The organism is Leisingera sp. CC-HEC096, from assembly GCF_059429235.1.
Genome location: NZ_JCAIJS010000001.1, coordinates 1,835,001 through 1,891,105, shown reverse-complemented (window position 1 = coordinate 1,891,105; position 56,105 = coordinate 1,835,001). Strand labels below are relative to the sequence as shown.

The window sequence follows — 56,105 nt, the reverse complement described above, 5'->3', positions numbered from 1 at the left end:
CTCCTGCTGCAGGGTGGAGGTCATGAAGGGCGCGGAGGGGTTGCGGGCCGCAGGCTTGGCCTCGACCGACAGTACCTTGAGGCTGCGCGAGGCTACGGCCTGAACCGCCAGCTCGGCTGCGGTAGAATTCTTGAGGCTGTATTTGTCGAGCTTTTCGCCGCCCAGCACGGTCAAGCGCGCCTCGAACTCCTGGCCGCGCGGGGTCGCCAGCTGAGCGCGCACGGACCAGTATTCCTGCGGGTTGAAGGCCTCGATCTCCATCTCGCGCTCGACGATCAGGCGCAGGCAGACCGATTGCACCCGGCCCGCCGAACGCGCGCCAGGCAGTTTGCGCCACAGCACCGGCGACAGGTTGAAGCCCACCAGATAATCCAGCGCCCGGCGTGCCAGATACGCCTCGACCAGCGGCATGTCGACCTGGCGTGGGTTGCGCATCGCCTCGGTCACCGCTTCCTTGGTGATCGCGTTGAAGGTCACCCGGCTCACGGCGGTGTCCTTCTTGATCGAACGCCGCTTGGTGAGCGCTTCCTGCAAATGCCAGCTGATCGCCTCGCCCTCGCGGTCGGGGTCGGTCGCGAGAATCAGCGCATTATCGTCTTTCAGCGCATCGGCGATCGCTTTCACGTGCTTGCGGGAATCGTTGGCGACTTCCCAGGTCATACCGAAATCCGCGTCCGGATCGACCGAGCCATCTTTTGCCGGCAGGTCGCGCACGTGTCCGTAAGACGCCAGAACCGTATAGTCGGAGCCAAGATATTTATTGATTGTTTTTGCTTTGGCCGGGGATTCGACAACAACTACTGGCATAAATTCTGATACCTCTTCGGACCACTTCTGCGGGTTCTATGGCGGGGCAACATGTGGGGCGCAAGAGGCGATTGTCAATCCGGGTGCATTGGACGCGGGGGCAAACCTGCCGTTTGCGCGGCCCTAGCGGTCAATCGCCATCATCCGGGAAAGCCTTGGACAGCAGCCCGCCCGGCTGGCGGCGGATCGCTCCGTCAAGCTCCAGATCCGTCAGCGCCGGCGCCAGCTCATGCGGCGGCAGGGACAGGTCGCGCAGCAGCTCGGTCTCGGAGGTGGGGGAGGGGCCCAGCCGTCCCAGGATCTGCTGATGCAGGGCGTTGGTCTGCGCCAGGCTGCGCCGCTGGGGCGGTGGCGGGGGCAGACACGCCAAGGCTTCTTGCAGGCTGTCCGCCGCAGCAGGCGCCGGCAGCGGATCCTGCTGCGGCAGCGCCTCCAGAACGTCGGCGGCGTCGCGCACAAGCATGGCGCCGTCCCGGATCAGCCGGTTGCAGCCGGAGCTGCGGGCATCGAATGGATGGCCGGGCACCGCCAGCACCTCGCGCCCGTAATCCAGCGCATCCTGGGCGGTGATCAGGCTGCCGGACTTCGCCGCTGCCTCCACCACCACGACGGCGCGGGACATGCCGGCGATGATGCGGTTGCGTTTCGGAAAATCGCGCGCCTGCGGTGTCAGGCCCATGGGCTGTTCCGACAGCCGGAGGCCGGTTTCGCAGATATCTTCGGCCAGCTTGGCGTTTTCTGCCGGGTAAATGACGTCAACGCCACCTGCCAGCACTGCGATGGTGCCGGATTTCAGCGATGCCTGATGCGCCGCGGTATCGACACCGCGGGCCATGCCGGAAACCACGGTGCAGCCTGCCTCCCCCAGGTTCTGCGCCAGCGACCGGGCCATCCGCAGCCCCAGAGAAGACGCGTTGCGCGCCCCGACCATGGCAACCATCGGGCGCCTCAGCACAGACAGGTCGCCGATGGCCCACAGCAGGGGCGGGGCATTCTTCAGCCCGGCAAGGAGTTTGGGATAGTCAGGGTCCGAAAAGCACAAAAGCCGCGCTTTGGCGGCTTTTGCGGCCTTAATTTCGGCGTCCACCGCTTTGGCAGGGCACGTTTCATACCCTTTTATGCCTGCGGAGCGTGCCACTTCGGGCAGCGCATCCAGCGCGTTCTGCGCTGAACCGTATTCAGCGAGCAGCCGGTGAAACGTCACCGGGCCGACCCGCTTGGAGCGCAACAGGCGAAGCCATGAAAACTGAGTGTCTTCCGTGGTGGGTGGGAGTGGGGGGTGAGTGGAAGAATGTGCTTCTTCAGTCATCCGCAGCTCCGCCTGTTTGCAGGATTAGAATTAACCCTTTGCCGGTTAACAGTTGGTGAACGGCAAAGAGTTTTCGGCCAATACCCTGAAAATTTTCCTAAGTGTCGAAAACAAATGGAGAATTGCAATCCGGCCTGAGTTCGAAGACTTCTTCTTCCGGTAGAAAAGGCCGGAAACACTGGTTTCCGGCCCGGAAATTTGCGGCAGAATCATGATTTTGCCGAGTTTTTGCGGACTGATTCAGGCGGCCGATCCGCCCACGGTCAGCCCGCCCATCAGCACCGAGGGCTGGCCGACACCCACTGGAACCCATTGCCCGGCCTTGCCGCAATTGCCCATGCCGGGGTCCAGCGCCATGTCATTGCCAAGGCCGCGAATCTGCTTGAGCGCAGTGGCACCGTCGCCGATCAGCGTGGCTCCCTTAACCGGTGCGCCGACTTTGCCGTCCTTCACCCGGTAGGCCTCGGTGCAGGAGAACACGAACTTGCCATTGGTGATATCCACCTGGCCGCCGCCAAAGCCCACCGCCCAGATGCCGTCCTTGATGCCGGCCACCAGATCGCCGGGGTCGGCGCTGCCGCCCAGCATGTAGGTGTTGGTCATCCGCGGCATCGGCGCATGGGCATAGCTTTGGCGCCGCCCGTTGCCGGTGGGGGAGACGCCCATCAGCCGCGCGTTCTGGCGGTCCTGCATGAAGCCGACCAGAATGCCGTCCTCGATCAGGGTGGTTTTCTGGCTCGGCGTGCCCTCGTCATCGACGGTGATCGAGCCGCGCCGGTCCGGTATGGTGCCGTCATCCAGCACGGTCACGCCCTTGGCCGCGATCTGCTGGCCCATCAGCCCGGCAAAGGCCGACGAGCCCTTGCGGTTGAAGTCACCCTCCAGGCCGTGGCCGATCGCCTCGTGCAGCAGGATGCCGGGCCAGCCCGGTCCAAGCACCACGTCCATTTCGCCCGCCGGGGCGGGGACCGCGTCCAGGTTCACCAGCGCAATCCGCAGCGCCTCCTGCACCTGGGCCTGCCAGTGTTTGGGGTCGACCAGCCCGTCGAGGCCCAGCCGTCCGCCGCCGCCAGCGGTGCCGCTTTCGCGGCGGCCGTCCTTTTCCACGATCACCGACACATTGAGCCGCGCCATCGGGCGGGTGTCGCGCACCCGCACCCCGTCAGCGCGCAGGATCTCCACCTCCTGCAGCGAGGCGGCCAGTGACGCGGAAACCTGCACCACGCGTTGATCCAGATCACGCGCATAGGCATCAATTTCGCGCAGCGTCTCCACCTTGACCGGGAACGGCATGGCGCTGATCGGATCGGCATCGGTATAGAGCTTCTTGTTGGTCGCCTGCGGCGCGTCCGAATAGGAGCCGCCGCCCTCTCCAACGGCCAGCTTGGCTGTCTCAGCCGCCCGCTTCAGCGACGCGATCGAGACATCGGTGGAGTGCGCATACCCGGCGACATCGCCGTTAACCGCCCGCAAACCAAAGCCCTCAGACGCATCATAGCTGGCGCTGCGCAGCCGCCCGTCGTCAAAGGACAGGGCTTCCGACTTGCGGCGTTCGGCAAAGATCTCCCCGTCCTCCGCACCATTCAGCGCATCGCGCAGGGTGGCCAGCGCCTCATCCTCCGGAAGCGCGGTTTCAAAGGGTCGGAAGGCTGGGTTTTCCATGGCACGGTCCTCAGATTTTTTTGATCTAAATCAAGAAAGCGACGGTTTGACGCTTGGCTGCCTCTTTATCTGTACGCCCGAATATGATTTTAAGCGGCGTCAAAGACAACGGGGCTGGTGCGTTTTGTGGAATCATTGATTCCCCCCATTCGTGCTGCCGCAGAAAAATGCGATCAACCGATCAGGACAGAACATGAAAAACGCTTTGATGCTTTCGGGCCTTTTTGCCGGCCTTTCGAGCCTTCCAGCAATGGCGCAAGAAGGTCTGGAAACCATTGGTAAGCCGGTTGACGGCGGACTGAACTTCCAGCCGGCGGCGACCTCGCTGGCGGAAGGCCTGCAGCGCCTGGACTACATGATCCTGGTGATCATCACCGTGATCTGCGTGTTCGTTGCGGGCCTGCTGCTGTGGGCGATCCTGCGGTTCAACCGCCGCGCCAACCCGACCCCGGCCAAGTTCACCCACCACACCCCGATCGAGATTGCCTGGACCGTGATCCCGATCCTGATCCTGGTCTTCATCGGCTCCTTCTCGCTGCCGCAGCTGTTTGCCCAGCAGGAGATTCCCGAAGGCGACATCAACATCAAGGTGACCGGCTATCAGTGGTACTGGGGCTATGAGTACACCGACCACGAGTTCGGCTTTGAAAGCTTCCTGCTGCCGAAGGAAGACCTGGCTGCAAACGGTTACGCCGAGGACGAGTACCTGCTGGCCACCGACACTGCCGTTGTCGTGCCGTCGGGCAAAACCATCGTGATGAACGTGACCGCGGCGGACGTGATCCACTCCTGGACCATCCCGGCCTTCGGCGTGAAGCAGGACGGCGTTCCGGGCCGTCTGGCTCAGCTGTGGTTCAAGGTCGATGAAGGCAAAGAAGGCATCTACTTCGGTCAGTGCTCCGAGCTGTGCGGCAAGGACCACGCCTACATGCCGATCACCGTCAAGGTCGTGACCCAGGAAGAGTATGACGCCTGGCTGGAAGGCGCCAAGGAAGAGTACGCGGGCATCCCGCAGGCCTACCAGGTTGCTTCCAACTGATAGCTGGCAGGCGGGGCGCATGCCGCTCCGTCTGCCGCAGTGACAAGACCAGGGTGCGCAGCGATGCGCACCTGTTGCCGCCAAAGGACCCAAGATGAGCGACGCAAGCATCAACGCAAGCCGGGCATATGAGGACGAGGCCAGCTTTGGCGATTACTTCGCCCTGCTGAAACCCCGTGTCATGTCGCTGGTGGTGTTCACCGCTTTGGTCGGGCTGCTGGCCGCACCCGTCTCCGTGCATCCCGTCGTCGGTTTCTGCGCCATCCTTTTCATCGCCATCGGCGGCGGCGCCTCCGGTGCGCTGAACATGTGGTGGGACGCCGATATCGACAAGGTGATGAAGCGGACCAAGGGCCGCCCGATCCCCGCAGGCAAGGTCGAGCCAGGCGAAGCGCTGGCGCTCGGCCTGGCGCTGTCGGGCCTGTCGGTGATCATGCTGGCGCTGGCCGCCAACGTCTTTGCCGGCGCGTTCCTGGCCTTCACCATCTTCTTCTACGTGGTGGTCTACACCATGTGGCTCAAGCGGGCGACGCCGCAGAATATCGTCATCGGCGGTGCCGCGGGGGCCTTCCCGCCGGTCATCGGCTGGATTGCCGCCACCGGCACCATGTCGGTTGAGCCCTGGCTGATGTTCCTGCTGACCTTTATGTGGACGCCGCCGCATTTCTGGGCGCTGGCGCTGTTCATGCGCTCTGACTACGACGACGCGGGCGTGCCGATGCTGACCGTGACCCATGGCCGCCGCGCCACCCGTGTCCATATCCTGGTCTACACCGTGCTGCTGGCGCTGCTGGCCGTCGGCACCGCGTTTTCCGGCATTGGCGGCCCGCTTTACCTGGCCGCGGCGCTGGTGATGAACGCGCTGTTCCTGCATGGCGCATGGAAGATCACCCGCCGCGACGAGGACGATTCCGAGGCCGACAACTTCAAGGTCGAGCGCAGCTTCTTCAAACTGTCGCTGCTCTATCTGTTCCTGCACTTCGGCGCGATCCTGGCCGAAGCGCTGCTGAAGCCCTATGGGCTGGGAGGCTGGTAACATGGCACTGCGCAAGGAACATGAAATCCACAAGCGCCGGTCGGGCCGCAACATCGGTGTCGGCGTCCTGCTGGCCGCCTTCGTGGTGCTGATCCTGGCCCTGACCATGGTCAAGGTCACCTCCAACGGCTTCTCTTTCCCCGACACTCAGGCGGAGCAGAACTGATGGCGCTGAAAGGTCCCCAGAAAACCGTTCTCCAGCTGGTCGGCGTTGTCGTCCTGATGGGCGGCCTGTCCTGGGCCTCGGTGCCGTTTTACGACTGGTTCTGCCGGGTCACCGGTTTTGGCGGGGTCACCGGCGTGGCCAGCACCGGCTCCGACACCATTCTGGACGAAACCATCACGGTGCGCTTCGACGGCTCCAAGCAGCGCGGCATGCCGTGGGAGTTCAAACCGGTCCAGCGCGAGATGGAAGTCCGGCTGGGCGAAACCGGCCTGGCCTTTTACGAGGCCTACAACCCGACCGACCGCCCGGTGGCGGGGCAGGCGTCGTATAACGTGGCGCCTTATCAGGCCGGCGGGTTCTTTTCGAAAATCGACTGCTTCTGCTTTACCGAGCAGGTGCTTCAGCCGGGGGAGCGGGTTCAGATGCCCGTGACCTTCTATGTGGATCCCGAAATCATTGACGACCGGGACGCAAAATACGTGCATACGATCACGCTGTCGTACACGTTCCATGAAATCGATCTGCCCGAGGGCTATGCCGCCCTCGACACCGGGGAAGGCACCGGGGCAGGCACAACAACGAACTAGGCCGCTAGGTGAGGGACACTTAAATGGCGCACGCTAAAAATCACGATTATCACATTCTGCCGCCGTCGATCTGGCCGCTGGCCGCCTCGGTGGGCACTTTCGTCATGCTGGTTGGCGCAGTGTTCTGGATGAAGGGCATCACCGCCTGGCCGTTCTGGATCGGCTTTGTTGCGGTTCTGTACTCCGCCTTTGCTTGGTGGTCCGAAGTGGTGGCCGAAAGCCGCCAGGGCGATCACACGCCGGTGGTGCGCATCGGCCTTCGCTACGGCTTCATCCTGTTTGTGATGTCCGAGGTGATGTTCTTCTTCGCCTGGTTCTGGTCGTTCTTCAAACACGCCATGTACCCGATGGAGACCTACGTCGGCACCGAATACGTGGCGCCAGAGATCTACGCGGTCGACCCCTTCCACCTGCCGCTGATCAACACCCTGATCCTGCTGCTGTCCGGCTGTGCCGTGACCTGGGCGCACCACGCGCTGGTTCACAACAACGACCGTAAGGCGCTGATCCAGGGCCTGGCCATCGGTATCGCGTTCGGCATCGCCTTCACCTTCCTTCAGGGCTATGAATACGCGCACCTGCTGCACGAGGGCTGGAAGTTCGGCGAAGACGAGTTCTACTCGAACTTCTTCATGGCCACCGGTTTCCACGGCTTCCACGTGGTCATCGGCACCATCTTCCTGACCGTCTGCCTGATCCGCGCAATGAAGGGCGACTTCACCCCGGAACAGCACGTCGGCTTCGAGGCCGCCGCCTGGTACTGGCACTTCGTGGACGTCGTCTGGCTGTTCCTGTTCGTGGCCGTCTACATCTGGGGCACTTCCGGCCTGTAATGGGCGGTTTGTAACGGTTACATGTTTGCGGTTGATTATCCGCAAGCTTGAAGTCACACACGGGGCGCGCAAGGAGTTACCTTGCGCGCCCTAAGTTTTGAAGCGGAGCAGCGTCGATGCGGCGTGTCATCTTCCTGTTGATCATCAGCGGCGCGGGCCTGGCCATTCTGATCGGCCTCGGCACCTGGCAGCTGCAGCGCAAGGCCTGGAAAGAAGACCTGCTTCAGTCGATTGAGGCCAACATCGCGGCTGCACCGGCGGCTTTGCCGCAGGTCCCGACGAAGGAACGAGACCGTTACCGGGCCGTCACTGTTGAAGGTGAGATTGAAGGCAATGCGCTGCATGTGTTCTGGGTCACCAAAGACGCCGAGACGGGGTACAGAATCATTGCCCCTTTCGTGACCACCGATGGCCGGCGTGTACTGTTGGATCGGGGCTTCATCCCTGCCGCTGAAAAGACCACATCTCTCACCATCGGGCAGGCTACCGTCACCGGCAATCTTCTCTGGCCGGATGAGGGCGACTGGACCACCCCGGCGCCGGAAGTGGACACTAATATCCTCTATGCCCGGGACGTTGCCTATATGGCAGAGCGCCTGAACACCGAACCCGTATTGATTGTCGCCCGCAGCGCAACGCCTGAGGCCGCGGTCACTCCGCAAGCCGTGACAACTGCGGGCATCCCGAACAACCACTTGCAATATGCGATCACCTGGTTTTCGCTGGCCTTTATCTGGGCGGCGATGACCATCTATTTCCTGCGGCGCAGCCGCCCCTGAACCAAAGAGCTAAGGCGATGAAATATATCTCGACCCGGGGCCAAGCGCCCGAGCTGACCTTTGAAGACGCGATGCTGACGGGCCTCGCCCGCGATGGCGGCCTGTATGTGCCGTCTGAGATCCCGCAGATGTCTCACGACGAGATCGCCGCGCTGGCTGGCCTGTCCTACGAGGAAACCGCCTTCCGCGTCATGCGCCCCTTCCTCGGCGACTGCTTCACTGATGACGAGTTCCGCGGCATCATCGCCCGCGCCTATGAGGGCTTCGGCCATGCCGCCCGCGCGCCGCTGAAGCAGCTGGCGCCCAACCACTTCCTGCTGGAGCTGTTCCACGGCCCGACGCTGGCGTTCAAGGACTTCGCGATGCAGCTGATCGGCCAGCTGTTCCAGAGCGCCCTCGAGCGCCGTGGCGACCGGGTGACCATCGCCGGTGCCACCTCCGGTGATACTGGCTCTGCCGCCATGGAAGCCTTCCGGGGCCTGAGCAACGTGGATGTCTTCATCCTCTACCCGCATGGCCGTGTGTCGGAAGTGCAGCGCCGCCAGATGACCACGCCGCAGGACAAGAACGTCCACGCGCTGGCCGTCGATGGCGACTTCGACGACTGCCAGGCCCGTGTGAAGGACATGTTCAACGATTTCGACTTCCGCGATGGGGTGAAACTGGCGGGCGTCAATTCGATCAACATCGCGCGCGTACTAGCGCAGGTGGTCTATTACTTCTCCTCCGCCGTTTCACTGGGGGCACCGCACCGCAAGGTGAGCTTCACCGTGCCCACCGGCAACTTTGGCGACATCTTCGCAGGCTTCATCGCCAAGCAGATGGGCCTGCCGATCGACCAGCTGGTGGTCGCCACCAACCAGAACGACATCCTGCACCGCTGCCTGTCGGGGCAGGGGTATTACAAGGGCGACACCCAGCCTTCGATTTCGCCGTCGATGGACATTCAGGTGTCATCGAACTTTGAGCGTGCTCTGTTTTACGCCTACGGCCAGGACAGCAAGGCAGTGGCACTGCTGATGGACGAGCTGAAGAACGGCGGCTTTGACGTCTCGCAGGGCGCGATGCAGGCGCTGGCCGAGAATTACGAATCCGGCCGCACCTCCGAGGAGGAAACCCTCGCTACCATCAAGTCCGAGCTGGCATCCTCGGGTGAGCTGATCTGCCCGCATGGCGCCGTTGCCGTGAAAGTGGCGAATGAGCACCGCAAGGCCGACGTTCCGATGATCACGCTGGCCACCGCGCACCCGGCGAAATTCCCGGCAGCGGTCGAAGACGCCAGCGGCATTCATCCGCCTCTTCCCCCGCGCATGGCGGACCTGTATGACAGGCCGGAACGGGTCACCCGGATCGCCAATGATCTGGCTGCCGTTGAGGATCACATCAGAAAGAACATCGCGAATTGACAGTTCAGCAGCACACACTCGCCAACGGGTTCCGCATCGTCTCCGAGCATATGCCGGGGCTGGAATCCGCGGCGGTCGGGATCTGGGTCACTGCCGGCGGCCGCCACGAGCGGCTTGAACAGAACGGCATCGCCCATTTCCTGGAGCACATGGCCTTCAAGGGCACCAAGTCCCGCTCGGCCCTGCAGATCGCCGAGGAGATCGAGGATGTGGGCGGCTACATCAACGCATACACCTCGCGCGAGGTGACAGCCTATTACGCCCGTGTGCTCAAAGACGACGTGCCGCTGGCCGTGGATGTGATCGGGGACATTCTGCTGAATCCGGTGTTCGACCAGCGTGAGATCGAGGTTGAGCGCGGGGTGATCCTGCAGGAGATCGGCCAGTCGCTGGACACGCCCGACGACGTGATCTTTGACTGGCTGCAGGAGGAAAGCTACCGCGGGCAGCCGCTGGGCCGGACCATCCTCGGTCCGGCGGAGCGGGTCCGCAGCTTCTCCCGCGAAGACCTGCAGGGGTTCGTTTCGGAGCATTACGGCCCTGGGCAGATGATACTAGCCGCTGCTGGCGGTGTGGACCATGACTCGCTGGTCAAGCTGGCGGAGCAGATGTTCGGCCATATGGAGGCCAAGCCGGATTTCACCGCAGAAGGCGCGCAATTCACCGGCGGCGAAGCCCGGCAGGTTAAAGATCTGGAACAGGCGCATTTCGCACTGGCCTTAGAAGGTCCCGGCTACCGCGACCAGTCGATGTATACCGCGCAGATTTATGCCAGCGCCCTTGGCGGCGGCATGTCCTCGCGGCTATTCCAGGAGGTGCGCGAAAAGCGCGGCCTCTGCTACACCATCTTCTCGCAGGCGGGCTCTTACGCCGATACCGGGTCGATGACGGTCTATGCGGGCACCTCCGGCGAGCAGCTGGCGGAGCTGGCGGGTATCACCATTGACGAGATGAAGCGCGCCGCGGATGACATGAGCAACGCTGAGGTTGAACGCGCCCGCGCCCAGATGAAGGCGGGGATGCTGATGGGGCTGGAAAGCCCCTCGAACCGGGCCGAGCGGCTGGCGCGGCTGGTGCAGATCTGGGGCAAGGTGCCGTCGCTGGAACGCACGGTGGAGCGGATTGACGCGGTAACGACCAAGGACGTGCGCGAACTGGCCGAAACCATGGCGGTGACGGCCCCGGCGGCGCTGGCGCTTTATGGTCCGGTGGCCGATGCGCCTGCGCTGGAGAGGCTGCAGGAGAGGCGTGCCGCCTGATGCTGCTCACCCGCCGCAAGGTCCGCATCGAAACCGAGCGCCTGACCCTCAGGCCGCCGGTGCATGCGGATTTTCACGGCTGGGCGGCGCTCAGGCTGCAAAGCCAGGCCTATCTCACCCCGTGGGAGCCGAGCTGGGCGGCGGATCACCTCAGCCGCAAGAGCTTTACTAACCGGGTCTATTGGGCGCGCCGCTCGGTATCCTCGGGCTCAGCCATGCCGCTGTTCCTGATCCGCCGGTCGGACCAGGTTCTGGTGGGGGCGATCACGCTCGACAACATCCGCCGCGGCCCGGCCCAGGCCGGCACGCTGGGTTATTGGACGGGCCAGCCGTTTGCCCGCCAGGGCTACATGCGAGAGGCGATCGGCGCAGTCGTGCATCACGCGTTCACCAAGCTGGACCTGTCCCGGATCGAGGCCGCTTGCCTGCCGGAGAACCAGGCCTCCCGCGGTCTGCTGGAGAAATCCGGTTTCAAGTATGAGGGTGTGGCCCAGTCCTATTTGCAGATCAACGGCCGCTGGCGCACCCATGTGCTTTACGCCGCGCTCCGCCACGACCGCCGCGGCAAAACCCTGGCTGGCCAGGCTTAGGCACCGGAGACTCCGCAAGAGGCAAAGGCTCCCGCCCGTCGCTGGTGCATTGAAAATGCACCGCTCCCGTTGGGCGTGGCGCCGCACCTGCGGCGCGCCGCCGCCCTGCCTCGCGGCCGGGCGTCATGGTTTGCTGCCGGCTGCGCCCGCGCCGGGCCGCAGGCCCGGCGCCACGCCCAACCGCAAGGCGGAATTTCCAATTCAGCCGGAGCGGGCGGGAGTGCCCTGGCAGGTTTTTCGAGCTTGGGGGCTGACAGCGGTGGTTTGCGACCTAGAACCTGCTCCATGCGCGCGTTTTGCTGTCTCCTTTGGCTGATCCTCTGTGCCAGTGCCCTCCACGCTCAGGAGCGGCGGCCCAGCCACTGCATCGCGCTGGCACAGGAAACGCCCGGCCTGAGTTACCTGCACAGGGCCAGCTGGCAGGACCCAGTGGCCAAGGACAGCGTGCTGATCCGCTATATCGCCCATGCCTCCTTTCTGCTGCGCACCGAAGGCGGGCTGAACGTGGTCACCGATTTCACCGGTTTCACCGGGTCTGCACCGCTGATCCCCGATGTGGTCACCATGAACCACGCCCATGAAACCCACTGGACCGCGCACCCCGACCCGGCGATCCCGCATGTGCTGGAGGGCTGGGGGCCGTTCGGCGCGGGCATCGACCATCACCTCGACCTGGGCGAGATGCTGATCCGCAATGTCCCGACCGATATCCGCAACATGTTCGGCGGGGTGGAGGAGCGGGGCAACTCGATCTTTGTGTTCGAGGCCGCGGGCCTTTGCATCGGCCACTTGGGCCACCTGCACCATGTGCCGACGCCGGAACAATACGCCGCGCTGGGGCGGCTGGATGTGGTGATGGCGGCGGTGGACGGCGGCATCACCCTGCCGCTGGATCAGATGCTGGAGGTGCTCGGGCGGCTGCGGTCCTCTGTCATCATCCCGATGCATTGGTTCAGCGACTACTCGCTGGACCGCTTTCTGTCTCAGGTAGGCCCGGAATTCGACGTAGTGGACGACGGCAGCAGCACGCTCACCGTCTCGCTGCGCAGCCTGCCCAGCCGCCCGACCATTCATGTGCTGCGTCCCAGGTACCTGCAGGACGGGGAATGAGCCTGCTTGCCAGCCGCCGGGCCTTGCGGCATGGATAAGGCATGAGCCTGACCCCCGCCGACCCCGCCTTTGCCGCCCGCCTCTCTGCCCTGCTGCCCGAAGGCGTTTTGCGCCAGCCGGAGCCGCGCCACCTGGAGGAGCCGCGCGGGCGCTATCAGGGGCAGGCCGGCATGCTGGCGCTGCCGCAGAACGTGGAACAGGTCTCAGTTTTGGTTCGCGAGGCCAATGCCGCCCGGGTGCCGGTGGTCCCCTACGGCGGCGGCACCGGGCTGGTCGGCGGCCAGGTGATGCCGGAGGGCCCCGCGCCGCTGCTGCTGTCGCTGGAGCGGATGACCGCGATCCGCGCAGTCCACCCGCAGGAAAACGTGATCATCGCCGAGGCCGGCGCCATACTGGCGGACGTTCAGGCCGCGGCGCGGGATGCCGGACGGCTGTTCCCCTTGTCGCTGGCGGCGGAAGGCTCGGCCCGGATCGGCGGCAACCTCTCGACCAATGCGGGCGGCGTCAACGTGCTGCGCTACGGCAATGCCCGGGACCTCTGCCTGGGGCTGGAAGCGGTGCTGCCGACGGGTGAGATCTGGCACGGGCTGTCGCGGCTGAGGAAGGACAACACCGGCTACGACCTCAAGAACCTGCTGATCGGCGCGGAAGGCACCTTGGGGGTGATCACCGCTGCGGCCCTGAAACTGTCGCCGGTCCCGGCGGGGCAGGGCACGGCGATTTTCACCGTGACAGACCCGGAAGCGGCCATCGCGCTGCTGGCACTGGCCCGGGATCAGGCAGGGGAGGCCGTCAGTGCCTTTGAACTGATCCACCGGCAAGGGCTGGAGTTTCTTGCCGAAACCCAGCCTCAGGTGCGCCAGCCGTTTGCCCGGGCGCCGGAGTGGTCGGTGCTGATCGAACTCGGCCTGCCGCGAGGGCTGGACCCGGAAACTGCCCTGGCAGAGCTGTTCGCGGCGGCGGAACAGGCCGGTCTTGCTGAGGATGGCGTCATCGCCCAGTCCGAGGCGCAGCAGCAGGCGCTGTGGTCGCTGCGCGAGCATATCCCGATTGCCAACAAGGCGATCGGTGCGATTTCCAGCCATGACATCTCGGTGCCGATCTCGGACATCCCGGCGTTCATCGAGCGCGGCCGTGAAGCTGTGGCGGCCTTGGGCGCATTCCGCATCAACTGTTTCGGACATTTGGGCGACGGCAACTTGCACTACAACGTGTTCCCGCCCAAAGGCCGCAAGCGGGACGACTACGACCACTTGCGCGGCGCCGTGAAGGAGGCTGTGCATGATCTGGTCCACAGCTTTGGCGGCTCGTTCAGCGCTGAGCACGGCGTAGGGCGGATGAAGACCGGCGACCTGGAGCGCTACGGCGATCCGGTCAAGCTGGCAGCCATGCGGGCCATCAAACAGGCGCTGGACCCGAACGGGATCATGAACCCGGGCGCGGTGCTGCGGGCCGTCTGATTTCTCTGTAGCAGGAAAGGTTCCCGCTCCCTCGGCTGCCCGGCTGCGCCGGACCGCCTGGCGGATTTGGGCCCGGCGCCGCGCAGATGCGCGGCGCGCCTTTCAGATGCCCTTCCGGGGCTCCTGAAAGGCCATGCCCAACCGGCAAAGTCATTATTTACAAAAATGATTTACAAAAATGGCGCATGGCGGGCAGGAGAGCCGCGCCGTCAGCGCTTAACGCACGGGGCCGTTCGAAAGGACCGGCTCAGAGGCCTTCGAACTCGCAGAGGACGTGCACGTCCATACCCATGCTCTCCAGCAGTTTGCGGCCGCCCAACTCCGGCAGGTCGACGATGAAGGAGCAGGACACGATCTCGCCACCTAGACGCTCGATCAGCTTGATGCCTGCGCCTGCGGTGCCGCCGGTGGCCAGCAGGTCATCCACCACCAGGATCTTCTCGCCCGGCTTGATCGCATCATCGTGGATCTCGACAATCGCCTCGCCGTATTCCAGCTTGTACTCTTGGCTGATGGTGGTACCGGGCAGCTTGCCCTTCTTGCGGATCGGCACGAAACCGACGCTCAACTGATGCGCAATTGCGCCGCCCAGGATAAAGCCGCGCGCCTCAAGCCCCACAACCTTGTCGATCTGCTCGCCCGCATAGGGGTGCAGCATCTGGTCGATCGCCATGCGGAACCCACGCGGGTCGGCAAAAAGGGTGGTCACATCGCGGAACATGATCCCTTCATGCGGGAAGTCGACGATGGTGCGGATGTAATCCTTGACGGCGGTCTTCTTGGGCATCGGCTTGGCTCCCCTTGGCGCAACGGTTCCGGCGGCCCGGCAGCGCTGCCGGGCACAGGGGGTTTGGCCGAAGCCGCGCCGTCATGCAAGGGGGAACCGGTAGCTGTTCCGGCGGCGTTACTTGGCGTGCCGGATTTTCCGCCGCGAGAGATAGCTGCGGTAGAGGCTTTCCGGAAGCCAGGCCAGATGCGCGCGGCGCCAGTCGCGGCGGCGCAGAACAAGAAGACTTTGGGCGGCATTAATGTTCATGGTTGATCTGCCTCGACTGTTTAACGTTACACTGGTTTTGCGCAGCTTCAGGCGGCTGCGCCGGTATATTAAATGTATATACATAAGCGCCGAAAATCAACGTCGCGGCACGAGGGGGAGCAGGCGGGTGGCCAGGAAGGACAAGAAAGGCGGCAAGAAAGACAGCCAGCTGATCCTGCGCCTGAACAAGGAGGACCGGGACGCCTTTGTCGAGCTGTGCAAGGACCTGGACACCTCGGCTGCCCGTGAAATCCGCCACTTCATCCGCAAGTTCCTGAAGGAAAACGGAAAGCGCTAGCGGCGCAGCGGCAGGCGCGCCCAATGACCTCAGCGGGGAAAGCTGGTGCTCCAGCGCATCAGTGCCTCCAGCGGCCCGCGTCTGGCAAAGAGGTTCCAGACCCAGGCCGCCACCATGCACAGGGCGCAGAAGCCCAGCGAGTAGCCAAAGATCTGCTCAGCCGTCAGCGAGCCGTCAAGCTGCCCCATCGCCTCCAAGGTCCCCATGCCGAGCAGGATGTGCGCCGCATAGAGGCTGAGTGCCTGCTGGCCCGGAGCGGCCAGCCATTCGGCAAGGCCCGCCTTTTCCAGCGCCGGGGTGATGGCGAGCGTCAGCCCGATGACCGCCAGCGCGCTGCCGGAGGCCGCAAGGATGTAGAACGGTCCGGGAGGAATGGCGGTGGTGCCCAGAAGCTCGGCCAGCTCCGGATCCTGCACCAGAAGCCCGGGCAGGGCCGCCAGCAAAGCGGCCGCTGCGCCCAACAGCACCAGGCGCGCCTGCACGGCCCGGCTGGCCAGGTTCAGGCGGCCGGCCCACATGCCCAGGAACAGGAAGGCTGCCCAGGGAAACACGGGGTGCCAGCCGTTGAAGAAGGAATGGCGCAGGAAGCCTTCCAGCGTCCAGAACTCTCCATATGCCAGCGTCTCCCAGTCCCAATGCGCCTCGTAATCCAGTGCCAAAAGGCTGATCAGGCCGATCAGCACCGTGCCGCCGGCGGCCCATAGCAGGGCCCGGCCGGAAGCCGTCAGGAACGGCAGCGCCACCAGGAAGTAAAGCGCGTAGAAATGCAGGATATCGGCGTCGAAGATGGTCAGGTTCAACAGGCCGATCAGGAACAGGAATACCGCGCGGCGGAACAGGGTTGCGCGGTCCGGTTTGCCGAGTGACAGGCCAACCCCCGCGAGGACGACGAACAGCGCCGCAGCCCTTCCCTCCAGACTGTTGGTGAACAGCGAGGGGGCATCCGTGCCCGGGGTTACCTGCGCCGCGATCCGGAAGTTAACTAATACCATGCCGCAGAAGGCGAGGAAACGGGCGATGTCCAATCCGTGGAGGCGCATGAAATGGTCCTGAAATCCTGAGGCAAATCCTACCGACCGATAAAGGTACCCGGTTGGCAAAAGAAAAGGGGCGGCACCTTGCGGCCCGCCCCGGAACTTTCAACCTGTTGCCGCTGGGGATCAGCCCAGCACCCGGCCCGCGACCGCGTCGAGTTTGGCCAGCAGCGCCGGATCCCGCCGCTCCGGGGCGGTCATGATGGCATACTCCAGCGCCTTGTCGCAGCCGTGCGGGCAGTCCGCGCGCTGCTGGCCCAGAAGGTCCGGTAGACGGCGCACCAGTTCGCGGGCGTTGGCGGAGTTGCCCTGCAAAGTCGCAATGATATCAGTTATTTCCACCGCGCCATGCTCCGGGTGCCAGCTGTCGTAATCGGTGACCATGGCGATGGAGGCGTAACACAGCTCCGCCTCGCGGGCGAGCTTGGCCTCGGGCATGTTGGTCATGCCGATCACGTCGCAGCCCCATTGCTCTCGGTACATCTTGCTTTCCGCCACCGAGGAGAACTGCGGCCCTTCCATGCACAGGTAGGTGCCGCCGCGGTGGACCTTGATGCCCGCATCCCGGCCTGCCGCTTCTGCCGCGTCCGAGAGCCGCTCGCAGGTTGGATGCGCGACGCTCACGTGGGCGACGCAGCCGGTGCCGAAAAAGCTCTTTTCGCGCGCAAACGTCCGGTCAATGAATTGATCCACAACGACAAAATCGCCCGGCGCCATCTCCTCGCGGAACGATCCGCAGGCGGAAACGGAGAACACGTCAGTCACACCCAGCCGCTTCAGCGCGTCGATATTGGCGCGGTAGGGGACCTCGGTCGGGGAATGCACATGGCCGCGGCCGTGGCGGGGCAGGAAGGCCATCTTCACGCCGCCCAGAGAGCCGGTCAGAATGTGATCCGACGGCGCTCCCCAGGGGGTGTCGACCGAGACCCACTCGGCGTCTTCCAGCCCGTCGATCTCATAAATGCCCGAGCCGCCGATCACGGCAATCATGGTTTCACGGGTGTCTGTAGCGGTCACGTGCTGCCCTCCTGATGCTGCTGTTCGGGTTATGCGCAAGCGGGGCGGGATTTGGCAAGCCCGGGGAGAAAAACAGGGGGTGACATGCGTGCACCCCCTGTGCACCCCCTGTGCACCGGGCGGCGGGACGGGAGTATTTGGGGAAAGATGAAGCCGGCCACCCCACAAAAGGCTCGTGTGTGCCGGGATGGCGGGCTTGCTGTAAGGCTAGCACGGAATTTGCAGGGCAGAATTGCCGACCTTCCCCCAAGGGCTATTTCACAAGACTGCGCGCTTGGGCGGCGGCCCGGAAGTTAGCGAAGGCTGAATTAAACCCTTCGAGCGGCCAGGTGAGATCCTGCGCCTGACCGTGCCGGTCGCGGAAGGTAAAGCGGAAGGCGCCACCCTCCTGCATCTGCGCAATCAGCTCATCTGCGCCCGCGCCGGTAAAACTGCAGCTGAGGCCGGTGAGGCAGCCGGGGTGCAGGCTGCGCCAGGTGACCTCTCCCTCCTGTTCGATACGGAAGCCCGCGGGGCTGTACAGGGTTCCGGGCTCGATGCCGAATTCTACTTTCCAGCCGTCCGGGTCAGGGGTGAGGAACAGGAACTGGCCGGCGAACTTGGGGCGTGGCGAGAACACATCCACCCAGCGGATGTAACAGCGCTGCATCAGCGCTCCAGCTTCCTCGCGTTCATCGCAGACCGAGGTCCAGATGCCAAAGCTCTCATAGTGTTTGACCCGCCAGTCGCTGGCGGTGTCATTTCCGGCCCGGTCCTGCGCAAAGGCAGGGGCGGCGGCGAGGGCAAAGCAGGCAAGCAGGAAGCGCATCATCATTCCCCAGAGGAGTTTACTGCGTTTGAACCTGTGTATAGCGGGCTGTTGGTGCAATTCACGTTCGCGCGACGGGCCGCATACACCCCGCACCCTTGCCCCGTTGGCGTATTTCCGCTAGGGGCGGGCAGCGAACACTCCTCCTCCCGAGCACAGGTACACCCAATGAGACGCGCAGCGATGGCTTTGCTGGCCAAGCAGATATCCCCGCCCAACCTTTCCATTATGCAGGACGAGGGCTTTACCGTGGCCCGCGTGCGCACCGAATTGCTGTCCGGCCTTACCGTGGCGCTGGCGCTGGTGCCGGAGGCGGTGGCCTTTGCCTTTGTTGCGGGGGTGCATCCGCTGGTGGGTCTGTATGCGGCCTTTATGGTGGGGCTGATTACCGCGGTGTTCGGCGGCCGGCCCGGGATGATCTCTGGTGCGACCGGTGCGCTGGCGGTGGTGATGGTGGCGCTGGTGGCGGATCATGGGGTGGAATACCTGTTTGCCACTGTGGTGCTGATGGGGATCCTGCAGATCATCGCGGGTGTCATGCATTGGGGCAAGTTCATCCGCCTGGTGCCGCATCCGGTGATGCTGGGGTTCGTGAACGGCCTTGCCATCGTGATCTTCCTGGCGCAGCTGACCCAGTTCAAGGATCCGGCAACCGGCGGTGCGGAGTGGCTGCAGGGCGGTTCGCTGCTGCTGATGCTGGGACTGGTGGCGCTGACCATGGTGATCATCTGGGGGATGCCCAAGATCACATCGGTGATCCCGGCGCCGCTGGCGGGGATCGGCATCGTGGCGGTGCTGGTGATAGCCATGGGTCTGGATGTGCCGCGGGTTGGTGACATGGCCTCGATCGAGGGCGGCCTGCCGGCCTTCCACATCCCGATGGTGCCGCTGAACTGGGAGACCTTTGAGATCATCCTGCCCTATGCGGTGATCCTGGCCGCCATTGGCCTGATCGAGAGCCTGCTGACCCTGAACCTGGTGGGCGAGATCACCGGCAAACGCGGCGGTGCCTCGCAGGAGTGCATCGCGCAGGGGGCCTCGAACGTGGTGACCGGCTTCTTTGGCGGCATGGGCGGCTGTGCGATGATCGGCCAGTCGATGATCAACGTGAAATCGGGCGGGCGCACGCGGATCGCGGGCATTGCCGCGGCGCTGTTCCTGCTGGCCTTTATCGTGGTGGCCTCGCCGCTGATCGAGCAGATCCCGCTGGCCGCGCTGGTGGGCGTGATGTTCATGGTGGTGATCGGCACCTTTGCCTGGAACAGCCTCAAGATCATGACCAAGGTGCCGCCGATGGACGCCTTTGTGATCGTGCTGGTGACCGTGGTGACGGTGATGACCGACCTGGCGATTGCGGTTGTTGTGGGGGTGATCGTCTCGGCGCTGGCCTATGCCTGGAACAACGCGCGCCGCATCCACGCCTATACCCGCGAGTCCGCAAGCGACAAGGGCGCCAAGGTCTATGAAATCGAGGGACCGCTGTTCTTTGGCTCCACCGACGGGTTCATCGAGCTGTTTGATGTGGCGGGCGATCCGGAGCGGGTGATCGTGGACTTTGCCCGCAGCCGGGTGGTGGACCAGTCGGCGCTGCAGGCGATTGAGGCGGTGGCCGGGAAGTATGAAGCCGAAGGCAAGAAGCTGGTGCTGAGGCATCTGAGCCGCGATTGCCACCAGCTGCTGACCAAGGCGGGGCACCTGATGGTCGATAGCGACGATGACCCGGAATACGAGGTCGCGGTGGATTACTCGGTCAGGACCGGGATCCTGGGCGGCCACTGACGCCGGACAGATTGAAAGAGAAACCCGCGGTTCCGGTGAGCCGCGGGTTTTCGTTTGGATAGGGGGCTTCTGGCTCGCCAAACCAGCAGGGGCTTAGTCGGGGGCGAGGGTTTCCAGCATGTCGAGGTCGCCCGACAAGAGCGCGGGTTCGGCGCGGGTGATCAGCTCAGCCGGCCAGTCCCACCATTTGAGCGCGAGCAGCCGGGCAATCTGCGGCTTGGAGAAGCGGAAGCTTTGCACCGTGCCGGGGTTGCCGGTGACGATGGCGTAGGACGGCACCGTGCCGCGCACCAGGGCGCCTGCGCCGATGATGGCGCCGTCACTGACGCGGGCGCCGGGCAGGATCAGCGCGCCGTAGCCGATCCAGACATCGTTGCCAATGACCGTGTCGCGGGTGTCGGGCTGGAAGCCGGCCATCTGGCTGGGGTCGAACACCGGGAACGGGTAGCAGCTGAGCCCTTCCTGCGCGTGGTTGGCTGAGGCGGTGATGAAGCGCGCCCCGTGGGCGATCTGGCAGAAGCGGCCGATCACCAGACGCTCCCGCGCGCCGGGGAACAGGTAGGGGGCAAGGTGCTGCGCCCAGTTGTCCGGCGGGTCAAGATCGGAGGCGTAGCTGTAGTCGCCCGCCTGGATGTTCGGATGGTCAAGAACTTGGCTCAGCATAACGGTGCCCGCGTGCGGCGTGCCGTCGGGCAGGATGATCGGGTTGCGTTTGCGGGGGTCAGGCAGCGGCATCGGGGGCCTCAGTCGTCGGGGCGGGTGAGCGGGAACAGGTCGCGCACCACCGAATAGTCGCGGTAGCCGAGACGCGCGAGCGGCTGGAAGGTGGTGACGTCGAAGGCGCCGTCCTTGAGGCACTCGTCGCGCATGTGCACGCCGGTCACCTCGCCGAACACCACCTTGTTGGCCTCGCCCGGCAGGGTCACGATTTGGGTGAGCTTGCACTCCAGCGCCGCCGGGGCTTCGGCGACGCGGGCGCAGGCGATGGTTTCGCACTCCACGGCGGTCAGGCCCGCATGGGTGAACTCGTCCTCGTCCTTGGGCAGCGCGCCGGAGCTGGCGTTCATCGCGTCGCGCAGCGCGTAGGAGACCACGTTGACGCAAAAGACGCCGGTGGCTTCGATATTTGCGACGCTGTCCTTGGTACCGTCCTGGTCAGGTTTGGCGCTGGTGGAGGCAAACATCACCTGCGGCGGCGTATAGGCGACTGCATTGAAAAAGGAATAGGGCGCCAGGTTGTTGATCCCGTCCGCGGAGCGGGTGGAGATCCAGCCGATCGGGCGGGGCGTGACAATGGCGTTGAACGGGTTGTGGGGCAGGCCGTGGCCATCCTCGGGGCGGTAGAACATTCTGGCTTCCTGTTCTGTGGCTTAGGTGTTTGCCCAAGCCTTACGCCCGTGTTAGGCCAAATGCCAGCCCGCAGGGGATATTGGCGGAGGCAGGGCAGCGTGATCGAATTGCAAGCGGAACAGGCGGACGACCGGTGGGAGGTCGAGGCGCTGTATGACCTGTGCTTTGCGCCGGGCCGCGAGGCGCTGTCCTCGTACCGGCTGCGCGACGGGGTGCCGCCGGTGGCGGGGCTGAGCCAAGTGGCGCGCGACAGCGATGGGATCCTGGCCGCGGCGATCCGGTTCTGGCCGGTGCTGATCGGGGAGGCGCCAGCGCTGCTGCTGGGGCCGGTGGCGGTGCACCCGACACGGCAGGGCGAAGGGCTGGGCGGGTCGCTGATTCGCGACAGCCTGGCCAAGGCGGAGGAAACCGGCTGGGCGCGGGTGATGCTGGTGGGCGATGCGCCCTATTACCTGCGCTTTGGGTTCACCCGCTTGGAGGGGGTGGAAATGCCGCCCCCAACCAACCCGGACCGGGTTCTGGGGCTTGCCTTGCAGGATGGCGCCTGGGACGGCATCCGGGGCCAGGTCACCCGCTGGCAGGGTTGAAATCGCCGCCGGTTCTGCCGATCTCTTAGGCAGTTACAGGAGGCGGATGTGGCGGATATTTTGAGCAAAGCGCGGGAGCTTAGCCCGCAGGAGATCGAGTCGGAGCTGGATGCGCTGGCCGAACGCTATCACGCGGCGGGCGGGTTCGGCGTGGAGCTGATGACCCGGCTGGGCGGCAGCGGCGAGAGCCTGCTGGAGCGCCTGCCCGCGCCGGTACGGGCCGGGCTGACCGGCGCCACGGAAACCGCGTTGCGGCTGGCGATGAAAAGCGCCACCACCTCGCGCCGCCTGGTGCCTGACCAGAAGCCTGGCGTCGACCGGGTGGTGAGCGCCGCCATGGGCGCGGCGGGCGGCGCGGCGGGTCTGCCCGGGGCGCTGGTGGAGCTGCCTGCAACCACTGCCTTTCTGCTGCGCACCATTCAAAGCGCTGCCGCCGCCGAGGGCTTTGACCCGGAGGCCGAGAGCGTGACCTTCGACTGCATCCAGGTGTTTGCGGCGGCGGGCCCGCTGGCAGAGGATGACGGCGCGGACCTGGGCTTTGTCTCATTGCGGCTGGGGCTTCCCGGCGGGGTGCACAAGCTGATTGCCCAGGTGGCGCCCAAACTGGGGGCCGTGCTGGGGCAGAAGCTGGCGGCGCAGGCGGTGCCGGTTGCCGGGGCGGTTGCAGGGGCTGCGGTGAACTATGTCTTCTCTGGCTATTACCGGGAGATGGCGCATGTGCATTTCGGCCTTCGGCGGCTGGCGGTGGAGGCCGGAACACCGCAGGAGGAGCTGGCGGCGCGGCTGCGGCAGCGGCTGCAGCGCCCCGGTGCGGCGGTTTAGGCGCACTGCGCTCTTGCACTTGCTGGAAAGGGAGATTTAATCGCCCCTTCCTGCTATGAGGGAAAACATGATTCAATACAGCCTCAAATGCGCAGAGGGCCACAGCTTTGACAGCTGGTTCCAGTCTGCGGCGGCGTTTGACAAGCTGGCGGCGGCCGGCATGGTGTCCTGTGCGGTTTGCGGCGGCACCGGGGTGACAAAGGCGATCATGGCGCCGCGGGTGCGCCCTGGGCGCAAGGCAGTGTCCGGTGTTGGTGAGCCTGAACCGAAGTCTGCCGAACCCGCAGTTCCGCCTGCGTCTGCCGCACCGGTGCCGGCAGCGGCGTCCGAAGCAGCGCAGGCCGGGCCGGGGCTGTTGAGCCGCCCGTCGGGCGAGGTTGAAAAGGCAATCGCCGAACTGCGCCGCAAGGTTGAGGAAAATTCCGACTACGTCGGCAGCAGTTTCGTCCGGGAGGCGCGGGCGATGCATTTGGGCGAAGCGCCGGAACGGGCCATTCATGGCGAGGCCAAACTGGAAGACGCGCGGGCGCTGATCGAGGAAGGCGTGCCGGTGATGCCGCTGCCGTTCCGCCCCGGGCGAAAATCGAATTGAGGGACAGGGCAATATGCATGCAGTTGTGACGGGAACCAGCCGCGGCATCGGCAAGGAGCTGGTGAAGCAGCTGCGGGAAGCGGGCCACGAGGTGACCGGCACCTCGCGGGATCATTCCTCGGGAGTGAAGCTGGATGTCTCCGATCCCGGCCAGCAGGCGCGTTTTGCGGCCCAGATCCGGAACCGGCCGGTGGATCTGCTGATCTGCAATGCAGGTGTTTATATCGACAAGGCGATGGGGCTGGAGGATTACTCCGCCGAGGTCTGGGCCAAGACGCTGGCGGCCAATGTGACCGGAGTGTTCCTGACGGTGCAGGCGATGCTGCCCAATCTGCGGCTGGCGGAAGAGCCGAAGATCGCCATTATGTCGTCGCAGATGGCAAGCCAGGCGCGGGCGCCGGGCGGCAGCTATGCCTACCGCTCGTCCAAGGCGGCGGCGCTCAACATCGGCCGCAACCTGGCCACCGACCTGCAGCCCGAGGGCATTGCCGTCGGCATCTATCACCCGGGCTGGGTGCGCACCGACATGGGCGGCGATGAGGGCGACATCACGGTGGCGGAATCGGTCGCCGGGCTGATCAACGAGTTCGAGGTGCTGTCGCTGGAAACCACCGGCTGCTTCCACACCTGGGACGGCCGTATCCACCCGTACTAACCGAAGGACGCGTCCGGCAGGCAGCGGCGGGCTCCCGCGCCCGCGGGTGCCATCAGCCGTGCTGATGCCCCCTTGGCGGCCTTGGGCCCGGCACCGCACGCAGGTGCGGTGCCATGCCCAAGTGGCTGAAGGCCTGAAAAGGCCCGAAGCCGGGCGGGAGCTGTCCCTTGCGCCAAGAGCGCAAAGTCCTCAATCAGGTGCGGCACCCGCCGCAAAAAAAGCCGGCGCGGTGTGCGCGCCGGCTGATGTTTTCTGAACCTCAGCGCCCGTATCCGGGCCGGGTGCTTACTCCCAGCAGCTGACCAGGACGGTCATGCCGGAGGCGAGCCGGGCGATTGCCGCGCTGGGCAGGCTGCCTGCGGCGGGGGACTTGCTGGCCGCGGTCACCCCGGCCGCGCTCAGCACGCCGCGGAGGGCTTCGGCGTTGACCGCAAAGCTCACACCCTCGGGCAGCTGCTTGCCGTCGGGTTGCCGCGGCAGCAGCATGCCGTGCACCGCGCCGGTGCTGTCGAGCACCGGGCCGCCGGCGTCGCCGGGCTGGGCGGCCAGGTCGAGGCGCGCCACGGCGGTGTTGCCATCGAGGCTTTTGACGTCGGCAATCTTGCCCCAGGTGAGGCTCGGTGCGCCCAAAACGCCCTCGTAGGAGAAGCCGGAGACCGCGACTTCGGACTGCAGCCGTGGCGAGGAGGTGCTGAGCTCGGCCACTGCGGCCGGGGCCAGCGGTTCTGCCGGGCGCAGGATTGCGATGCCGCCGGCGGCGTCATTGGCCGCAACCTCAGCCTGATAGCCGTGGTCCAGGGTGATCCGGGAGCAGCCCGCCACCACGTCCGAGGTGGTCAGGACGCTGCCGTTGCCGTCCACGAAGAAGCCCGAGCGAGACAGTTTCGGTTTGCGGATCTCCAGGCCGGCGACCAGGTCGATGTCCTGTACCGCGTCGCCGCCTGCGGCCGGGTCCAGCACGCCGCCGAGGCGGGTAAAGCTGGCCTGCATCGCGGCCAGAACCCGGGCGCGGCGGTCTTCGTCGCCGGCGGGCCAGATCAGGGTGAACCCCTTCACTTCGCCGTTCTTCAGGCTGGCCTGGGTGAAGGAGACGATCCGGTCGTTGCGGCCTTCGATCGTGAAGCTGTCGCTGCCGCGCTGGCGCGGGCCCTCCAGCGGCACGATTTCCAGCGTTTGCAGGATGTCGTAGAGGCCGAACAGGGTGCGCTTGTCGCCGGGCTGGCTGATCAGCAGCACCTGCGCGCCGAGATCCCCGCTGCTGGTGTAATGAGCGAAGGGCGATTCATAGCGGTCGAAAGCTACCTCATCCGCGGGCATCTGCAGAGCGATGCCGGCCTTGGCGTCCTCAACTCGGGCCATGCCGACGGAGAGCAGCGGCGCGTTGTATTCGTCCATCAGCACCTGGCGCTGCGCAGTGGTCAGCACGCCGGTCGGCTCAAAGCCGCGGGCGGCCTGCCAGTTGCTCATCGAAGCGCGGGTGCCGCGGCCGAAGGCGCCGTCGATGCCGGCGTCGTAAAAGCCTGCGGCCTTCAGCGCCACCTGCAGCTCCATCCGCTGCTCGCGGCTCAGCGCGCGCTCGCTGCGCCGGGCCTCGGTGGGAGTCTCATCGGGCAAAGTGGTCTGGATGCCCGCCTGCTGCTGCGGTTCCGGCTCTGCCGTTGCCGTTGCCGGGGCTTCCGGGGCAGGGGCCGGTTCTGCGGGCTGGGTGGCATCCGCGGCCACCGGGTAGAACTGGCTGCCCAGGTTGCGGCGGAAGGCGATGAAGCTGTCGCGCGGGATCTGGCCCTCGGCGCGGTAGACCTGCAGCACCCGTTCGGCGTCATCGCGCGCATAGGGGCCCAGAACCACGCCGTACCAGCCGCCGCCAAGCGCATAGCCAGAGACATCCGGCAGGCGCGCGGCATAGCGGCGGGCCTCGGTTTCGGCCTCGCGCAGAGAGGAGCGGGCGGCGATCTGGATCCAGACCGCATCCCGGCTGCTTTGCGCCGAAACCGGCGCAGAGAACGCAATGGCCAGCGCGATCAGCGGCAGGGCCAGAGCGGCAAACAGTTTTTTCATGTGTGTGCCTCGTATCCCGGAAGAACTCTTATTCTTTGCCGCGGAGGTAAAGCATTTTGAGCGGCCGAAGGGAACTCCTCTTGGCAGGGGGAATTCCCGGCCCGTTGCCGCATTCCCGCACTTTTGTTGCCGATCCGCTGCGTGCGGCGCGCCGCAGCGGCGGTGCCAGCGCCCGCAGGGCGTTGACCCTGACCATAGGCTTGCATAGGAAGATCCCCGCAATTGCTGCCCCGGCCGGCCCTGAAGGCCCGCTGCCCCAAAAGGGATGAGAGATGACCCAGACCAACGGCGCGCCGCGCTCCTTCCAAGAGATTATCCTGAGGCTTCAGAGCTACTGGGCCGCCAAAGGCTGCGCGGTGATGCAGCCCTATGACATGGAAGTCGGCGCCGGGACCTTCCACCCGGCGACCACGCTGCGTTCGCTGGGGTCCAAGGCCTGGGCCGCGGCCTATGTGCAACCCTCGCGCCGCCCGACCGACGGGCGCTATGGCGAGAACCCGAACCGTCTGCAGCACTATTACCAGTACCAGGTGCTGATCAAACCGAGCCCGCCGGATCTTCAGGCGCTGTACCTAGGCTCGCTGGAGGCGATCGGCATCGACATGTCGCTGCACGACATCCGCTTTGTCGAGGATGACTGGGAAAGCCCCACGCTGGGTGCCTGGGGCCTGGGCTGGGAAGTCTGGTGCGACGGCATGGAAGTCAGCCAGTTCACCTATTTCCAGCAGGTCGGCGGCCATGACTGCCATCCGGTCTCGGGCGAGCTGACCTATGGTCTGGAGCGTCTGGCGATGTATGTTCTGGGCGTCGATCACGTGATGGACATGCCCTTCAACGATCCGGACGCGCCGATCCCGCTGACCTATGGCGATGTGTTCAAGCAGACCGAAGAAGAATACGCCCGCTGGAATTTTGACGTGGCCAACACCGAGGTGCTGCTGCGCCAGTTCGAGGAGGCCGAGGCCGAATGCGCCACGATCCTGGCGCAGGAGCATCAGGACCCCAAGACCGGCAAGCGGATCGTGATGGCGCATCCGGCTTATGACCAGTGCATCAAGGCCTCGCATATCTTCAACCTGCTGGATGCCCGCGGGGTGATTTCGGTCACCGAGCGCCAGGCCTATATCGGCCGCGTCCGTGCGCTGGCCAAGCAATGCGCCGACGCCTTTGTGCAGACCGAGGCCGGCGGCCATCAGGCTGAGACCGCGGCCTAAGCAGGGGACAGCACGTTATGGGGAAATTCCTTGCCCTGATCCTGATCGTTTCCGGCCTCGCGGCCGGGGGGGCGATGTACTACCTGCAGGTCTATGGCTTCTATGACGAGGTTGCGCTGCAACCCGGCCGCGATGTGATGCTAGTGCCGCTGGACGGCGGCGAGGGGCAGCCGATTGCATATTCGGACTTTGAGGCAATTGATGCTGACAGCTCTCCGATCCGCTACCGGGCCTGTTTCACCACCAAGGTTTCTCCGGACGAGCTAGCGCAGGTCTTTACCCTGTCGGACAAGACTGAGCCGCGAAATGCGCCGGAGTGGTTTGAGTGCTTCGAAGCTGCGGCCATCGGCGCCAAGCTGGCCGATGGCTCGGCCAAGTCGTTCCTGTCGGTCAAGAACATCTCCTATGGCGTTGACCGCATCGTCGCCGTCACCAAAGAGGGCCGCGGCTATGTCTGGCATGAGCTGAATGACTGCGGCCAGAAAGCCTATGACGGCACCGTGGTGGGCGAGGAATGCCCGCCCCGGCCCAGGAACTGACAGGCCGTTCTGTGGGTGAAGCCTACCAGATACCCGGTTTTCTCACGCTGACGCTTGGATTTGCCATCTATCTTCTGGGGGCGGAGATCAACGCGCGCGTGGACGCTCTGCGGCGTTTCAATATTCCTGAGCCGGTGACGGGCGGGCTGCTGGGGTCGCTGGCAGTGCTGGGCATGTACGCGCTGCTTGATTTAGAGCTGTCCTTTGACCTGGCGCCGCGGGACTTTCTGCTGGTTCTGTTTTTCGCCTGTATCGGCCTCAACGCACGGCTTTCGGATCTGATTGCAGGCGGGCGGCCGCTGCTGCTGCTGCTTGTGCTGACTTTGCTGGCCATCGTTTTGCAGAATGTGGTTGGTGTTGCCGGGGCAATGCTGTTCGGCTACCCGTTGCAGACCGGTGTGCTGTTCGGCTCAGCGGCGCTGATCGGCGGGCATGGCACCGCCATCGCCTGGGCCCCGGAAGTCGCGCAAGCTGCCGGAATTGAAGGGGCTGCCGAGCTGGGCGTGGCCGTGGCCACCCTGGGGCTGGTGCTGGCTGCCTTGGTTGGCGGGCCCATCGCGCGGCTGCTGGTCGAAGGCCGCAGCCTGGCCCCGGACCGCCCGTATGAGCAGCACACGGTCGGGCTGCCGGATGAGGCCCGCCCGGCGGTGTCCAGGATCGACCACCTGACTGTGATGCGGGTGCTGCTGTATCTGAACCTGGCAATCATCTCGGGCTTTATTCTGCATGGCGCAATTGCCGCTGCGGGGTTGAAACTGCCCTTGTTCGTGCCTTGCCTGATCATGGGCATCGTGATTTCGAACCTGCGCAGCGCTTTGGTGCCCGCCGCCGCTCCGGTCTCGCGCACGCCGACGCTGGCGCTGATTTCGGAATTCGCCCTGGGCGCCTTCCTGGCAATGTCCCTCATGAGCCTGCAGCTTTGGACGATTACCGAACTGGGGCTTGTGATTGCCGTGATCATGGCCGCGCAAACCCTGCTGACGGTAGCCTTTGTGATCTGGGTCCTGTTCCCGGTCATGGGACGCAACTACCGAGCCGCGGTGCTGGCTGCCGGATTTGGCGGCTTTGCGCTGGGCGCCACCCCGACCGCCATTGCCAATATGACCGCTGTCACGAAACGGTATGGGCCGTCGCCTATTGCCTTTGTCGTGCTCCCCCTTGTATCCGCCTTCTTTGTTGATATCGCCAATGCGATCGTCATCCAGGCGATTGTGAACTTCTGAGGACATCCAGATGCCCGACCTGCTCATTGAACTCTTTTCCGAGGAAATCCCGGCCCGCATGCAGGCGCGTGCCGCCGAGGACCTGAAAAAGCGCGTGACCGATGGCCTGGTCGAGGCGGGCCTCACCTATGCTGGTGCCGCGGCGCTGTCGACGCCGCGCCGCCTGACCCTGGCGGTGGACGGCCTGCTGGCCGAAAGCCCCACCGTCCGCGAAGAGCGCAAGGGCCCCAAGGTTGGCGCACCGGACAAGGCAATCGAGGGCTTCCTGCGCGGCGCGGGGCTGACCCGTGAACAGCTGGAGGAGCGCGAGACCCCCAAGGGCGCGGTCTATTTCGCCATGATCGAGAAGCCGGGCCGCCCGGCGGCGGAGATCATTGCAGAGGTGCTGGAAGACACCATCCGCAACTTCCCCTGGCCGAAATCCATGCGCTGGGGCGCAGGCGCGTTGCGCTGGGTGCGGCCGCTGCACTCGATCCTGTGCATCCTGTCGGATGAAAACGGCACCTCCGTGGTCGATCTGGATATCGACGGCATCAAGTCCGGCAACACCACCCGCGGCCACCGCTTCATGGCGCCGGAGGAGATCACTGTAAGCGGCTTTGACGACTACGCCGCCAAGCTGAAGCGCGCCTATGTTGTGCTGGACGCCCGCGAGCGGGCGGAGGCGATCTGGCAGGAGGCCACCAATCAGGCCTTCGCCAGCGGCCTGGACGTGGTCGAGGACAAGGGCCTGCTGGCTGAGGTCGCAGGTCTGGTTGAATGGCCGGTGGTGCTGATGGGGGCGATTGACGCGGAGTTCCTGGAGCTGCCGCCGGAGGTGCTGCAGACCTCGATGAAGGAGCACCAGAAGTTCTTCTCGGTGAAGAACCCCAAGACCGGGCGGATCGAGAAGTTCATCACAGTGGCCAACCGCGAAACCGCCGACAACGGCGCCACCATCTTGGCGGGCAACCAGAAGGTGCTGAGCGCGCGTCTGGCCGATGCCAAGTTCTTCTGGGAGAATGACTTGCGCACGGCAAAGTCCGAGGCTGGCATGAGCGCCTGGGTCGAGAACCTCGGCAACGTGACCTTCCACAACAAGCTGGGCACCCAGGCCGCGCGCATTGACCGGATCGCCGCGCTGGCGCGCGATATCGCGCCGGTGGTCGGTGCCGATGCCAATCTGGCAGAGCAGGCAGCGCGGGTGGCCAAGGCGGACCTGTCGTCTGAGATGGTCTATGAGTTCCCCGAGCTTCAGGGCCTGATGGGCCGCTACTACGCCGAGGCTGCAGGGCTGCCGCAAGAAGTGGCAAACGCCTGCGAACTGCATTACTCGCCGCTGGGTCCGGGTGACGATGTGCCCTCGGAGCCGGTCTCTGTCGCCGTGGCGCTGGCCGACAAGCTGGACACGCTGACCGGCTTTTGGGCAATTGACGAAAAGCCTACCGGCTCAAAAGACCCCTTTGCTCTGCGCCGTGCCGCGCTGGGTGTGATCCGGCTGGTGCTGGAGAATGATGTGCGGATCCGGCTGGACCGGTTCTTCGACAGCCAGCTTCTGCGGGCAGAAAGCGCAGCCAACGATGCGCTTCCGGAAGAAAACGTGAATGACTTGCTGAAAGAGATTGCCGAGCACGGAGTGTTCGGTTCGGCTTTCGAGGCCGTGAAAGCCAGCATCGGCGACACCGCGGCAGAGGCCTTTCTGACGCTGGGGCGCAAGGTGCCGGATGCCTCGGACAATCTGCTCTCCTTCTTCCATGACCGCCTGAAGGTCTTCCTGCGTGATCAGGGCATCCGCCACGACGTGATCGACGCCTGCATCGCGATGGACGGCAATGACGACCTGACCCTGCTGGTGAAACGCGCCCGGGCGCTGGAGGATTTCCTGAAGACCGAGGATGGCGAGAACCTCTTGCAAGGCTTCAAGCGCGCCAACAATATCCTCAGCCAGGCGGAGGAAAAGGACGGGGTGGAATACTCCTTCGGTGCCGACCGCAAGTTTGCCGAGGACCCGGCGGAGAAAGCGTTGTTTGACGCGCTGGAGGCAGGCGGGGCGGCGATCTCTCCGGCCATCGAGGCCGAAGATTTCGCGGCAGCCATGCGGGGCATGGCCGCCCTGCGCGCGCCGGTCGATGCGTTCTTTGAAGCGGTGCAGGTGAACGCCGAGAACGAGGTGCTGCGCCGCAACCGCCTCAACCTCCTGAGCCAGATCCGCCAGGTCTGCGGCCAAGTGGCTGACCTTACCAAGGTCGAAGGCTGAGAGGGCGCGGCCGCCCTTTCAGCTTTCCAAAAATACTCCCGCCGGAGGCTCCGGTTTCGGGCTCCGCCCGTTCAGCTCTGAAACCGTCCCCCGGACGGTTTCCTGGACGGGTCTCGCTCCGCAAGGCAAGGCCGGATTTTCGTTTCCAGACCGCTTTCCGCCTCCGCAGGCCGTTACAAGGCTCTTGCGCCATCGCTGCATCCCCTTATGGTGACAGGCAAAGGAGACGTGCTGCAGTGCAGAAAGATTTCGAACAGACCCCGCCGGCCAGCCTCATAACCGCCACCGCACCGATTGCCACCGCCACCCATGGCGGGCGGGCGAAATGCCTGCAGCGGCTGGTGCGTCTGGACCTGCCGGTGCCGCGCACGGTGGCGCTGTCCTTTGATGCGGTGCATGCGATTGCCGAGGGCCAGATGCCTGACCTGTCGGCTGTTCTGAGCGAATTCGACCCGGAGGCGCTGCTGTGCGTGCGCCCCTCGTCCGAGGACCCGGACTGGGGCGGTCCCGGCGCGATCCTGAACATCGGCATGAATGATGCGCGCTATGTCGACCTGTGCGACACCCTGGGCCGCGAGGCGGCGGCGGCGCTGTATCTGCGGTTCGTGCAGTCCTACGCCGTGCATGTGGCGCGGCTGGACCCGGATGTGTTCGACGATGTCGAGGACGGCGGCCCGGATGCGCTGAGCGAGATCCTGCACGCCTATGAGGCGGAAACCGATGAGCCGTTCCCGCAGGACCCGGGCGAGCAGCTGGCGGCGGTGCTGCGCTCGATGGCGCGGGCGTGGGAGGGCACCTCGGCGCGGATCCTGCGCCAGGCCAAGGGCGCGCCGGCCGATGCGGGCCTCGGGCTTGTGGTGCAGGAGATGATTCCCGGTGTGGGGCAGGGCGAGTGCGGCTCCGGCGTGCTGCAGCTGGTGAACTCTACCACCGGCAAACCGCAGCTGACCGGGCGCTACCTGAGCCAGAGCCAGGGCCGTGATGCGCTGGGGGCGGGGGCCGGGGCGCTGTACCTGGCCAAGGACGCCCGCGGGCTGTCGCTGGAGGAACTGGCGCCGGAAGCCTTTAAGGATCTGCAGGCCCATGCCGCACTGATGCGCCGCAAGCTGCGCGAGGAGATGCAGCTGGAATTCGTCGTCGACAACGGCCGGGTGCATATCCTGGACGGTGTGCGGGTGGTGCGCTCGGCGCAGGCGGCGGTCCGGATTGCGGTGGCGCTGGCGGAGGATGGCATCATTCCGCAGGAAGAGGCGCTGATGCGGGTTGATGCGCATATCCTGAATGAGCTCTTGCACCGGCAGGTGGCACCTTATGCCAAGCGCGACGTGATCGGCCGCGGGATTGCCGCGAGTCCTGGCGCGGCCACCGGCAAGCTGGTCTTTACCGCCGCCGGGGCACAGGCAAGTGCCGCCCGCGGCGAGCCTTGTATCCTGGTGCGCCGGGAAACCTCGCCGGAGGATGTGCGCGGCATGCACGCCGCCGCCGGGGTACTGACCGAGAAGGGCGGCATGACCAGCCACGCCGCGGTGATTGGCCGCGGGCTGGGGCTGCCCTGTATCGTCGGGGCGGCAAACATGAAGTTCCACACCAAGCGCAAGACACTGGAGGCGGCGGACGGCCGGGTGTTCAAAGCTGGAGACATTATCACCATCGACGGCAGCAGCGGCCAGGTTCTGGCGGGCCAGCCGGAGATGCTGGAAGCGGCCCAGGATGGTGCGCTGCTGACCCTGCTGGCCTGGGCGGACGATACCCGCGACATTGGCATACGGGCCAATGCAGATACGCCGGAAGATGCTGAAACTGCACGGAGATTCAACGCGCAGGGCATCGGGCTGTGCCGCACGGAGCATATGTTCTTTGACCCGGGCCGCCTGACGGTGATGCGGGAGATGATCTTTGCCGAGACTCCTTCCGGCCGGGCTGCGGTGCTGGAGCGGCTGCTGCCGATGCAGCGCGACGACTTCCGCGAGCTGTTCCGGATCATGGAGGGGATGCCGGTCTGCATCCGCCTGTTCGACCCGCCGCTGCATGAGTTCCTGCCCGCCACCAAGACCGGCCAGCGCGAGCTGTCGGAGGCGCTGGGCATCCCGGTCAGCGATGTGACGCGCCGGGTTGAGGAGATGGGCGAATACAACCCGATGCTGGGCCTGCGCGGCGTGCGGCTGGGGGTCACGGTGCCTGAAATCTACGACATGCAGGCGCGCGCGATCTTTGAAGCCACGCTGGAGGCCTCCAAGTGGGGGGATCCGGTGGTGCCGGAGATCATGATCCCGCTGGTGTCGGCGAAACGCGAGGTGGAGCTGGTCAAGGCCCGCATCGACGCGGTGGCCGCGGCGGTCAAATCAGAGCGCGGCGAGGATTTCACCTACCGCCTGGGCGTAATGGTGGAAACACCGCGTGCAGCCCTGCGCGCGGGCGAGATTTCACCGCATACAGCCTTCCTGAGCTTCGGCACCAACGACCTTACCCAGATGACCTATGGGCTGTCGCGCGACGACGCGGGGCGGTTCATGTCGGACTACGTCAATCAGGGCGTTTTTCCGGAAGATCCGTTCCACGTTCTGGACACGGACGGGGTGGGAGAGCTGCTGAAACTGGGGGTCCAGCGCGGCCGTGCGGAGAACGCGGACATCACCTTGTCGATCTGCGGAGAGCATGGCGGCAACCCCGAATCGATTGCATTTTGCCGTGACGCGGGTTTTGACTATGTATCCTGCTCGCCATTCCGTGTGCCGGTTGCGCGGTTAGCCGCCGCCCAGCTGGCGATAGGCAGCAAAACCGGGCAGATGGCGCCAACTTACACTAAATATTAGGAAAATTCAGGGCATTCAGCCGGCGGCGGCGGCCGGTGCGCAGCGCAGGCGTTAACCATGCCGCCGTGGCTTTGGGCCGCAAGCTGGACGTTGCGGCCCATTTCCATTAAGGGATGCGACCGCATGTGCCGGGGAAACACGGGTGCAGGCTGTTAGGACGGGGGAACCCTGAATGAAATTGTTGACTATGATTGCCGTGATGGCTGCCACCATCACGATGGGTAAAAGTGTTGCTGCCGAAACCGGCCTGGATACGCTGATCGAACGCGAACAGGCCAGTCTCAACGCAGTACCAGCGCGAAAGTTCAGCGGATTGTTTGGATTTCGCTCGAGTACGCTGAAGGCCCGCAAACCTCAGGCAAAAATCGAATACAGCAAGGCGTGGCTGGATTCGCGTCCGAAAGCGACAGGCGGCGAGCAGTTTGCCTGTCTCGCTGAGGCGCTGTACTTTGAGGCCCGGGGCGAGACCGTTAAGGGCCAGTTCGCTGTGGCGGAGGTGATCCTGAACCGGGTCAAGAGCGCCCAGTTCCCGAATACGCTGTGCGGGGTGATCAACCAGGGGACCGGGCGCAAGTACCAGTGCCAGTTCACCTACACCTGCGACGGCTACAAGGAAGTGATCAACGAAAAGCGGGCCTATCAGCGGGTGGCCAAGGTGGCGCGTGCGGCAATGGACGGGCTGAAGTCCGAGCTGACGGAAGGCGCGACCTACTATCACACCACTGCGGTGCGGCCGCGCTGGAGCCGGGTGTTCACAAACACCACGCGCATCGGTGTGCATGTCTTCTACCGCGACGATCGCTACCGGACCGCGCTGAGCAACTGAGTGCCTGAAGGCGGCATATCCGTGCCGCTTTCAGCTACTGGCATGGCGTTTGCGGGACTGTTATGAAGGCGCCGAAAGTCTATTGTTGGGACCCACACCCGACACAGCCAGCCAAAGGCCCGTTTTCCCATGCCCTCTGAAATCCGCCTCGCCTTTGCGCATCCGTCCGAGCGTTCCGTGGCCACGGCCGCGCCGGGTCCGCTGGACCGCATTTCGCTGCGCGATCACACTGTCGAGGTTGAGATCGGTGCGTTTCAGGCCGAGCGGGGCACCACCCAGCGGATCTGCTTCAACGTGGTGGTCGAAGTGGCGCCGCTGCCCAAGGATCTGGATGACGATGTCGACCGCATCCTGTCCTATGACAAGGTGACAGAGGCGATTGCGCATGAGCTGGCGGCAGAGCGACTGAACCTGCTGGAAACCCTGGCCGAACGCGTGGCTGAGCGGATCCTGCTGGAGCATCAGGCGGTGCGCGCCTTCGTGCGCATCGAGAAGCTGGACCGCGGCCCGGGTGCGCTGGGTGTCGAGGTCGTGCGCTCCAAGGATCAGATCAGTCACCTGGTGGATGAGGAAGAACGCCCGCATCCGCGGCTGATGTATCTGTCCAACGCGGCCATCGACAGCGATAACCTGACGGGCTGGATTGACCAGATGGAATGCCGCAAGCGGCCCCTGATCCTGTGTGTAGGCGCCCATCCGCTGCAGGTGCCCGCAACAGGGCACAAGTGGACCCAGCGGCGCATCGATCTATTGGCGATCGAGCAGAACGCCTGGCGGCTGGCGGCCAAGGACGACCGCTGCGTGGTTGTCTCTACGCGGACCGAGCTGGACTGGGCGATGAAGAACGGCCAGATCTGCGTCTGGGCGCCCTCCAAGATCGTGCTGGACGCTGTGGACGGGCCCTCGGCGCCGCCCTCGAACTCGGTGGCGCTGGCGGCCTGGTTCGCCGCCACATTCGAGGCAGGTGAAATGATTGTGCTTGGCGGGGATTTGCCTGATAATCCCGGCGTCCCCTTGCGGGCCGTCAGCGTGGAGCAAGCACAACTGTGAAATATTACCGGCCGTTGGTTCAGCATGGCGAGGCGCGCCCTGAGGGCGCGGTTCCGCTGGCGGGCAGTGCCCTGTGGTTCACCGAGGTAGAGATCCTGAGCCGCGAGGCGCCGCCGCGGATCGTGCCGGCCGGTCTTGTGCCGGAAATGGAGCGCCGCCGTCTGAGCGCGCGACGGGCTTCGATCGCCGGGCTGGACATGACACAGCCGCAGATCATGGGCATCCTCAATGTGACACCCGACAGTTTTTCCGACGGCGGCAAACATGCGGGTGTCGAGGCCGGGAAGGCTGCGGCGCTGCGGATGGTGGCCGAAGGGGCAACGATCATTGATGTGGGCGGCGAGTCCACCCGCCCCGGCGCCGCAGAAGTGACCGAGGCTGACGAAATCGCCCGCACCGCGCCGGTGATCGCGGCAATCCGGGCTGAAAGCTCCGTGCCGGTCTCCATCGACACCCGCAAGGCCACTGTCGGGCTGGAGGCGCTGGAGGCGGGGGCGGATCTGCTGAATGACGTGTCCGGTTTCACCTTTGATCCCGCGCTGGCACCGCTGGCGGCGCAGGCCAGCGTGCCGGTCTGCATCATGCATGCCCAGGGCGATCCGGCCACCATGCAGGACGATCCGCAGTATGCGAATGTGCTGCTGGACGTCTATGATTTTCTGGAGCAGCAGATCGACCGGCTGGAAGCCACCGGGGTGATCCGCGAGCAAATCGTGATCGACCCGGGCATCGGCTTCGGCAAGACGCAGGAGCACAATCTGACGCTTCTACGTAATCTCAGCCTGTTTCACGGGCTTGGCTGCCCGATCCTGCTGGGGGTGTCCCGCAAGGGGTTCATCGGCAAGATCGGCGAGGAGCCGCGCGCTGAGGCCCGGGCGCCGGGGTCGATAGCAGTGGGGCTTGCGGCCTTGGCGCAAGGCGTGCAATTTCTGCGGGTGCATGATGTTGCTGAGACGGTTCAGGCCCTGCGCCTCTGGCAGGCCGTCCGCTAAGGCCTTTTTGGGCAGGAAAAAATAATGCGAAAGCTCTTTGGCACTGATGGCGTGCGCGGCACTGCCAATATCCACCCCATGACCGCCGAGATGGCGCTGCGTATCGGCGCCGCCGTGGGGCGCTATTTCCGGCGCGATGGCACCGGGGTGCACCGGGTGGTGATCGGTAAGGACACGCGGCTGTCCGGCTACATGTTCGAAAACGCGCTGACGGCGGGGCTGACCTCCACCGGTATGAACGTGCTGCTGCTGGGGCCGGTGCCGACACCTGCGGTCGGGCTGATGACGCGCTCGATGCGGGCGGACCTGGGGGTGATGATCTCTGCCAGCCACAACCCGTCCGAGGACAACGGCATCAAGTTCTTCGGCCCCGACGGGTTCAAGCTGTCGGACAGTGCGGAGCTGGAGATCGAAGCGCTGATCGACGCCGGTGTCGAGCCTGCTCAGGCCGCCAACATCGGCCGCGCCAAGCGGATCGACGATGCCCGTTTCCGCTATGGCGAGCGGGTCAAGAGCTCCTTGCCGCGCAACCTGGGCCTCAACGGCCTGAAGGTGGTGATCGACTGCGCCAATGGCGCGGCGCACCGGACAGCACCTGAGGTGCTGTGGGAGCTGGGCGCCGAGGTGATCCCGGTTGGGGTGGCGCCGGATGGCTTGAACATCAACCGCGGCTGCGGCTCGACCCAGCCGCAAACGGCAGCTGAGGCGGTTGTGGCGCATGGTGCCCATGCAGGTATCTGCCTGGACGGCGACGCGGACCGGGTGATCGTGATCGACGAGACCGGCACCGTGGCCGACGGTGACCAGCTGATGGCGCTGCTGGCGACCCGCTGGGCCGAGCAGGACCAGCTGGCGGGCGGCGCGCTGGTGGCGACGGTGATGTCGAACCTCGGCCTGGAGCGGCATTTGGAGAGTAAGGGGCTGGGGCTGGAGCGCACCGCCGTGGGCGACCGTTATGTGGTGGAGCGGATGCGCGAGGGCGGTTTCAACCTGGGGGGCGAACAGTCCGGCCACATCGTGATGAGCGATTATGCCACCACCGGCGACGGGCTGATGGCGGGGCTGCATTTCCTGGCAGAGATGGTGCAAACGGGCAAGAAGGCGTCCGCCCTGGCGCACCAGTTCGAAACCGTTCCGCAGCGGCTGCGCAATGTGCGGTTCGAGGCCCGTCAGGCTCCGCTGGAAGATGAGCACGTGCAGGATGCGATTGCCGCCGCTGAGAAAATGCTGGACGGGCAGGGGCGGCTGCTGATCCGCAAGTCCGGCACAGAGCCGCTGGTGCGGGTGATGGCGGAAAGCGAGGACGCCGAGCTGATGACGCTGGCGGTCGACAGCGTTGTCGCCGCGGTCGAGGCTGCCGTCGCGGAGTAAAGCGGACGGGGCGCTCAGTCCCCTTTGCCGAACAGGCGGCTTAGCCTGCCGAACTGGCTGAGGCCGAGGCCGCCCAGGATCATCACCATTGCCAGCAGCATCGAGGGCGGCAGCTCCTCGCCTAGGAATACCGCCCCAAGCACCACGGCCCAGACCGGCACCTGGTAGTTGGTGAGGGTCATGAAGGTCGGCCCAGCCTCCCGCACCACGATGACACGCAGGAGGTTGGCGGCGGCGGTGGGGATCAGGCCCAGGACGGCGGCGATTAGCAGGGTGCGCCCGTCCGGCATCACCGGCGGCCCTTCGGCGGCCCAGGCGGCTGGAAAGATGATGAAGCAGCCGATCACCAGCAGGACGGCCGCCAGCCCCGCGGGATCCACCGGCGGCAGGCGGCGGGTCAGGATTGAGCTGACCGAATAACAGGCCGCCGCTGACAGGCAGGCGGCGCGGCCATAGGCCTCCAGCTCGGCCCCGCTGGTCTCAAACGCCTTGCCGCCGATCAGCAGCGCGACGCCTGCAAATCCGATGGAAAAGCCGATCAGGCGGCGCAGGGTCATCTGCTCGCCCGGCACGAAAAAATGCGCCAGCGGCAGCACCATCAGCGGGATTGCCGCCATGCTGACGCCGGTAAAGCCGGAGGACACATGCTGCTGCCCCCAGGAGATCAGCATGAACGGCAGGGCGGTGCTGAGAATGCCGATGATCACCAACGAGGTCCAATTGGCCTCGCCCCGGAACAGCTTGAACCCGCGCCAGCCCCAGACAGCGCACAAGAGGAGCGCGGCAAAGCCGATCCGCCCGGCGGCCAGCCAGAAGGGGGTGATACCGTCCAGCGCCAGCTTGATCAGCAGAAAGGTCCCGCCCCAGACAAAGCCGAGGGTGGCGATCATCAGCCAGTAGCGCGGTGCAATATCGGGCATGGGGTCCTCTTGCCGTTCACCGCGCGACAAGACCCCGCCGGGCGGGCGGGGTCAATGGCAATTGCTTTGTTATCTATCGAACGGTTTGCGCTTCACGCCGCGCGCGGGCGGCGGCTGCGGCTGAGGAGGAGGCCTCCGAGGATCAGCGCCAGCGCGGCAAACAGTTGCGGCGGCAGGGTTTCTCCAAGAAGCGCTGCGCCAAAGATCACCGACCAGACCGGCACTTGGTAGTTCACGGTTGACAGGAAGGCAGGCCCGGCGCTGCGGGCGACTTGGACCAGCAGTACCTGAGCCAGCGCAGTGGGCAGCAGTCCGAGGTAAATCACGGCGCCGAGCGGCAGGGCGGCGGGCAGTTCCGGCACGCCCTCGGCCCAGAGCGCGGCGGGGGTCATCATGCAGGCTCCGCAAAGCAGCGCCGCGGCGGAGAGCGACAGCATATTCACCTGCGGGCAGAGCCGGGTGATGATCGAGCCGATGGCGTAGCAGAGCGAAGCGCCCAGGCAGGCCAGGCGGGCGAGAGATTCAAAGTCGGTCCCGGCGGAGCGGAAAGCGTCGAGCCCGATCAGCACGACGACGCCGGCAAAGCCGATAAGGAAACTGATGGTGCGGCGCAGGGTCATATGCTCACCCGGCACCAGCACATGCGCCAGCGGCAGCACAAACAGCGGCACCACCGCCATGCAGACCCCGGCAAAGCCACTGGCCACGTAAGTCTGCCCCCAGCTGAGCAGGGTAAAGGGCAGGGCGTTGGTGAAGAACCCCATACCAATGGCGCAGGCCCAGATGATTCGGCCGTCGCACGTGCGCGGTGAGGGCAGGCCGATGCCCATCGCATAGACGACGGCCAAGAGGCAAATTGCGCCGATTGAGATCCGCAGCGCAGCGATGGTCATCGGCGGGAAGCCCCGCAGCGCCAGCGACACCGCCATGAAAGAGGCGCCCCAGATCACACCGAGGAACAGAAGCTTGGCCCAATTGGCGGCACCGGGGGAGTCGCTCATTACAATACCTCAATCACTGGCGGCTTGCCGGTTTGCCGGAAAACTGCGCTGCTGCTGACAAATCGGGGAGGGCGGCGCCTGACCCTGGGAGGGTGCGAAGCGCCCTCCCGTGGGGAGGGTCGGGCGCTGCCCGGCCTATCGGCCGGGCGACAGGTTTGGAAAGTGGCTTTCTGAAGAAAAAGGGCGCCCCAAACCGGAGCGCCCTGCAGAGGTAAGGTCAGCGGAGGTTTCCGCGGGCGCCTTAGTTCTTCTCTTTGTCGACCATCTTGCCGGCCGAGATCCAGGGCATCATGCCGCGCAGCTTGGCGCCGGTTTCCTCGATCAGGTGCTCGTCGTTGGCACGGCGGGAGGCTTTCAGAGTCGGCTGGCCAACCTGGTTCTCCAGCATGAAGTCGCGGACGAATTTGCCCTGCTGGATGTCTTCCAGAACCGCCTTCATGCGGGCTTTGGTTTCGTCGTACTTCAGGATGCGCGGGCCGGTGACGTATTGGCCGTACTCGGCGGTGTTGGAGATCGAGTAGTCCATGTTGGCGATGCCGCCTTCATAGATCAGGTCAACGATCAGCTTCACTTCGTGCAGGCATTCGAAGTAGGCCATTTCCGGGGCGTAGCCGGCTTCGACCAGGGTCTCAAAGCCGCAGCGGATCAGTTCAACCAGGCCGCCGCAGAGAACTGCCTGCTCGCCGAACAGGTCGGTTTCGCATTCTTCGCGGAAGTTGGTCTCAATGATGCCGGAGCGGCCGCCGCCGATGGCGGAGCAGTAGGACAGGCCGGTTTCCAGCGCTTTACCGGTGGCGTCGGTGTGAACCGCAACCAGGCAGGGCACGCCGCCGCCTTTGGTGTATTCGCCGCGCACGGTGTGGCCCGGACCCTTGGGCGCCATCATGATGACGTCGACGCCTTCTTTCGGCTCAATCAGGCCGAAGTGGACGTTCAGGCCGTGGGCAAATGCGATGGCTGCGCCGGGCTTGATGTTGTCGTGGACGTATTTCTTGTAGGTCTCTGCCTGCAGTTCGTCGGGCATGGTGAACATGATCACGTCGCACCAGGCGGCCGCTTCTGCGATGCCCATGACCTGCAGGCCTTCGCCTTCGGCTTTCTTGGCCGAGGGGGAGCCTTCGCGCAGGGCAACGACAAGGTTCTTGGCGCCGGAGTCGCGCAGGTTCAGCGCGTGGGCGTGGCCCTGGGAGCCATAGCCCAGGATGGCCACTTTCTTGTCCTTGATCAGGTTCACATCGCAATCGCGGTCGTAATAAACGCGCATGATCCACGTCCTTTCGTTTGGTGTTTGAAAGGCATCATAGGCAAGCGGGCAGGGAATGCGATTGCAGTCGCGCATGTATTTTCCAGTTTCTTTGCGATAGCCATTCGTCAAATTGAATGATAGTGATGAAATCATGCTTGATGATCTCGACCGGCGCATTCTCCGCCATATGCAAAGCGACCCGGAGCAATCGATTCCGGATCTGGCCGACCGGCTGGGCATGACCGCCTCGCGGCTGTCGCGGCGGCTGGAGAAGCTGCGCGACGGAGGGGTGATCCTGGGACAGCGGGCGGTGATCAACTGGCGCAGCCTGGGCTACGCGGTCGAGGTCTCCTTGCGGGTGACGCTGGACAAGACCAACCCGCGCGCCTTTGACGAGTTCATTGCCGCCGCCCGCGAGATCCCGGAGGTGCTGGAGATCCAGACCTTCCTGGGCCAGGTCGACGTGCGGCTTTCGGTGATTGCGCGCGACATGCCGCATTACCAGCAGATCTACCGCACGCGCATTCTCACGCTGCCGCATATCGCCGATATCGAGGCGCTGATGCATGTAGCGCGGATCAAGTCGGATGAGGTGCTGCCGGTATGACAGCGCTGGACGATCTCGATTTTGCCCTTCTGCGGGCCTTGTCGGAGGATGCGACGCAATCGGCGGGCGCGCTGGGGCGGCAGCTGGGCCTTAGCCAGCCTGCCACCTGGCGGCGGATCAAGCGGTTGCAGGAGGCGGGGATCATCGCAGGGCGCAAGCTGGAACTCGACAAGGAGAAGCTTGGGTTTGGCGTGACTGTCTTTCTGGGGGTGAAGCTCGCGACCAAGGGGAGGGTTTCCTTGGAGGATTTCGAACGCGCGGTCTCCGCCATTCCCGAGGTGCAGACGGTGGAGCATGTGCTGGGCATGTACGACTACCGTCTGCGGGTGACGGCGCGGGACATTTCCGATTTCGAACGCGTGCTGCGCCGCCGGGTGATGACCTTGCCGGGGGTGGGCAACGTTGAGGCCAACGTGCTCCTGAGTGAGGAAAGAAGGTTGGGGCCGTTGGGATGAGGCGGGGCAGGTCTGTTTCAGAGTAGGATACCGGATGCCTCTTGACTTGGCCGGCCCGAACCCGAACTGATGGACAGGATTTGTTCTGCCGGGCGAACTAGGCCCGGAAAGTCCTTTTGATCCCAGTGGCTTCTTCCAGGTGTGATTTTGCGCAGATTCCGGCACTTGAACCGTTTCCTCCGTGCACTCAAGGCGCGGCTAAGCAGGAACCAGGTGGCGGAGTCCGCCAGGCTTGAATATCCAGTAAAGCTTTATGGGGTGGAGGTTGATGCCCATGTGCGTGTCGGCGCCTATACTTACATCAACCGGTATTCCAGAATTCATGTGCACTCGAAAATCGGCCGCTATTGCGCCATTGCCAGGTCGGTGGAAGTGGGGCCGCCGGAGCACCCGTCCGGCTGGTTGAGCATCTCGCCGTTTCAATACAACGGACATCATTTTGATGAGGTCGAAGGCTATACAGACCTGCCTTCCAGAAAATGGCAGCCCGCTGCACCCTGCGTTATCGGCAATGATGTGTGGATCGGGGCAAAGGCCGTTATTCGCAGGGGCGTCTCGATAGGCGACGGTGCCATAATCGGCGCCGGTTCCTTTGTAAACAAGGATGTGCCGCCTTATGCTATTGTGTGCGGTTCCCCGGCAAAGATCGTCCGCTACCGGTTTTCCCAGGATGTGATCCGTCGTCTGCTGGACCTTGAGTGGTGGACTCTTTCGCCGTTTGAGATGGCGGGGGTGACCTTTGAGAATGCCGAGGCGGCTATTGAGGAAATCATCCGGATCAAATCCGGGCAGCGGTAGCTGCGGCCCGTTGGGATTGTCACTTTGCGGCGGACGCTAAGATAAGCGTCGACTGGATGCCGACATGAAACGCTTTTAGCGCAAATGCACCCGCTTTCTGTCGCGCTTAGCCTGTCATTTACGCACCGCTTCGCCGTATAGCCCTTGGAGAACAGCAGCCGGCTGTATGCGAAGGCAGGCTTTGCCAAACCGCGCGACACCGGTTAGCCGTTTGATGAGGAACTTAAGGGAGGCCAAGATGGCACTGCTCGAGACCGTCGACCCGCAGGGGCTGGATGAATTTTCGGTGGTTTTCACCGACCGCTCGCTGAACCATATGTCCAAGGCATTCCAGCAGGTGATGCTGGACATCAACGCGATGCTCAAGGAGGTCTATAACGCCGAAGCGGTGGCGCTGGTGCCGGGCGGCGGCACCTATGCGATGGAGGCGGTGGCCCGCCAGTTCGCCCGCGGCGCCAATGCGCTGGTGGTGCGCAATGGCTGGTTCTCCTACCGCTGGAGCCAGATCTTTGAGGCCGGCGGGTTCACCGCGTCCTCGACCGTGATGAAGGCGCGCCGCACCGGCAATGAAAGCGCCTCTCCCTTTGAGCCCGCGCCGATTGCCGATGTGGTTGCTGCGATCAAGGAGCAGAAGCCGGGCATCGTCTTTGCCCCGCATGTGGAAACCGCCGCGGGCGTGATCCTGCCCGACGACTATGTGACGGCGATGGCGTCCGCTGCGCATGAGGTCGGCGCGCTGATGGTGCTGGACTGCATCGCCTCTGGCTGCGCCTGGGTCGACATGAAAGCGACCGGCGTTGATGTGCTGATCTCCGCCCCGCAGAAGGGCTGGAGCGCCTCGCCCTCCGCCGGTCTGGTGATGTTCTCGGACCGCGCGCTGGAGCGGCTGGAGGAAACCACGTCGGACAGCTTTGCCATCAACCTGAAACAGTGGCGCACCATCATGAAGGCCTATGAGGACGGCGGCCACGCCTATCATGCCACCATGCCGACGGATGCGCTGCGTGCCTTCCGCGACACCATGCTGGAGACCAAGGAATACGGCTTTGAGCGCCTGCGCGAGGCGCAGTGGAAGCTGGGCAACGGCGTGCGCGCGATGCTGAAGGACAAGGGCATCACCTCGGTTGCCGCCGACGGCTTTGGCGCGCCGGGCGTGGTGGTGAGCTACACCAGCGACCCGGAGGTGCAGAACGGCAAGAAGTTCCTGGCACTGGGCACCCAGATCGCCGCAGGCGTGCCGCTGCAATGCGACGAGCCCGCCGATTTCCGCACCTTCCGCCTCGGCCTGTTCGGCCTCGACAAGCTCTATGATGTGGACGCCACCCTGGCGCGGCTGAAGACCGTGGTGGATCAGGTGCTGTAAACGCACCGGCGCTTCATCTTTCCGGAAATACTCCCGCCGGAGGCAGCGGCTTTCCCTGAGGAAAGCCGCTTTTCTTTACTTCACCCCCAGCCCCATCTGCATCAGCGTCTTGCGCACCGGCGCCAGCGAATAGAGCGCGTTGAGGCCAAAAGCGCGCAGATCGCGCAGCGGGCGCGGGGCCAGCATTGAGGTGCGGTTCAGGAGGTCGATGCCCTTCACCCGCAGCAGGATCTCATTGTGGCGGGCCTTGTGGTAGGCCGCCAGCATCTGCGCGTCGCCCAGGCCCTCGGGGCGGGCTTGGGCTAGCTCCAGGAGGCTGCGCAGGTCGCCCAAGGACATGTTGAGGCCCTGCGCGCCGATCGGAGGCACCACATGGGCGGCCTCGGCCATCAGTGCCAGCCGTTCGCCGTTCAGCCGCTCCGCCGATTGGCTGATGATCGGCCAGATGGTGCGGCGCGACGCCAGTTTCAGATCGCCGAACAGGCCGCAGCTGCGCTCCGTCATGGCGGCCTCAAAGGCGGCCGGCTCCAGTTTCAAGAGCTCCTGCGCGCGCGGGCCGCGTTCCATCCAGACAATGGCGGAGGACGGCTTGCCCTGGTAGTCGGGCAGCGGAACCAGGGTGAAGGGGCCGCCGGAGCGGTGGATCTCGGTTGAGACATTCTCGTGCGGCACCGGGTGGGTCACGGCAAAGGCCAGCGCCTTTTGCCCGTAGCGGGTGGTTTTCACCGGAATGCCCGCCGCCTCGCGCATTGGCGAGTTGCGGCCGTCGCAGGCGACCACCAGCTTGGCCGCCACCTGGCTGCCGTCGCTGAGGCTGACGCGTGCCTCATCGGTGCGGGTGAACAGCGCCGTGGTGCCTGTGCCGAACCGCAGGTCCGCGTTGGGCAGCTCCGCCAGCCGGGCAATCATCTCGCGCCGCAGCAGCCAGTTGGGCAGGTTCCACCCGAACGGCTGGTCAGAGATATCGGCGGCATTGAAATCCTTGACCACCCGCGGCTCGGGCTGGGCGCCGCCGGCATCCACGATGCGCATGATCTGCAGCGGTGCGGCGTGCTCTTCCAGCCGTGCCCAGATCCCGCAGCGGTCCAGCAGGGCTTGCGCGGGCTGCAGAAAGGCGGTGGTGCGCAAGTCGGAGCCTTCGGCGTCGCGTTCGGTCACCGGCGGTGCCGGGTCGGCGCAGATCACGCTGAAACCGCTGGACGCAAAAGCGGCGGCTGCGGTCAGTCCCGCAATGCCGCCGCCGGAAATCAGGATATCGCAGGTATCGGCCATCTCGTCAGCCCTCCGTTCTGGGGCCAGAAATAGGCCCGGACGGCAGGGAATGACAAGCCGGTACCGTCAGATAGGGCGCTTAGCCGCGGGTGATGGTGATCAGCAGGGTGAACATCACCGGCACCATCGCCAGCGCCGGGAGGTACAGCCCGGGAATGCCGAACAGCAGGATCGAACAGCCCCACAGGCTGACGAAGGTGGCGATGGCGTAATAGAGGTTCTCTTCCGGGCCATAGGCGACCTCCTTGATCATCCGGCCCAACAGCGGCACGGCAAACAGGATTCGCTGCCACAGGGTCAGTTGTGCGGGAAGGGCATATGCGCTCATCGGTCGGGCTCCTACGTTTCGTTACGCGGCGCATATAGGGAGGAAAACATGCGGCAAACAGGTATATTTTGCCGCAGGTGCGAAGATTTGCCGGTATGCGATTGTGCACTTGCAGAATTGCGGCAATTGGCTCCGGAACCCGCCGCCCGCTAAGCCGGAAAATCAGATCAGCTTTGCCAGGAAACCGGCCAGATCGTCCGAATGATGATGGATATGCGCGGCGGCCACGGGCTCTGGCGCCACATGCACCGTGCGCATGCCCATCTCATGCGGGGCTGCGAGGTTGCGCGCGTCATCCTCGAACATCGCGGCATTCTGCGGGGCCACGCCTGCGCGGGCAAAAACCTTGTCAAAGGCGCGCCGTTCCGGCTTCGGGTGGTAATCGGCGTGCTCGACGCCAAAGATCCCGTCGAACAGCCCCGACAGCCCCCGCGCGGCCAGCACCCGCTCGGCATAGGGGGCGGAGCCGTTGGTGTAGACGATCTTCTTGCCCGGCAGATTACGGATGCCTGCCGCCAGGGCTGCGTCCTCTTCCAGATGGTCCATCGAGATGTCGTGGACCGCGACCAGGTAGGGCTCCGGGTCCAGATCGTGCTCACGCATCAGGCCTGCCAGTGTAGTGCCGTGCTCGCGCCAGTAGTGGCTGCGCAGGCGGTCGGCCTCGGCCCTGTCCACCTTGAGGGCTTCCATCACATAGGCGGTCATCTTGACCTCGATCTGGTCGAACAGCCGTGCGGACGGATGGTACAGGGTGTTGTCCAGGTCGAACACCCACTGAGAGACATGGGAAAAAGCGTGCTTTGGCATGCCGCGGGAGTTAGGGCCGCAACGCCGGGATTGCAATCAAAAGCGCATTTTGCCTGCGGGTTTTCAGCACATTAGCGCCATCAGGGTTGATTGCTGCCCCTTGGGCTGTAGAGATTGGCGGATCGGAACAGACGGGAAAGACAATGAGCCAGAGCCGCAGCAACCAGAAAGATGCCTATGCGCTGATCCTCGAGGCGATCGACTCGGGGATCTACAAACCGGGCGACCGGCTGGTGGAAAGCGACCTGGCCGAGCGGTTTGGCGTGTCGCGCACCCCGATCCGCGAGGCGCTGCAGCGGCTGGAGACGCAATCGCTGCTGGAGCGTGACGGGCGGTCGCTGATCGTGGCCTCGCTGGATCACAACCAGATGGCGGAGCTTTATGTGGTACGGCGCGAGCTGGAGGGGCTGGCGGCGCGGCTGGCGGCGCGCCATGCCACCGAGGAAGAGATCAAGGTGCTGAAGGAGATGGTCGAGGCGGACGACGCGCTGATCGGCAATCCGGCGGAGCTGTCCAAGGCCAACCGCCGTTTCCATGAGCAGATCCATCTGGCCTCGCACAACCGCTATCTGGTGCAGCAGCTGGATCTGGTGCACCGGACCATGGCGCTGATGGCGACCACATCGCTGGCAGCCGAGGGGCGCAGCGAGATTGCCCAGTCCGAACACAAGGGCATTGTCGAGGCGATCAGCCGCCGAGACGAGGAAGCTGCGGGGCAGGCGCTGAAGGATCACATCTCTATTGCCTTCATGACCCGGCTGAAGCAGGACGCCAGCGGGCGGGGATAAGCCTGTTGAACCGGCGTCTGCGGCGGGGTTTGGCGGTGGATTTGACCCCATGGGCCGTCTTGTCCCAGAAAAAGGGCCGGGCCAGCAGCTCATACGCCGCCTTGGCGGCGGCAAGGGCGCCCATCGGGAAGTAGAAGATCATTGCAGGTGACCAGATGGCCAGCCAGGGGCGGCCCATCGCCCGGGCGGCGGTGACGCAGATGAGTAAGCCCAGGAGTTCGAAAAGCACCAGCGCCGCCGCCGCCAGGCTCAGCAGCAGCGGCGGTGCGGCGCCTTCGCTGGGATGCGGCAGCCCCAGTGCGATCAGCCAGAACGACCACAGGAGCGGCGCAAACAGGAACTGCCCAAGCGTGCCCAGGAAGAACGCCTGAAATCCCAGGAAACGTTTCCAGCCAAGGTCGGCCAGCAGCCGCAGCGGCTGGCGCATATGCACCAGATACGTGACCATGAACCCCTTCAGCCAGCGCGAACGCTGCTTGACCCAGGGCCAGGGGCGGCAGTTGGCCTCCTCGTAGGTGGTGCTGGGCAGCATCTCGGTGCGGAAGCCCGCACGGTACAGGCGGACACCCAGGTCGGCATCCTCAGTCACGTTGTGGGCGTCCCAGCCGCCCAGCTTCTCCAGCACCTGGCGGCGCACAAACATCGTGGTGCCGCCCAGCGGCACCACCAGGCCCAGCCGGGCGATGCCCTGCAAAACGATGCGGAACCAGCTGCCGTATTCCAGCGTGAAGCAGCGCGAGATCCAGTTGGCATGCGGGTTGTAATAGTCGAGCACGCCCTGAACGCAGGCGGTCTGGCTGTCCGCCCGGGCAAAGGCCTCTGCCACTTTATCAAGCTGGTCCGCCTCGGGCGCGTCTTCGGCGTCCCAGACACCGATGATCTGGCCGCGGCAGAAGTTCAGTGCATAGTTCATTGCCCGCGGCTTGGTGGTAAGCCCGCCGAAGGCCGGAACCTCAACCACCCGGATCCAGGGCGGCAGGCGGGTGTTCTCCAGCGCTGTCCGGGTGACGCTGTCATGCGCCTCCAGCACCAGGATCACGTCGGTCAAGGCCCGGGGGTAGCTGAGTTTGCTGAGGCGCGACAGCAGGGCGCGGCTGATCTCGGCCTCCTTGTAGAGGGGAACCATAACCGAAATGACAGGCCGCTCCGCACTGCCCGCCCGGCGGGCGGCAGGCGTCGGGAGCGGAGGGAGGCGGCAGCGAGCGCGCGCGGACCAATGAGCCGCCAGCCCGCAGAGCCTCAGGCTCGAGAACAGCAGGACCGAGAAGAGGGCCAGCAGGCTGAGAGCAGTAAATACTGCTGCGGGAGCTATGCAGCAGAAATACAGAGCGGGCAGGGCGCAGCCAGCGGCGAGGGCGCGGCCCCTGGCGGGATTGAGGCTGCGGCAGCTGAGCCGGGGCGCAACACTGCTGCTGGCTTCGCGCACCAGGGCGGGGCTGAAATGGCTGGCGAGCAGCGCTGTGATTTGCGCTTCGCCTGCCAGCACCGGGGTGACAGATCCGAAACTGTCTTCCAAGTCCTGCCGGACCGCCTCGAACAGGTCCGGATGGGCGACAGCGACGGTGAGGGTCTGGCCGAGCTGCAGCCAGGGCAGGAGGCAATTGCGCAGCCAGAAGCCGGCGGGCTTGCAGGCCAGCAGCCGGGGGCTGGCGACCTGGCCGGTCAGATCGGCGCGCGGCATTCCGTACTGGCTGGCCAGCGCGTCCTGCACCTGGTCTTCGCTGGCGCGCTCCTCCGCCACCAGCGCCCGCCCCAGCGCCGCCTTTTGGTGCCGGCGCAGAACCAGCGCCTTCATCATGGTGCCGCTGTCCTCCGGGGGCCGCGGCTGCGGGGAGGGCTCCCCAACGGGCTGCGGCGGCCGGGGCGGCGGCAGCGGCTTTGACAAGAACCTCATCGCCTGCCCGCAACACTGATACCCGAGGCTGTCAGGCTGGCGGCGGGGGTTTAAGAATTGGTAAATGCGGCGTTAACCATGCTGCCGGGCGGCATGGTTAACAGCTTTTTTTATGCAGATTTGCGCTCGGCCATCGCCTCGGCAAAGCGCTCGAACAGGTAGAAGCTGTCCTGCGGGCCGGGGCTGGCTTCGGGGTGATGCTGCACCGAGAAGACCGGCTTGCCGGCAATTCGGATGCCGCAGTTGGAGCCGTCGAACAGCGAGACATGCGATTCTTCGACGCCCTCGGGCAGGGTCTGTGCATCCACTGCAAAGCCGTGGTTCATCGAGGTGATCTCCACCTTGCCGGTGGCATGCTCCTTGACCGGGTGGTTGGCGCCGTGGTGGCCGTGGTTCATCTTGACGGTCTTAGCGCCCAGTGCCAGTGCCAGCATCTGGTGGCCCAGGCAGATGCCGAAGACCGGCAGATCCGCCTTAAGCACGTCCTGGATCATCGGCACGGCGTATTCACCGGTGGCCGCCGGGTCGCCCGGTCCGTTGGACAGGAACACGCCGTCAGGGCTGTGGGCCAGCACCTCTTCCGCGGTCGCAGTGGCGGGCAGAACGGTCACGTCACAGCCCGCGCTGGCCAGGCAGCGCAGGATGTTGCGCTTGGCGCCATAGTCGATGGCGACAACCTTGTGCTTGGGGGCTTCCTGACGGGCGTAGCCGTCGGGCCAGGCCCAGCGCATTTCGTCCCAGCGGTAGCTTTGCGCGCAGGTCACGTCCTTGGCCAGGTCGAGACCGACCAGGCCGGACCAGCCGCGCGCCTTGGCGACAAGCGCCTCAATGTCGAAGTTGCCCTCCGGGTCATGCGCCAGCGCCACATGCGGCGCGCCCTGCTGGCGGATTGCGCGGGTCAGGCGGCGGGTGTCGACACCGCCGATGGCAATGCGGCCGGTGCGGGCGAGCCACTCCTTCAGCTCTTCGGTGGCGCGCCAGTTGGACGCCAGCGTCGGGTCCCATTTCACCACCATGCCGGCGGCCACCGGATCGGCGGTCTCGTCATCTTCCGGCGTGACGCCGGTGTTGCCGATATGGGGGAAGGTGAAGGTGACGATCTGGCCGGCATAGGAGGGATCGGTCATGATCTCCTGATAGCCGGTCATCGCGGTGTTGAAGCAGAGCTCGGCCACGGTTTCGCCGGTGGCGCCGAAACCGGTGCCGTAAAAGACGGTGCCATCAGCGAGCGCCAGGCATGCGGTGGGCTTGGTCGGGGCGGAAGCGGCCATTGCGCGAGTCTCCATGCGGGTGAAATTCATGGGCTTGTAAGGGGGGCGCGGCAGCGGGTCAAGCCTGCAAGGGCCGGGCAGGCTGACGCGGGGTCCGGCTGTGAAAATTTACTGTAAACTTGCACAGCAGAGACAGAATGGATAACCATCAGTGTCCGGCAACCATGGGGATGCTTTTGAGTATGGATACGCACACCCGGGTCAATCAGGCCCTGAAGCAAGCGATGAAAGACAAGGCGGCGGAGCGGCTGTGTACGCTGCGGCTGATCAATGCTGCGATCAAGGACCGGGAAATCGCCGCCCGCGCCGACGGCGAGGAGGGTGGCATCGGAGAAGAGGAAATCCTGGGTATTCTGGGCAAGATGACCAAGCAGCGCAAGGAAAGCGCCCGCGCCTATGAGGAAGGCGGGCGGCTGGACCTGGCGGAGCGGGAGCTGGGCGAAATCGCCATCATCGAGGAATTCCTGCCGCAGCAGCTGAGCGACGAGGAGGCCGCCGACGCGATCACCGCCGCAGTGGCTGAGACCGGAGCCGAATCGATTCGCGACATGGGCAAGGTGATGGCTGCGCTGAAGGCGAAATACACCGGCCAGATGGATTTCGGCAAAGCCGGGCCGCTGGTCAAGGACCAGCTCTGCAGCAAAGGCGGCTGCTGATCAGCCGTGCGCGCTTGCGCGCGCTGCCTCCGGCGGGAGTATTTCCGGGAAAGATGAAAAGAGCAGGCCCGTTTCAGCGGGCCTTTTCTTGTGCGGCTCAGCGGGTGAAGGCGGACTTGAGGTCGCCGTAAAGCGCGACCCGCTCCTCCTCTGACAGGAAGGCGCCGATCTCCACCTCGCGGCCGCAGCCGTGCAGGGTGACGTAATGCGGCACCGGGCCGTCGTGGTCGTGCATTTCGACCCGGGCCCAGTAGCGGTTGCAGTGCCAGCTTTGCCGTTTGCCGTCCGGGTTGATACGCTCCAGGCGGGCGTCCTGGGGGCCGATGGTCAGCACTTCGAGGATCTGATGGTCGCGGCGGCTGCGGTCCAGCGCCCATTTCATGCCGAACAATGCAAGCAGCAGGAACGGCAGCAGCCCCCACAGCAGGACGGAGCCCAGCACCGGGATCAGCGGCACGCAGATCAGCACCGCCGTGAGGCCGAGGAAGCGCGCATAGCCGCGCGGCGGCAGCGACTGATGCGGCCAAAGGTGCAGCTCGCGCTCGGCACCGGTTTGCGGTCGGGTCCAGTTGTAGGGCATCGGATTGCGCCTGCTGAAAACTGCGTGTCTCTCTTAATGATGTAGCGGAAATTCCGGATTTCCACCGTGTTGATACCCCAGGCGGGCGTCATGAAAAAGGCCCCGAAGCGGTTTGCTCCGGGGCCTTTTGAAAGTCAGGGTCTCAGCCGCTTAGTGCGAATGCGAGCGGTCCCACTCTTCCTGCTTGGGCAGGATTTCGAAGGTGTGCTCCGGCGGCGGGGAGGGCAGGGTCCACTCCAGGGTGTCCGCGTATTCGTTCCAGTAGTTGTTCTGGGTGACGCGGGCGCCGCGCAGCAGCGAATAGATCACCACGCCGAAGAACAGCAGGAACGAAGCGAAGGACAGGAACGCGCCATAGGACGAGATTTTGTTCCAGTAGGCGAAACCTTCCGGATAGTCGATGTAACGGCGCGGCATGCCCTGACGGCCCAGGAAGTGCTGGGGGAAGAAGGTCAGGTTGGCGCCGATGAAGAACATCCAGAAGTGGATCTGGGCGCCCAGCTCGTTGTACTGGCGGCCGGTCATCTTGCCGAAGTAGAAGTAGACGCCTGCGAAGATTGCAAACACGGCGCCCAGCGACATCACGTAGTGGAAGTGCGCAACCACGTAGTAGGTGTCGTGATAGGCGCGGTCGACGGAAGCCTGCGACAGCACCACGCCGGTCACACCGCCGACGGTGAACAGGAACAGGAAGCCGAAGGCGAACATCATCGGTGCCTTGAACTCGATGGAGCCGCCCCACATGGTGGCGATCCAGGAGAACACCTTAACCCCGGTCGGAACCGCGATCACCATGGTGGCCAGCATGAAGTAGGCCTGCTGGTTCAGCGACATGCCGACGGTGTACATGTGGTGCGCCCACACGACAAAGCCCAGCACGCCGATCGCGATGATCGCCCAGACCATCGGCAGGTAGCCGAACACCGGCTTGCGCGCGAAGGTGGCGATGACGTGGGAGATGATGCCGAAGCCCGGCAGGATCACGATGTACACTTCCGGGTGGCCGAAGAACCACAGGATGTGCTGATACAGGATCGGGTCGCCGCCGCCTGCCGCGTCAAAGAACGTGAAGCCGAAGTTGCGGTCCATCAGCAGCATGGTGATGGCGCCAGCCAGAACCGGCAGCGACAGCAGGATCAGCCAGGAGGTGACGAAGATCGACCAGGAGAACAGCGGCACCTTGAACAGGGTCATGCCCGGGGCGCGCATGTTCAGGAAGGTGGTGATCATGTTGATCGCACCCAGAATGGACGACGCGCCGGAGACGTGCACGGCAAAGATTGCCAGGTCCATCGAGTAGCCGCCTTCGTTCACGGACAGCGGCGGGTACAGAACCCAGCCCACGCCGGAGCCCAGCTGGTCATTGCCGCCCGGGGAGACAACCGAGAGGACCGCCAGCGAGGTGCCTGCGACATACATCCAGAACGACAGGTTGTTCATGCGCGGGAAGGCCATGTCCGGCGCGCCGATCTGCAGCGGCATGAAATAGTTGCCGAAACCGCCGAACAGCGCCGGGATCACCACGAAGAACATCATCAGGATGCCGTGAGCGGTGATCATCACGTTCCAGAGGTGGCCGTTCGGAGTACATTCCGCGGAGGCGTCCGCGAACATGCGCGCACCCTCCAGGCACATGTACTGAACGCCGGGATCCATCAGCTCAAGCCGCATGTAGACGGTGAAGATGACGGAGATGAGACCTGCGATCGCCGAGACGATCAGGTAGAGAATGCCGATATCCTTATGGTTCGTGCTCATGAACCAGCGGGTGAAAAAGCTCCGCTCGTCCTCGTGGCCGTGACCATGAATGGCTGCGTCTGCCATTTAAGGTGCCTCCTGTTGCATAACGAAAGGCCCCCGGAGACGGACTCCGGGCGGCCTGGATTCCTTGCGAGTTTTAGTGTGGCCCGACGGGGCCTTCAATGGCGGAGTTTGATCTGGATCAAGATTTATTGCCGCAGGGCCTTGAAACCGCAGGCTGTGCCCGGTGCCGGCAGCGCTTGACCTCGCGTCCGGGCGCGCGCACAACCGGGAAAAGCTATATTGGAGGACAGGCGCATGCCCGCATATGATCCCGACAACATTTTTGCCAAGCTCCTGCGCGGCGAGATCCCCTCGACCCGCGTTTACGAGGACAATGATACGCTGGCCTTCATGGATATCATGCCGCGTGCGGACGGGCATCTGCTGGTGATTCCGAAAACGCCCTGCCGCAACCTGCTGGATGCCAGCCCGGCGCAGATGGCGGCGGTGATGCAGACGGTGCAGAAGCTGTCCCATGCGGTGATCAAGGCCTTAGGCGCGGATGGCGTCACGGTGCAGCAATTCAATGAGGCGGCCGGCGGTCAGGAGGTCTTTCACCTGCACATGCATGTGCTGCCGCGCAAGGAGGGCGACCGTCTGCGGCCGCCGGGGCAGATGGGCGACATGGACCAGATCCAGGACCAGGCGGAAAAGATCCGCGCGGCATTGTCCGAAGCTTGACCGCGCGGGTAGCGCCTGAACCAGGGACGCCGCCGGCTGCAGCGGCGGCGTCACACCGGTTTTTTCAGTGAATTGTGTACATTTGAATTAAATATTGAATTTTGGTCGGATTTGATCATAGCTGTTTCTCAGATTGGTTGAATGTCAAAGAGGGCGCACGCGCCCAAGCGTATAGGGTCCCAAGAATTGGGGTGGTCCGGCACCAATTGCCCGAACGGATGGGGCGGCAAACGCCGGGTTTTTTTCATTTGACAGGCTGACTGCCTGATTGAGGCTGGCCTTTACGCCGGCCTCTGGGCGTATGCTTGCGGGGCGCGCTGCCTCTTTGGCCTGAATAGTAGTATTGGAGGGGCGCAGTGACGCTCTTGTACCGCGCGCAGGCCTTGTCGCAGGATCAGGTTGTTGCCGCAATTTACGAAACGATGCTCCGGCCGGAACAATTTGACCGGTTTTTCTCTGTAACGCAGGGGGCGGATGCGCTGCCTGCGGGGGAGGGGGCGCTGCAGCGTCTGCGCAGGGCGCCCGTGCTGCAAGCGCATTTCGCCCGCGCGGCGGATATCCAGGAACAGCAGTGGGCGCAGGCCGGACGCCTGCACCCCAGCAGGTATTCAGGCCCCTGCAGCCGGTTCTGGCTGCTGGCCGGGACCGGCCCCGGCAGCAGGCTGCTCAATGCTTCGCAGCGCGCGGCGCGGCAATTGATGGGATGCAGCGATCTTCCGGCGGCGATGGGGCTGACCCCGGCGGCAGCGGACCGGTGGTACAGCTTTTTGGAACAGGTGCGTCAGGGGGCATTCTCATGGCAGGACGTGCTGGTGCTGGGCACCCGCCGGCCCGGTGAGCGGTTCCTGTGCCGCCCGGTCCGGCCGGACAGCGGCGGCAGCGGCCCTGCGGCAGTGATGGCAGAACTTCTGGACTGGGAGTGGGCCGGCGAGGCGGCGGGGCCGGTCGCCGCCGCTTTCGGCCTGCGCGGCTCCGATCTTGCGCCGCTGAAGGCGGCAGCGGGCGGGCCGGGCGGCAGGGTGGCAGACGGGCTGGGTCAACTGGCCGTGAGGACCGGGGCGCCAGGCACGGCGGAACTGATCCGGCTGACGGCCTTCCTTATGAACGAGCACGCCCGCGACCTGAAAATCGCCCGTGGAGAGCTGCTGCCGCCTGCGGATGAATTCCAGGACAGCAGCGGGCAGCGCGTCCAGTATTTTCGCCTGGGAGCAGAGACCGGCCAGCCGCTGATCTATGTGCATGGGGTGCTGGACGGCATTGCGCCGCTGCAGCGCCTGCAGCCGCAGCTGCGG

The 56,105-nt window shown here is 64.7% G+C and carries 55 protein-coding genes (2 of these 55 cut by a window edge); 34 read left to right on the top strand and 21 right to left on the bottom strand.

Features of this window, described 5'->3' with window-relative positions:
* From topA to tldD, 3 genes are all read right to left on the bottom strand, one after another.
* On the bottom strand, window positions 1–807 hold the start of the coding sequence (gene topA, locus AC5STI_RS09285; protein ID WP_495446466.1) for a type I DNA topoisomerase. The gene continues 1,842 nt to the left of window position 1, outside the view; 807 of the gene's 2,649 nt are visible here — the first part of the coding sequence; its start codon is at window positions 805–807; the stop codon falls past the left edge of the window.
* Between the two features lie 130 nt (window positions 808–937).
* A complete protein-coding gene (dprA, locus tag AC5STI_RS09280) occupies window positions 938–2,116 on the bottom strand; it encodes a DNA-processing protein DprA (protein ID WP_495446465.1) in 1,179 nt (392 codons plus the stop codon).
* A 240-nt stretch (window positions 2,117–2,356) separates the two neighbouring features.
* Window positions 2,357–3,778, bottom strand: a complete 1,422-nt coding sequence (tldD, locus tag AC5STI_RS09275) for a metalloprotease TldD (RefSeq protein WP_495446464.1) — start codon at window positions 3,776–3,778, stop codon at window positions 2,357–2,359.
* 193 nt (window positions 3,779–3,971) lie between these two features.
* On the opposite strand from tldD, the gene coxB reads away from it, so the two are divergent.
* The 11 genes from coxB (at window position 3,972) to AC5STI_RS09220 (ending at window position 14,043) form a co-directional block, all read left to right on the top strand.
* A complete protein-coding gene (gene coxB / locus AC5STI_RS09270; RefSeq protein ID WP_490399127.1) occupies window positions 3,972–4,817 on the top strand; it encodes a cytochrome c oxidase subunit II in 846 nt (281 codons plus the stop codon).
* A 94-nt stretch (window positions 4,818–4,911) separates the two neighbouring features.
* The gene (cyoE, locus tag AC5STI_RS09265) at window positions 4,912–5,853 is read left to right on the top strand and encodes a heme o synthase (RefSeq protein WP_475046885.1); all 942 of its coding nucleotides are present in this window, start codon (window positions 4,912–4,914) and stop codon (window positions 5,851–5,853) included.
* Between the two features lies 1 nt (window position 5,854).
* Window positions 5,855–6,019: a cytochrome c oxidase system small membrane protein gene (locus AC5STI_RS09260; RefSeq protein WP_475046883.1), complete on the top strand. Its 165-nt coding sequence runs from the start codon at window positions 5,855–5,857 to the stop codon at window positions 6,017–6,019.
* Complete coding sequence (locus tag AC5STI_RS09255; RefSeq protein ID WP_490399128.1) at window positions 6,019–6,606, top strand: cytochrome c oxidase assembly protein; 588 nt, start codon at window positions 6,019–6,021, stop codon at window positions 6,604–6,606. Before AC5STI_RS09260 ends, AC5STI_RS09255 begins: the two co-directional genes overlap by 1 nt.
* A 23-nt stretch (window positions 6,607–6,629) precedes the next feature.
* Window positions 6,630–7,439 carry a cytochrome c oxidase subunit 3 gene (locus AC5STI_RS09250; RefSeq protein WP_475046880.1) on the top strand — a complete coding sequence of 270 codons (810 nt, stop codon included), beginning with the start codon at window positions 6,630–6,632 and terminating at the stop codon, window positions 7,437–7,439.
* Window positions 7,440–7,555: 116 nt separating this feature from the next.
* Window positions 7,556–8,218, top strand: coding sequence for an SURF1 family protein (locus AC5STI_RS09245; RefSeq protein ID WP_495446463.1), 663 nt, complete (start codon window positions 7,556–7,558; stop codon window positions 8,216–8,218).
* Between the two features lie 17 nt (window positions 8,219–8,235).
* Window positions 8,236–9,624, top strand: a complete 1,389-nt coding sequence (gene thrC / locus AC5STI_RS09240) for a threonine synthase (protein WP_495446462.1) — start codon at window positions 8,236–8,238, stop codon at window positions 9,622–9,624.
* On the top strand, window positions 9,621–10,883 hold the full coding sequence (locus AC5STI_RS09235) for a M16 family metallopeptidase (RefSeq protein ID WP_495446461.1): 1,263 nt from the start codon (window positions 9,621–9,623) through the stop codon (window positions 10,881–10,883). The genes thrC and AC5STI_RS09235 overlap by 4 nt, the downstream gene beginning before the upstream one ends.
* On the top strand, window positions 10,883–11,473 hold the full coding sequence (locus tag AC5STI_RS09230; protein ID WP_495446460.1) for a GNAT family N-acetyltransferase: 591 nt from the start codon (window positions 10,883–10,885) through the stop codon (window positions 11,471–11,473). The genes AC5STI_RS09235 and AC5STI_RS09230 overlap by 1 nt, the downstream gene beginning before the upstream one ends.
* Before the next feature lie 285 nt (window positions 11,474–11,758).
* Window positions 11,759–12,583, top strand: a complete 825-nt coding sequence (locus AC5STI_RS09225) for an MBL fold metallo-hydrolase (protein WP_495446459.1) — start codon at window positions 11,759–11,761, stop codon at window positions 12,581–12,583.
* Window positions 12,584–12,624: 41 nt separating this feature from the next.
* A complete protein-coding gene (locus AC5STI_RS09220; protein WP_495446458.1) occupies window positions 12,625–14,043 on the top strand; it encodes an FAD-binding oxidoreductase in 1,419 nt (472 codons plus the stop codon).
* Window positions 14,044–14,290: 247 nt separating this feature from the next.
* Here AC5STI_RS09220 and AC5STI_RS09215 read toward each other — a convergent pair whose 3' ends face one another.
* Both AC5STI_RS09215 and AC5STI_RS09210 read right to left on the bottom strand, forming a co-directional pair.
* Complete coding sequence (locus AC5STI_RS09215; protein WP_008556837.1) at window positions 14,291–14,830, bottom strand: adenine phosphoribosyltransferase; 540 nt, start codon at window positions 14,828–14,830, stop codon at window positions 14,291–14,293.
* Window positions 14,831–14,947: 117 nt separating this feature from the next.
* Window positions 14,948–15,079: a hypothetical protein gene (locus tag AC5STI_RS09210; RefSeq protein WP_259967077.1), complete on the bottom strand. Its 132-nt coding sequence runs from the start codon at window positions 15,077–15,079 to the stop codon at window positions 14,948–14,950.
* 127 nt (window positions 15,080–15,206) lie between these two features.
* Here AC5STI_RS09210 and AC5STI_RS09205 point away from each other — a divergent pair, with 127 nt between their 5' ends.
* A complete protein-coding gene (locus AC5STI_RS09205) occupies window positions 15,207–15,377 on the top strand; it encodes a hypothetical protein (RefSeq protein WP_495446457.1) in 171 nt (56 codons plus the stop codon).
* 29 nt (window positions 15,378–15,406) lie between these two features.
* On the opposite strand, the gene AC5STI_RS09200 is transcribed toward AC5STI_RS09205, so the two are convergent.
* From AC5STI_RS09200 to AC5STI_RS09190, 3 genes are all read right to left on the bottom strand, one after another.
* Complete coding sequence (locus tag AC5STI_RS09200; protein WP_495446456.1) at window positions 15,407–16,417, bottom strand: DUF418 domain-containing protein; 1,011 nt, start codon at window positions 16,415–16,417, stop codon at window positions 15,407–15,409.
* Between the two features lie 120 nt (window positions 16,418–16,537).
* On the bottom strand, window positions 16,538–17,401 hold the full coding sequence (locus tag AC5STI_RS09195; protein ID WP_495447750.1) for an S-methyl-5'-thioadenosine phosphorylase: 864 nt from the start codon (window positions 17,399–17,401) through the stop codon (window positions 16,538–16,540).
* 280 nt (window positions 17,402–17,681) lie between these two features.
* Window positions 17,682–18,236, bottom strand: coding sequence for an invasion associated locus B family protein (locus tag AC5STI_RS09190; protein ID WP_495446455.1), 555 nt, complete (start codon window positions 18,234–18,236; stop codon window positions 17,682–17,684).
* A 168-nt stretch (window positions 18,237–18,404) separates the two neighbouring features.
* On the opposite strand from AC5STI_RS09190, the gene AC5STI_RS09185 reads away from it, so the two are divergent.
* Complete coding sequence (locus tag AC5STI_RS09185; RefSeq protein ID WP_495446454.1) at window positions 18,405–20,015, top strand: SulP family inorganic anion transporter; 1,611 nt, start codon at window positions 18,405–18,407, stop codon at window positions 20,013–20,015.
* Between the two features lie 93 nt (window positions 20,016–20,108).
* Here the strand turns inward: AC5STI_RS09185 and AC5STI_RS09180 are convergent, their stop codons facing one another.
* Window positions 20,109–20,750, bottom strand: a complete 642-nt coding sequence (locus tag AC5STI_RS09180; RefSeq protein ID WP_495446453.1) for a CatB-related O-acetyltransferase — start codon at window positions 20,748–20,750, stop codon at window positions 20,109–20,111.
* Window positions 20,751–20,758: 8 nt separating this feature from the next.
* Window positions 20,759–21,364 carry a flavin reductase family protein gene (locus AC5STI_RS09175; RefSeq protein ID WP_495446452.1) on the bottom strand — a complete coding sequence of 202 codons (606 nt, stop codon included), beginning with the start codon at window positions 21,362–21,364 and terminating at the stop codon, window positions 20,759–20,761.
* 99 nt (window positions 21,365–21,463) lie between these two features.
* Here AC5STI_RS09175 and AC5STI_RS09170 point away from each other — a divergent pair, with 99 nt between their 5' ends.
* The 4 genes from AC5STI_RS09170 (at window position 21,464) to AC5STI_RS09155 (ending at window position 24,021) form a co-directional block, all read left to right on the top strand.
* Entirely contained in the window at window positions 21,464–21,952 is a 489-nt protein-coding gene (locus AC5STI_RS09170) for a GNAT family N-acetyltransferase (RefSeq protein WP_475046857.1), read from the top strand.
* Between the two features lie 48 nt (window positions 21,953–22,000).
* Window positions 22,001–22,774, top strand: a complete 774-nt coding sequence (locus tag AC5STI_RS09165) for an EcsC family protein (protein WP_495446451.1) — start codon at window positions 22,001–22,003, stop codon at window positions 22,772–22,774.
* 67 nt (window positions 22,775–22,841) lie between these two features.
* A complete protein-coding gene (locus tag AC5STI_RS09160) occupies window positions 22,842–23,366 on the top strand; it encodes a DUF1178 family protein (protein ID WP_495446450.1) in 525 nt (174 codons plus the stop codon).
* Between the two features lie 13 nt (window positions 23,367–23,379).
* On the top strand, window positions 23,380–24,021 hold the full coding sequence (locus AC5STI_RS09155; RefSeq protein ID WP_495446449.1) for an SDR family oxidoreductase: 642 nt from the start codon (window positions 23,380–23,382) through the stop codon (window positions 24,019–24,021).
* A 285-nt stretch (window positions 24,022–24,306) separates the two neighbouring features.
* Here AC5STI_RS09155 and AC5STI_RS09150 read toward each other — a convergent pair whose 3' ends face one another.
* Window positions 24,307–26,079, bottom strand: coding sequence for a trypsin-like peptidase domain-containing protein (locus AC5STI_RS09150; RefSeq protein ID WP_495446448.1), 1,773 nt, complete (start codon window positions 26,077–26,079; stop codon window positions 24,307–24,309).
* Window positions 26,080–26,351: 272 nt separating this feature from the next.
* Between AC5STI_RS09150 and AC5STI_RS09145 the strand changes: the two genes are divergently transcribed.
* From AC5STI_RS09145 to glmM, 9 genes are all read left to right on the top strand, one after another.
* Window positions 26,352–27,293, top strand: coding sequence for a glycine--tRNA ligase subunit alpha (locus tag AC5STI_RS09145; protein WP_495446447.1), 942 nt, complete (start codon window positions 26,352–26,354; stop codon window positions 27,291–27,293).
* 17 nt (window positions 27,294–27,310) lie between these two features.
* Window positions 27,311–27,832, top strand: coding sequence for a DUF6446 family protein (locus tag AC5STI_RS09140; RefSeq protein ID WP_495446446.1), 522 nt, complete (start codon window positions 27,311–27,313; stop codon window positions 27,830–27,832).
* Window positions 27,808–29,055, top strand: a complete 1,248-nt coding sequence (gene gltS / locus AC5STI_RS09135) for a sodium/glutamate symporter (protein ID WP_495446445.1) — start codon at window positions 27,808–27,810, stop codon at window positions 29,053–29,055. Before AC5STI_RS09140 ends, gltS begins: the two co-directional genes overlap by 25 nt.
* 10 nt (window positions 29,056–29,065) lie before the next feature.
* A complete protein-coding gene (gene glyS / locus AC5STI_RS09130; RefSeq protein WP_495446444.1) occupies window positions 29,066–31,291 on the top strand; it encodes a glycine--tRNA ligase subunit beta in 2,226 nt (741 codons plus the stop codon).
* A gap of 236 nt (window positions 31,292–31,527) precedes the next feature.
* Window positions 31,528–34,104, top strand: coding sequence for a putative PEP-binding protein (locus AC5STI_RS09125; protein ID WP_495446443.1), 2,577 nt, complete (start codon window positions 31,528–31,530; stop codon window positions 34,102–34,104).
* Between the two features lie 172 nt (window positions 34,105–34,276).
* The gene (locus AC5STI_RS09120; protein WP_475046841.1) at window positions 34,277–34,930 is read left to right on the top strand and encodes a cell wall hydrolase; all 654 of its coding nucleotides are present in this window, start codon (window positions 34,277–34,279) and stop codon (window positions 34,928–34,930) included.
* Between the two features lie 129 nt (window positions 34,931–35,059).
* The gene (locus AC5STI_RS09115) at window positions 35,060–35,980 is read left to right on the top strand and encodes a dihydroneopterin aldolase (RefSeq protein ID WP_495446442.1); all 921 of its coding nucleotides are present in this window, start codon (window positions 35,060–35,062) and stop codon (window positions 35,978–35,980) included.
* Complete coding sequence (folP, locus tag AC5STI_RS09110) at window positions 35,977–36,972, top strand: dihydropteroate synthase (protein ID WP_495446441.1); 996 nt, start codon at window positions 35,977–35,979, stop codon at window positions 36,970–36,972. Before AC5STI_RS09115 ends, folP begins: the two co-directional genes overlap by 4 nt.
* Before the next feature lie 24 nt (window positions 36,973–36,996).
* Window positions 36,997–38,343, top strand: coding sequence for a phosphoglucosamine mutase (gene glmM / locus AC5STI_RS09105; RefSeq protein ID WP_495446440.1), 1,347 nt, complete (start codon window positions 36,997–36,999; stop codon window positions 38,341–38,343).
* 14 nt (window positions 38,344–38,357) lie between these two features.
* Here glmM and AC5STI_RS09100 read toward each other — a convergent pair whose 3' ends face one another.
* The 3 genes from AC5STI_RS09100 to ilvC all read right to left on the bottom strand — a co-directional run bounded on the left by AC5STI_RS09100 (window position 38,358) and on the right by ilvC (window position 41,528).
* A complete protein-coding gene (locus AC5STI_RS09100) occupies window positions 38,358–39,263 on the bottom strand; it encodes a DMT family transporter (RefSeq protein ID WP_495446439.1) in 906 nt (301 codons plus the stop codon).
* Window positions 39,264–39,355: 92 nt separating this feature from the next.
* Complete coding sequence (locus AC5STI_RS09095; RefSeq protein WP_495446438.1) at window positions 39,356–40,264, bottom strand: DMT family transporter; 909 nt, start codon at window positions 40,262–40,264, stop codon at window positions 39,356–39,358.
* Window positions 40,265–40,505: 241 nt separating this feature from the next.
* Complete coding sequence (gene ilvC, locus AC5STI_RS09090; RefSeq protein WP_027236799.1) at window positions 40,506–41,528, bottom strand: ketol-acid reductoisomerase; 1,023 nt, start codon at window positions 41,526–41,528, stop codon at window positions 40,506–40,508.
* A gap of 133 nt (window positions 41,529–41,661) precedes the next feature.
* Between ilvC and AC5STI_RS09085 the strand changes: the two genes are divergently transcribed.
* From AC5STI_RS09085 to AC5STI_RS09070, 4 genes are all read left to right on the top strand, one after another.
* Window positions 41,662–42,117: an Lrp/AsnC family transcriptional regulator gene (locus AC5STI_RS09085; protein WP_490399155.1), complete on the top strand. Its 456-nt coding sequence runs from the start codon at window positions 41,662–41,664 to the stop codon at window positions 42,115–42,117.
* The gene (locus AC5STI_RS09080; RefSeq protein WP_495446437.1) at window positions 42,114–42,572 is read left to right on the top strand and encodes an Lrp/AsnC family transcriptional regulator; all 459 of its coding nucleotides are present in this window, start codon (window positions 42,114–42,116) and stop codon (window positions 42,570–42,572) included. Before AC5STI_RS09085 ends, AC5STI_RS09080 begins: the two co-directional genes overlap by 4 nt.
* Window positions 42,573–42,737: 165 nt before the next feature.
* Window positions 42,738–43,370 (top strand): CatB-related O-acetyltransferase, encoded by a 633-nt coding sequence (locus AC5STI_RS09075; RefSeq protein WP_495446436.1) that lies wholly within the window; start codon window positions 42,738–42,740, stop codon window positions 43,368–43,370.
* Between the two features lie 238 nt (window positions 43,371–43,608).
* The gene (locus AC5STI_RS09070) at window positions 43,609–44,733 is read left to right on the top strand and encodes an aminotransferase class V-fold PLP-dependent enzyme (protein WP_495446435.1); all 1,125 of its coding nucleotides are present in this window, start codon (window positions 43,609–43,611) and stop codon (window positions 44,731–44,733) included.
* A 75-nt stretch (window positions 44,734–44,808) separates the two neighbouring features.
* On the opposite strand, the gene AC5STI_RS09065 is transcribed toward AC5STI_RS09070, so the two are convergent.
* The 3 genes from AC5STI_RS09065 to AC5STI_RS09055 all read right to left on the bottom strand — a co-directional run bounded on the left by AC5STI_RS09065 (window position 44,809) and on the right by AC5STI_RS09055 (window position 47,140).
* Window positions 44,809–46,005 (bottom strand): UbiH/UbiF family hydroxylase, encoded by a 1,197-nt coding sequence (locus AC5STI_RS09065; RefSeq protein WP_495446434.1) that lies wholly within the window; start codon window positions 46,003–46,005, stop codon window positions 44,809–44,811.
* A gap of 79 nt (window positions 46,006–46,084) precedes the next feature.
* Entirely contained in the window at window positions 46,085–46,333 is a 249-nt protein-coding gene (locus tag AC5STI_RS09060) for a hypothetical protein (protein ID WP_475046824.1), read from the bottom strand.
* 162 nt (window positions 46,334–46,495) lie between these two features.
* Window positions 46,496–47,140, bottom strand: coding sequence for a pyrimidine 5'-nucleotidase (locus tag AC5STI_RS09055; RefSeq protein ID WP_495446433.1), 645 nt, complete (start codon window positions 47,138–47,140; stop codon window positions 46,496–46,498).
* 143 nt (window positions 47,141–47,283) lie between these two features.
* On the opposite strand from AC5STI_RS09055, the gene AC5STI_RS09050 reads away from it, so the two are divergent.
* Complete coding sequence (locus AC5STI_RS09050; RefSeq protein WP_475046820.1) at window positions 47,284–47,928, top strand: GntR family transcriptional regulator; 645 nt, start codon at window positions 47,284–47,286, stop codon at window positions 47,926–47,928.
* Here AC5STI_RS09050 and AC5STI_RS09045 read toward each other — a convergent pair.
* On the bottom strand, window positions 47,888–49,726 hold the full coding sequence (locus tag AC5STI_RS09045) for a glycosyltransferase (RefSeq protein ID WP_495446432.1): 1,839 nt from the start codon (window positions 49,724–49,726) through the stop codon (window positions 47,888–47,890). The two genes, AC5STI_RS09050 and AC5STI_RS09045, sit on opposite strands and share 41 nt — an antisense overlap.
* 206 nt (window positions 49,727–49,932) lie before the next feature.
* Window positions 49,933–51,093 (bottom strand): glutamine-hydrolyzing carbamoyl-phosphate synthase small subunit, encoded by a 1,161-nt coding sequence (gene carA / locus AC5STI_RS09040; RefSeq protein WP_495446431.1) that lies wholly within the window; start codon window positions 51,091–51,093, stop codon window positions 49,933–49,935.
* 182 nt (window positions 51,094–51,275) lie between these two features.
* Between carA and AC5STI_RS09035 the strand changes: the two genes are divergently transcribed.
* On the top strand, window positions 51,276–51,749 hold the full coding sequence (locus tag AC5STI_RS09035) for a GatB/YqeY domain-containing protein (protein ID WP_490399163.1): 474 nt from the start codon (window positions 51,276–51,278) through the stop codon (window positions 51,747–51,749).
* A 97-nt stretch (window positions 51,750–51,846) separates the two neighbouring features.
* On the opposite strand, the gene AC5STI_RS09030 is transcribed toward AC5STI_RS09035, so the two are convergent.
* Together AC5STI_RS09030 and ctaD are read right to left on the bottom strand one after the other, a co-directional pair.
* A complete protein-coding gene (locus tag AC5STI_RS09030; protein WP_475046813.1) occupies window positions 51,847–52,329 on the bottom strand; it encodes a DUF2244 domain-containing protein in 483 nt (160 codons plus the stop codon).
* Window positions 52,330–52,479: 150 nt separating this feature from the next.
* Complete coding sequence (gene ctaD / locus AC5STI_RS09025; protein WP_222504053.1) at window positions 52,480–54,153, bottom strand: cytochrome c oxidase subunit I; 1,674 nt, start codon at window positions 54,151–54,153, stop codon at window positions 52,480–52,482.
* A gap of 234 nt (window positions 54,154–54,387) precedes the next feature.
* Between ctaD and AC5STI_RS09020 the strand changes: the two genes are divergently transcribed.
* Window positions 54,388–54,813 carry an HIT family protein gene (locus AC5STI_RS09020; protein ID WP_495446430.1) on the top strand — a complete coding sequence of 142 codons (426 nt, stop codon included), beginning with the start codon at window positions 54,388–54,390 and terminating at the stop codon, window positions 54,811–54,813.
* 356 nt (window positions 54,814–55,169) lie between these two features.
* Window positions 55,170–56,105, top strand: partial view of an alpha/beta hydrolase gene (locus tag AC5STI_RS09015; RefSeq protein WP_495446429.1) — the 5' portion only. Its footprint extends 750 nt past the window's final position; 936 of the gene's 1,686 nt are visible here — the first part of the coding sequence; it begins with the start codon at window positions 55,170–55,172; its stop codon lies beyond the right edge, outside the window.

Coding starts and splice junctions, on each gene's coding strand:
- dprA (WP_495446465.1), bottom strand. CDS start 2,116: ATGACTGAAGAAGCACATTCTTCCACTCACCCCCCACTCCCACCCACC.
- tldD (WP_495446464.1), bottom strand. CDS start 3,778: ATGGAAAACCCAGCCTTCCGACCCTTTGAAACCGCGCTTCCGGAGGAT.
- coxB (WP_490399127.1), top strand. CDS start 3,972: ATGAAAAACGCTTTGATGCTTTCGGGCCTTTTTGCCGGCCTTTCGAGC.
- cyoE (WP_475046885.1), top strand. CDS start 4,912: ATGAGCGACGCAAGCATCAACGCAAGCCGGGCATATGAGGACGAGGCC.
- AC5STI_RS09260 (WP_475046883.1), top strand. CDS start 5,855: ATGGCACTGCGCAAGGAACATGAAATCCACAAGCGCCGGTCGGGCCGC.
- AC5STI_RS09255 (WP_490399128.1), top strand. CDS start 6,019: ATGGCGCTGAAAGGTCCCCAGAAAACCGTTCTCCAGCTGGTCGGCGTT.
- AC5STI_RS09250 (WP_475046880.1), top strand. CDS start 6,630: ATGGCGCACGCTAAAAATCACGATTATCACATTCTGCCGCCGTCGATC.
- AC5STI_RS09245 (WP_495446463.1), top strand. CDS start 7,556: ATGCGGCGTGTCATCTTCCTGTTGATCATCAGCGGCGCGGGCCTGGCC.
- thrC (WP_495446462.1), top strand. CDS start 8,236: ATGAAATATATCTCGACCCGGGGCCAAGCGCCCGAGCTGACCTTTGAA.
- AC5STI_RS09230 (WP_495446460.1), top strand. CDS start 10,883: ATGCTGCTCACCCGCCGCAAGGTCCGCATCGAAACCGAGCGCCTGACC.
- AC5STI_RS09225 (WP_495446459.1), top strand. CDS start 11,759: ATGCGCGCGTTTTGCTGTCTCCTTTGGCTGATCCTCTGTGCCAGTGCC.
- AC5STI_RS09220 (WP_495446458.1), top strand. CDS start 12,625: ATGAGCCTGACCCCCGCCGACCCCGCCTTTGCCGCCCGCCTCTCTGCC.
- AC5STI_RS09215 (WP_008556837.1), bottom strand. CDS start 14,830: ATGCCCAAGAAGACCGCCGTCAAGGATTACATCCGCACCATCGTCGAC.
- AC5STI_RS09210 (WP_259967077.1), bottom strand. CDS start 15,079: ATGAACATTAATGCCGCCCAAAGTCTTCTTGTTCTGCGCCGCCGCGAC.
- AC5STI_RS09200 (WP_495446456.1), bottom strand. CDS start 16,417: ATGCGCCTCCACGGATTGGACATCGCCCGTTTCCTCGCCTTCTGCGGC.
- AC5STI_RS09195 (WP_495447750.1), bottom strand. CDS start 17,401: ATGATTGCCGTGATCGGCGGCTCGGGCATTTATGAGATCGACGGGCTG.
- AC5STI_RS09190 (WP_495446455.1), bottom strand. CDS start 18,236: ATGCGCTTCCTGCTTGCCTGCTTTGCCCTCGCCGCCGCCCCTGCCTTT.
- AC5STI_RS09185 (WP_495446454.1), top strand. CDS start 18,405: ATGAGACGCGCAGCGATGGCTTTGCTGGCCAAGCAGATATCCCCGCCC.
- AC5STI_RS09180 (WP_495446453.1), bottom strand. CDS start 20,750: ATGCCGCTGCCTGACCCCCGCAAACGCAACCCGATCATCCTGCCCGAC.
- AC5STI_RS09175 (WP_495446452.1), bottom strand. CDS start 21,364: ATGTTCTACCGCCCCGAGGATGGCCACGGCCTGCCCCACAACCCGTTC.
- AC5STI_RS09160 (WP_495446450.1), top strand. CDS start 22,842: ATGATTCAATACAGCCTCAAATGCGCAGAGGGCCACAGCTTTGACAGC.
- AC5STI_RS09155 (WP_495446449.1), top strand. CDS start 23,380: ATGCATGCAGTTGTGACGGGAACCAGCCGCGGCATCGGCAAGGAGCTG.
- AC5STI_RS09150 (WP_495446448.1), bottom strand. CDS start 26,079: ATGAAAAAACTGTTTGCCGCTCTGGCCCTGCCGCTGATCGCGCTGGCC.
- AC5STI_RS09145 (WP_495446447.1), top strand. CDS start 26,352: ATGACCCAGACCAACGGCGCGCCGCGCTCCTTCCAAGAGATTATCCTG.
- AC5STI_RS09140 (WP_495446446.1), top strand. CDS start 27,311: ATGGGGAAATTCCTTGCCCTGATCCTGATCGTTTCCGGCCTCGCGGCC.
- gltS (WP_495446445.1), top strand. CDS start 27,808: ATGCCCGCCCCGGCCCAGGAACTGACAGGCCGTTCTGTGGGTGAAGCC.
- glyS (WP_495446444.1), top strand. CDS start 29,066: ATGCCCGACCTGCTCATTGAACTCTTTTCCGAGGAAATCCCGGCCCGC.
- AC5STI_RS09120 (WP_475046841.1), top strand. CDS start 34,277: ATGAAATTGTTGACTATGATTGCCGTGATGGCTGCCACCATCACGATG.
- AC5STI_RS09115 (WP_495446442.1), top strand. CDS start 35,060: ATGCCCTCTGAAATCCGCCTCGCCTTTGCGCATCCGTCCGAGCGTTCC.
- glmM (WP_495446440.1), top strand. CDS start 36,997: ATGCGAAAGCTCTTTGGCACTGATGGCGTGCGCGGCACTGCCAATATC.
- AC5STI_RS09100 (WP_495446439.1), bottom strand. CDS start 39,263: ATGCCCGATATTGCACCGCGCTACTGGCTGATGATCGCCACCCTCGGC.
- AC5STI_RS09095 (WP_495446438.1), bottom strand. CDS start 40,264: ATGAGCGACTCCCCCGGTGCCGCCAATTGGGCCAAGCTTCTGTTCCTC.
- ilvC (WP_027236799.1), bottom strand. CDS start 41,528: ATGCGCGTTTATTACGACCGCGATTGCGATGTGAACCTGATCAAGGAC.
- AC5STI_RS09085 (WP_490399155.1), top strand. CDS start 41,662: ATGCTTGATGATCTCGACCGGCGCATTCTCCGCCATATGCAAAGCGAC.
- AC5STI_RS09080 (WP_495446437.1), top strand. CDS start 42,114: ATGACAGCGCTGGACGATCTCGATTTTGCCCTTCTGCGGGCCTTGTCG.
- AC5STI_RS09070 (WP_495446435.1), top strand. CDS start 43,609: ATGGCACTGCTCGAGACCGTCGACCCGCAGGGGCTGGATGAATTTTCG.
- AC5STI_RS09065 (WP_495446434.1), bottom strand. CDS start 46,005: ATGGCCGATACCTGCGATATCCTGATTTCCGGCGGCGGCATTGCGGGA.
- AC5STI_RS09060 (WP_475046824.1), bottom strand. CDS start 46,333: ATGAGCGCATATGCCCTTCCCGCACAACTGACCCTGTGGCAGCGAATC.
- AC5STI_RS09055 (WP_495446433.1), bottom strand. CDS start 47,140: ATGCCAAAGCACGCTTTTTCCCATGTCTCTCAGTGGGTGTTCGACCTG.
- AC5STI_RS09050 (WP_475046820.1), top strand. CDS start 47,284: ATGAGCCAGAGCCGCAGCAACCAGAAAGATGCCTATGCGCTGATCCTC.
- AC5STI_RS09045 (WP_495446432.1), bottom strand. CDS start 49,726: ATGATGAAGGCGCTGGTTCTGCGCCGGCACCAAAAGGCGGCGCTGGGG.
- carA (WP_495446431.1), bottom strand. CDS start 51,093: ATGGCCGCTTCCGCCCCGACCAAGCCCACCGCATGCCTGGCGCTCGCT.
- AC5STI_RS09035 (WP_490399163.1), top strand. CDS start 51,276: ATGGATACGCACACCCGGGTCAATCAGGCCCTGAAGCAAGCGATGAAA.
- AC5STI_RS09030 (WP_475046813.1), bottom strand. CDS start 52,329: ATGCCCTACAACTGGACCCGACCGCAAACCGGTGCCGAGCGCGAGCTG.
- ctaD (WP_222504053.1), bottom strand. CDS start 54,153: ATGGCAGACGCAGCCATTCATGGTCACGGCCACGAGGACGAGCGGAGC.
- AC5STI_RS09020 (WP_495446430.1), top strand. CDS start 54,388: ATGCCCGCATATGATCCCGACAACATTTTTGCCAAGCTCCTGCGCGGC.